The following is a 55,140-nucleotide window of genomic DNA, read 5'->3' as shown; positions in this document are numbered from 1 at the left end:
GGCCAGGTTCGACATTCTGTTGCATCGTGCTTCGATCTATACGCTCCTCAATCATCTCGTTCACAATGGTGTCGCGATCAAACGGGTCAAGGAATTGGACCCGATGCCGGATGGGGCTGCTCGGTTCGTCAGCGAGTGGCAGGACGACTGTGCCGACGCGCTGTCCCAAGCGATAACGGGGGCGGTCGCGGTCGTGGACGTAGAAGCGGTCATCATCGACGGGCTCCTGCCGCGTCATCTCCTGGAGGACACGGTCGGTCGTGTCCGAGCGCGTTTCATCGAAACCATGCCAGCCGGTCTGGTAGCGCCTCACATCCTGGTTGGTTCATTGGGGTCGAGGGCTTCGGCACTCGGTGCCAGTCTCCTGCCAATCTACTCCATGTTCGGACCCGATACCGGGGTCCTCATGAAGAAGGCAATCGACAAGAAACCATTGATGGTCGGGTCCAGCGGCTAGATTGCCGCCGCCCTTCATTGGTGTGGAGCGCCGCTTGCGGCGATGGTGCCGTTGTAGGCCAGCACGGCCTCCACACGATTTCGAACTCCAACCTTTGAAAAGATGTTGGTTACATGGAACTTGACGGACTTCTCGGCGATACCGAGCTTGGTCCCGATGTCCCGGTTGCTCAGTCCAGACGCCATCATTTCCAGAACAGTCCGTTCACGCGGTGACAGGCTGGATAGTCGGGAATGAGGACCAGCGGCGCCGTCTCTTGCCGCCATGATCGCCCTGCTCATCGCGCGTGGCGACACAAAGTCCTTGCCCTCGGAAACAAGGGCGACGGCATCGAGGATCTCAGCGCCGGTCGAGCCCTTGAGCAGATAGCCAGAGACCCCCCGGTCGAGTGCCGTCTGTACATCATAAGCGGCATCCGAAGCGGTTACGATAATGATCTTCGTTTTGCCTGCGACCTCAACGATCTGTCCGATGGCCTCAAGCCCGCTCTGCTCCATGCTGAGATCAAGTAGCAGCAAATCAGGCTGAAGCTTCCGCGCTAAATCGACGGCCTCCCTGACAGAGCCCCCTTCTGCCACAATATCGAAGCTAAGCTCGACGCGGAGCAATTGGACTAGCCCGGCGCGGAGCACCGGGTGGTCGTCGATAACTATCCTCGCAGAGCTACGCACCAACTGTCTCCTGCAGCGGGAGGACCAGCCGTAATTCGGCGACGTGATCCGAAATGACCAGCGACACGCTGCCGCCTAGGCTCTCGGCCCTCACTTTGAGCGCCGTCACGCCCAATCCGCGACGAGCGCGTCTCGCTTTGTCTGCGAGAGCCATGCGATCTCGTATGATAACGAACAGATTGTGCTCCCTCAACTCGACGGACACGAAGGTCGCCTCCGGAGCGCCGTGGTTCCAGACGTTGGTTAGCCCCTCCTGCAAAAAGCGATACAAGCAAATCTTGTGATCACGAGAACATGAGGCATCCAAGTCCTCTGTCACCAGCTGTGCCGACACCCCGGACCTCCTCGACGGTGGGCGCGCCTAGAGCCAAATGACACGGCATAAGCGCTTAGGTCCGACTCTCGCTGATCTTCATTTTCAAGCAGACCGTCGGCATTCCGCCCCATTGTGCCCGCCGAGAAAGCTGAAGCTGTCAGGTCTCGCGACTTGTGCGACGGCGTTATGGCTCTACTTGCAGGGGACTATTGCAGTTCTCTGCAGCGGTTCGCTTTTCGAACATCGAACCGAATTGACGCGAGCCGGTCGTCGTAAAGGTGACGATGCGGGTCGATCTATCCAAACGCGCCCAACCTAGCTCGACAAAACGTGCGAGCATCGCTCGCCCCAAGCTGCCCGCCAGATGCGAGCGGCGTTTGCTCCAATCCAGACACTCCCGACAGAGTTCCGAGCGGCCGGCGGCGAGTTTGTCGATGTCAACGCCCAACTTGGCGGCAAAGTCCCGGCCCGGTTCGGTTAGCTGCAATCGGCCACCGCTGGGATCGAGAAAATTTTGGGCAATAAGGCTGTCGAACATCTGGACGCTCATGTCGCCGGCCAGATGATTGTAGCAGATGCGGGCCTGTCGTAACGCCTTGTCCTTTGGGCCGGTGCGGCTGCGAAGGTGCCCGGCATCAGCCGCGAGACCCATCAAGGCTTCCAGAACGCCCGCCACATCGGTCGACGCAAGCGCGAAATACTTGTGACGCCCCTGCTTGCGCGCAAGCAGCAGTCCGCCCCCATGCAGTCGGGCCAGGTGTGCACTTGCCGTCTGCGCCATAATCCCGGCCTCGGCGGCCAGTTCCGTAGCGGTGAGCGCCTTGCCGCTCATCAATGCAACCAGCATGTTCGCCCGGGCGGGATCGCCCGGCCGCTCATTATGGCAGCGCTTGGGATCAAACCGTCAAGAACTGATCGAAAGCTCCGCTTGTGGTAGGCCACCGCCCTCGCCTCTACGACCGTTTTGGGGCGCTTCGCCGACGGACGCGTATCGTCGCGAAGTGGCCCTAGGTTACATTTCAGCAGCTTCTGAGAGCGACAGAGCGTCATCGAAATCCACGCCCAGATACCGAACCGTGTTCTCGATCTTGCTATGCCCGAGCAGAATCAGAATAGCTCTCAGATTGCCCGCGGCCTTGTAGATGATTGACGCCTTGGTTCGGCGCAGGGAATGAGTGCCATACTCCTCCGGCGTCAGACTGATGGCGGTCACCCACTCGTCGTCAAGTCTTGCGTACTGGCGGGTGCTCAGGTGACCATTCACAGCAATCCTGCTCGGGAAGACGAAGTCGTCCATTGTACCGCCGCGTCGTTCGAGCCAGGCGAGCAGGCTGGCCCTGGTGTCAGCGGTTATCTCGAACTGCACCGGTCGTCCTGTCTTTTGCTGGACCACCGTTGATCCAGTGCGGATCGTCGGTCCTGCCACCAGAGTGCCGATCTTGATTTTCACCAGGTCGCAGCCTCGAAGCTTGCTGTCGATCGCAAGATCGAAGAGCGCCCGATCTCGCATTCGGCCTTCGCGGTCGAGAAAGAAGCGGATCGACCAGATCTGCTTGACCTTCAAGGCGCGCTTGGCGCCGACCTGCCTGTCGGCATTCCAGGCAGGTCTGCCTGCAGCAGCAGGGTTATACTGTGAGATACCCATGACAGTTCTCCTTTGGCCAAAGCGGCCGCAAGAGGAACGACTACAGCAACTGTCCAGGCGGTAGAGCTCGACCCCATTCCTGCTTTCGAGGCCCTCGTTGTTTCTGCCCAAAAGCGGAGACCCTGCCTAGGGATAACGGGACAGCTGTGCCGCCTCCATCTCATTGGCAGGTCGATTCGACTGCAGCCCTGAAGACCGCGTTAACCCTGTAGCCGCGTTTCGGCTATGGCCAGGAGAGCCTTTAATGCGAACGCCTGGATACGGATCCGCTCATGGCCCGCTGTGACGGTTGACTTGGTGCATTTGCGTGGTAACGTTCCCACCAGCCACAAGGAGAAGGTGTTGCGAAGGCGCAGGCCGACCATAATCGATGTTGCCGAGCGGGCGGGGGTGTCAAAGAGCACCGCGGCGCGCGCCTTGGCCAATGGTGAGAGCGTCCTGCAAGAAACGCGTGACCGTGTGCTGGCTGCGGCGCGGGCGGTTGGCTATGAGCGCAACCACCTGGCAGTGGGGATGCGCTCGGGCCGATCGGGCATGCTCGGCCTTGTCATTCCGGACATTGCCAACCCCTTCTGGGCGGATGTAGCGCGCGGCGCGCAGGATCGCGCGGCGAAGGCGGACGTGTCACTGCTGGTATTTTCCTCCGACTGGGATCCGGGCAAAGAGGAGAGCCACCTGCGCGCCCTGAGGCGGGCGCGGGTGGACGGCGCCATCGTCAATCCTGTTTCGGATGCGCTGGACGACCTAAACCGCTTCGGGTTGCCCTTCGTGCTGATTGGCTCCAGCGCCGAGCGGTTCGCGGACGTTTCAAGCGTCGGTTCGGATATCTCGCAGGCGGTGGAGCTGGGCCTGGATCATCTTGTAGCGAAGGGCCACCAGGCGCCGGTGCTGATCGTCGGGCCGCGGTCCCGCCTCGCCCGTACCCGGTTCCTGAACGCCGTGCAACGGCACACCATCGAGCGCGATGTGGATCCCGCACAAATGGTCATTGAAGACGGCGAATACACGCTGGAGGGCGGGCGCCAAGCCATGTTGCGGGTGCTGGATCGTCCCCGTGTCGGGCATATCAGCGTCTTTGCAGCCAACGACATGATGGCAATCGGTGCCATGATGGCCGTGCGGGAGCGGGGGCTTCGCTGCCCGGACGATGTGTCCATTCTCGGGTTCGACGGCATCCCCGCCGGCGCGTTCACATCGCCCGGACTGACGACCATTGCCAAGCCGGGCCGCGACATCGGCGCCCGGGCGGTGGAGAGTCTGTTTGACGATATCGAAGGACGGCCGGAACACGGCCGCATCTATATGCCGTGCCGGCTGGTGGACAGAGGCTCCCTTGCGGACCTGCTGCGCCAGCCCCGCCAGTTGGCAGGGTAGGGAGGACGACCCTTTATGAGCCACTCCAATACCGGATCTGCCTCGATCGCAGCGACTTCTGGGAACGTTCCCACAAGGTCTGCCGACGTTCCCGTGGCGGGGGAGGAGGGTGGCGGAGTGCAAACGTCTGGCCCTCCGTTCTGGGTCAAGGTGCGCCAGTGGTGGCCCTACTATGCGATGATGGCCCCCGGCCTGCTGTTTTTCTTCATCTGGCACTATGTCCCCATCTGGGAAGCCAAGATGGCGTTCGAGCAGGTGCGGATCATTCCCCCCAACATCTGGGTCGGGCTGAAGAACTTCCAGGTCCTGTTCTCTTCGCCCATTTTCTACCAGGTGCTGGCGAACACGCTGATCATCTCAGCCATGAAGATCGCGTTCGTGTTTCCGGTGCCGATCATCGTGTCGCTGCTGCTGAACGAAATCCGGCACGGCAAGCTGCGCGGCGCCATCCAGTCGGCCATCTACCTGCCGCACTTCTTGAGCTGGGTGGTGATCTCGGGCGTGTTCATCGCGCTGCTGTCGCCGACGGACGGGGCCGTCAACCAGATCGCGCAGAGTCTGGGCTTCCAGCCCGTCAACTACATGACCAATACCGGCACGATCCGATGGGTGCTGGTGGTGTCGGAAATCTGGCGGTCCGCCGGCTGGGACAGCCTGCTCTATCTCGCCGCCATCTTCGCCATCGATCCGCAGCTCTACGACGCGGCCGAAATGGACGGGGCCAATCGCTGGCAGAAGATCTGGTACGTCACCCTGCCGGGCATCGTCCCGACCATCGCCACGCTCTTCATTCTCAACATGGGCATGTTCCTCAGCGCCGACCTCAACCAGGTCATCAACATGCAGAACGCGGTCAACGCCTCCACCATCGATATCCTCGACACCTATGTGTACCGCCTCGGTCTTTCGACCGGTGAGTATGCGCTGGCGACCGCCGCCGGTCTGTTCAAGGCGGTGATCGGCATGATGCTGGTGATGGTCTCGCACATGGTCAGCAAGAAGCTGACCGGCAAGGGGGTGTGGTGATGGCCATGAACTCCCGCCGCACGCCGCTCGAGCGCATCGAATACATCATCATCCTGTCTACCCTGCTGCTGCTGGTCGTGTTCACGATCCAGCCGCTGCTGAACCTGTTGGCGCTGTCGTTCACTGAGCCGAGCAAGGTGGCGGGCTTTTCCGGCCTTTCCATCTTCCCCGACGGGTTTTCGCCCGATGTCTGGATGCTGCTGCTGCAGCACCCCAACGTGCAGCGCGGCATCTTCAATTCCATCTGGATGACTGCGGTCAGCGTGGTGATCGGCGTGTCCGGAACAGCGCTGATGGCCTGGGGCATGTCGCGCCCGGGCCTACCGGGGCGACGACTGATCTTCCTCTTCGTGCTCGTGACCATCGTTTTCGAGCCGGGCATCATCCCCGACTATTTCCTGATGAAGAACCTGGGCCTGCTCAACACCCCCTGGTCCGTCATTCTCTACAAGGCGATCAACGCCTGGTACCTGATCATCCTCATCCGCTTCTTCGAGGAGATTCCCAAGGAACTGCTCGAAGCGGCCGAACTCGATGGCGCCAATCCGTTCCAGACCTTCTTCCAAGTGGTGGTGCCGCTGGCCAAGCCGGCGCTGGCGACAATCGCGCTGTTCTATCTCGTCTTGCACTGGAACGAGTTCTTCCGGGCGATGATCTACCTCAACGACCAGAGCAAGTGGCCGCTGCAGGTGGTGCTCCGGCAGTTCGTGATCGAAGGCGACAAGGTGGCCATCGTCGGCGCCAACAACGTCAACAACAATCTCGGGCTCGCGCAGATCAACATCCGCGCCCTCAAGGCGGGGATGATCCTCATTACCATCGTGCCCATCCTCGCCATCTATCCGCTCATTCTCAAGTTTTTCACCAAGGGCACCATGGCGGGGGCGGTGAAGGGATGAGAGTGCGATCAAGTTCAAGCCGGTGGGCCGGCAAAAACGAGGTTTCGCATCGGGCAAACCGGTGACGACAACAGGTATATCTTAGGAGGAGACGATCCATGACACTGAAGAAACTGCTGCTGGCGACGACCGCCATGGCCCTGCTCGGCGCCACTGCAGCGCCGACGCTGGCGCAGACGACGATCCGGCTCGTCAGCAAGGACCTGCTGACCACCAATCCGGACGACGTCAAGGAAATCGAGGCCATCGAGGCCGCGCTCAAGGCCAAGGGCACTGATGTCGATATCCAGATCGTCGACATGCCCGGCTCGGGCTATGCCGATGCCCTGGGCGTCAAGCTGCTCTCGGGCGACATTCCGGACATCATCTACTTCCAGGGCGGCGACCAGAAGATGGCCGAGCAGAACATCCTGGAGGACCTCGGCCCCTGGATCGAGAAGTCGGAATACATCAAGGATGCGCTCTGGCCGCACAATGTCGAGCGCCTCAAGAACTATCCCTACCTCCTGTATATCTACCCGCCGCGCGCCCCGCAGCCGGTCATGCGCAGCGACTGGCTGGAAAAGCTGGGCATGGAGCCCCCGACCACGGTCGAGGAATATGAGGCCCTGTTCCAGGCCATCCACGATGCGGACCTCGACGGCGATGGCACCACCGGCAACACGCTGGGCCTGACCGGCTACGGCAACACGTCGGAACTGGATTCCATCTTCAACCAGGCGTTCGGCGTCACCGGCACGTGGATGAAGAATGCCGACGGCCAGTGGGTCAATTCGCGCATCACCGACCAGGAGAAGGCCAAGATCGCCTTCTACGCCGACCTCGCCAGTAAGGACCTGTTCGACAAGGAGTTCGTCACCAACACTTGGGACGTCAAGGAAGATAAGTTCTATTCCGGCAAGGCCGGAGTGATCTTCGGTTCTTCGCCGGAAGTCATCGACATCTATGGCGGTAAGATGCGACAGGCGCATCCGGGCGAGGACATCAGCCTCACTCTGCTGCCGATCCCGGAAGGTCCGGGCGGCAAGGGGCTGGCGGCTGTGGATGTGTCCAAAGAGTCGCGTGGCTTTGCCATTTCCGCGCTTTCGGAAAACAAGGAGACGGCCTTCAAGGTGCTCGATTTCATGGCGTCCAAGGAAGGCCAGGATATCGACCGTATGGGCTTCGAGGGCACGCAGTACACCAAGGACGGTGATGCGGTAACATTCACCGACGCCATCTCGACCTGGTATGCGCGCTTCTTCAACGCCGCAAACTGGCAGCCGCCGACCCCGCTGCTGAGCGACACGGCACAGCAGGCGCTCGACAACCTCAAGAGCGATTTCACGCCCGACAACGCCTTCGTCTGGCCGGCCGAATATGCCGCCGACGTGGACGCCACCGAGCAGGTCTATCGCTCCTGGGTTGCCAAGTTCATCACCGGCGAGGCCAGCATGGACCAGTGGGACCAGTTCGTCTCCGAGTTCAACGCAGCCGGCGGCGAGCGCATGACCGAGTACGCCAAGGGCGTGCTGGGCGAGTAAGGGCCCGATGGCCTCTCTCTCAAGGGGGGAGGTCGACCCGAAGGGCCGGGTGAGGGGTCGGAGCGTCGAACGCTCCGAATGCTGAACCCCTCACCCCGACCCTCTCGCCTCAGGGAGAGGGGGCGTCAGGCCCGAGCAGTCGGTTCCGTCGCCTCCTTCGCCCATGTGGAAGGGAGCCGCTGGTTCCACCCCACCTTCGGTCCCTCCCCATCAAGGGGAGGCAGGCGCAGGCTCGAACGGTTGGTCCCATCGTCTCCCTCCCCCTTGTGGGGAGGGATCAAGGGTCGGGGTGCACCAGCATCCAGGCCCGAAGTCGATCGAAATGAAGACAAGAAAGTCGAAACGTTCATGACCCCATCCTTCCGATCCCGCGTGCGGGCCATGATTTACGGCGTGGCGATGGGCGATGCCTTGGGGGCGCCGGTAGAGAAACTGCCGGCAGACGGCATTCGGCAGCGCTATGGCCGCGTCGAAAGTCTTTCTACGCGCTGGCACAAGATGGACCTGCCGCCCGAGCAACGGAACAATCGCGTGCGCGGCGACGGCATCGTCACCGACGATACGCTGATGACCCTGGCGCTCTGCAACGTCTATGGAGAGGCGGGACGGCATCTCGACGCCTGGGACATGGCGGATGGCATGGTGCGCCAGATCGCTTGGACGCCGCGCTGGATTCCCGAATTGCAGCGCGAGACGATGTTGATCGAGCGCCTGTTCTATCCCGAGAAATGGATTTTCCAGCGACACCAGCTGACCGCCTGCGATCCCCGCCAGGGCGGCATCGGCAATATGGTCAATTGCGGTGCGGCGATGTACATCGCGCCCGTTGGCGTGGTGAACGCGGCAAACCCGAGGGCGGCCTATGACGAGGCCATCGCCTTCGCCTCCGGTCACCAGGAAAGCTATGGCCTTGAAGCGGCTGGGGTTTTCGCTGCCGCAGTGGCGGCCGCCTTCGTGCCGGGCACGGATATCGACACCGTGGTCGAGACAGCGCAGGAGCTCGCCAAGGACGGAACCGGCGCCGCCATCGCCGACATCTGCGCCATTGCCCGCCGTGAACGGCAAAAAGGCAGCGACCACGCCACAATTGTCGAGGCCTTCCACGAAGCCATCGGCCGCTATTCGCCCATGGGCGACGACGTCAACCACACGGCCGACAAGGCGGGTCGGCTGACCGACGCCTACCAGCCCTCGCGCCTCAAGGCGATCGAGGAACTGCCGCTCGCGCTGGGGTTCTGTCTGGTGACCGGTGGCGATTTCCGCCGTTCGATTGCCGACGGCATCAATTCGGGCCGCGATACGGACTCCATCGGCGTGATGGCGGGGGCCATTCTCGGCGCGCTGCACGGCGAGGCCGTCATCGACGCCGGCGACCTCAGGCAGCTCGATAGCGCCAATCGCCTCGACCTCCTGGGGGCGGCCGATGGCTTTGCAGCCACGGCCGGCCAGATCATCGCCTCGGACCGCGCCGCCGCCAAGGCGCGCGAAGCCGCCTTCGCCCAACTCGACCTCGCCTAACCTGAAAGTTGCCCATGCTTTCCAAACAGCAAATCCTCGAAAAAATCTATGCCGGCTTCATCGCCAAGGCCATCGGCGTGCGGCTGGGCGCGCCCGTCGAGCCGACCATCTGGAGCTATGAGCGTATCCACGACACCTATGGCGAGGTGACGCAATATCTGCGCGACTTCAAGAATTTTGCGGCCGACGACGACACCAACGGGCCCGTCTATTTCATCCGGGCGCTGCGCGATTACGGGCTCGAGTGCACCGCCGAGGACGTGGGCAAGACCTGGCTCAACTATGCAGCCGAAGAACATGGCATGTACTGGTGGGGCGGGTTTGGCGTGTCGACCGAGCACACCGCCTATAAGAACTTGCAGGCCGGTATTCCCGCGCCGCTTTCAGGCGCCATCGCCACCAATGGCACGACCGTGGCCGAGCAGATCGGCGGGCAGATCTTCATCGACAGCTGGGGCTGGGTGAACCCGGGCAATCCGGAGCGCGCGGCCAAAATGTCAGCCATGGCGGCGAGTGTCGCCCATGACGGCGACGGGCTCAACGGCGCGCGGTTCTGCGCGGCGGCCATTGCAGCGGCGTTCGAGGCCAAGTCCATCGACGCGATCATCGAGACAGCGCTGGCGCAGATCGATCCGAATTCCACTTATGCCAAGGTGTGTCGGGCGGTCATCGCCTTCCACCAGCAGAACTCCGACGACTGGCGCGCCTGCCGCGACATGCTCGGCGCCGAGTGGGGTTATGACCGCTACCCTGGCGTCTGCCACATCATCCCCAATGCCGGGGTGACCATCATGGCGATCCTCTATGGCGGCGGTTCGCTGCCGCGCACGGCCGAAATCGCCACCATGGCCGGCTGGGACACCGACTGTAACGCGGGCAATGCCGCGGCCATTGTTGGCACCTTCCAGGGGCTCGACGAGAGCTGGGACAAGTACCGCAAGCCCATCAACGACTTCCTCGTCGCCTCGGGCATTGTCGGCTCGATCAATATCGTCGACATACCGAGCTTTGCGCGAGAACTGACGGTGCTGGCGCTGCAACTTGCGGGGCGGGAGGTGCCGGCGCTGTGGCTCGAGGACTTCACCCGCCGCGGTCTGCGCTTCGATTTCGACCTGCCCGGGTCGACGCACGGTTTCCGCACCGAGGGCTTCAACCAGATCAGCCTCCGGCATTCGGACGAAAAGCAGGTGGAAGGGTCGCGCGGGTCGCTGGAAATCCAGCTCGACCGACTCGAGCGCGGGCAGGGCGGACGCGTCTTCTGGAAGCCGTTCTACCGTCGCACCGACTTCGACGACGAGCGCTACCGGCCGATGTTCTCGCCGGTGGTGGACGCGGGGCAGACCGTGCGGTTCAAGCTTTGGCTCGACCCCTGGAATGGCGACGGCAATCTGCGTGTCGCCCCCTATGTGCGGCGCACCATGAGCGGCGCCATCGAAGAGACCGGCGCCTGGGATGTGCCCTCCAGCGCGGGCTGGCAGGAGTACGAATTCGTCGTGCCAGAAGGCGTCGAGGCCATCGACGAGATCGGCATCAATATCGAGTATTTCGGACGGTTGAAGTTCCTCGGGCGGCTGTACCTGGCGGACTTCGAGGTCTTCGGGCCAGGGCACCTCACCATCGACCCCAAGACCGAAGTGCAGGAATGGGGCGCCATCTCGCGGTTCACCTGGAACCGCGGGCACTGGACCAAGAGCGATGGCCGCATTCATGGCCACACGGCGTCCAATGCCGATATCTGGACCGGGCACTACTATGCCCGCGACGTGGTGGTGAGCGCCGATATCGAGCCGCTGGCCGGGCAGTCGCACCTGGTGACGGCGCGCGTCAACGGCACGGACCGCTTCTATGCCGGTGGCTTCCAGAACGGCGAGGCAGTGATCCTCAAACATGATCTGGGGCAGACGGTGCTGGCAAGTGCGCCGTTCAAGACTGAGCCGGGGCGGAGCTACAAGATCGAACTGGCCGTGACCGGAAGCGCGCTATCGCTCTCCGTCGACGGCCAGCAGGTGATGACAGCCGAGGACGCGACGTTCAGCTACGGCATGAGCGGGTTGCGGCTGGGTGCGGCGGGACGGATGGCCGTCGACCGCTTTGCCGTGGCGGAAAACTAGGAGGCTCGCATGCCGGAAATCGAACTGCGTCACGTCAGCAAGAATTATGGCGGCGTCAGCGTCATCGACGATCTCTCGCTCAGCATGGAGACGGGGGAGTTCGTGGTGCTGGTGGGGCCGTCGGGGTGCGGCAAGTCCACGCTCCTGCGCATGATCGCGGGACTCGAGGACATTTCCGGCGGCGAAATCACCATTGGCGGCAAGATCGTCAACAACATGCCGGCCAAGCAGCGCGATCTGGCCATGGTGTTCCAGAGCTACGCGCTCTATCCGCACATGAAGGTCGCCGACAACATGAGCTTTGCGCTCAAGCTCGCCGGCGTCTCCAAGGCCGAGCGGGAACAGCGCGTGGCGGAGGCGGCGCGCATCCTCGGGCTCGAAAGCCTGCTCGAACGCCTGCCGCGCGAGCTCTCGGGCGGACAGCGCCAGCGCGTGGCCATGGGGCGAGCCATCGTCCGTAACCCGCGGGCGTTCCTGTTCGACGAGCCCCTGTCCAACCTCGATGCCAAGCTGCGCGTGCGCATGCGCGGCGAGATCAAGGCGCTGCACCAGCGGCTGGGCAAGACGACGGTGTACGTCACCCATGACCAGACCGAGGCCATGACGATGGCCGACACCATCGTCGTGCTCAATGGCGGCCGCATCGAACAGGCGGGCGCACCGCTGGAGCTCTACAACAATCCGGTCAATCTCTTCGTCGCCGGGTTTATCGGCTCGCCCGAAATGAACCTCCTGACCGTAACAACGCTGGGGCCCGAGGCCCGCGGCGTGTCGCTGCCGGGCGGGGAAGTCCTCCCCATTCCCCGCCCGCTCGACCTGCCGGCCGGCACCGAGATCGTCTATGGCATCCGCCCGCAATACATCAGCCTCGGGCAAGGCAGCATCACAGCCCGCGCCGACGTGGTCGAGCCGACCGGCGAGGCCCAGGAAGTGCGCGCCTCCATCGGCGGGACGGAAGTCAGCGCCGTAATCCGCGACGCGGAATTGCTGTCGCCGGGGCAGGCTCTCACCCTTGTCGTCGACGCCGACAAGGTGCTGCTGTTCGACAAGCAAAGCGGAGAGAGGCTGGATCGGTGACGCTGGCGCAAAAGCACTTCGACGCCTCGGCCAGCGGACCTCTCACGGGACTGCGTGTAATCGACCTGTCGAGACTGATGGCCGGCAACATGCTGAGCCTGCAGCTGGCCGATTTTGGCGCCGACGTGATCAAGGTCGAACCGCCCGAGGGCGACCCGCTGCGCGACTGGAAGGAGGATGGACATTCCTTTTTCTGGAAGGCCTATGGGCGCAACAAGCGCTCCATCTGCCTCAATTTGCGCGAGGCCGCGCAGATGGATGTGCTCTGGGCGATGATGGAGACGGCGGATGTGTTCATCGAGAACTACCGCCCCGGTACGCTGGAAAAGATGGGGCTGGCGCCCGAAACGCTATTGCAGCGCAACCCCAGGCTCGTCGTGGTGCGCATTTCCGGCTTCGGGCAAACCGGGCCCTATGCGCAATATCCCGGCTTCGGCACCATCGTGGAGGCGATGAGCGGCTTTGCCGATCGCACCGGGTTTCCGGACCGCGAGCCGGTGTTGCCGCCGCTCGCCCTGGCGGACATGATCGCCGGCATCTATGGTGCATCGGCGACGATGACGGCGCTTTATGCGCGTGACGTGAAGGGTGGGGCAGGGCAGGTGATCGACCTGTCCCTGCTCGAGTCGATGTTTTCCGTTCTGGGCCCCGAGGCCGGTATCTTCAGCAAGACCGGCCGCATCAAGCAGCGCGTCGGCAGCGCCTCGAACACCGCCTCGCCGCGCAACGTCTATCGCTGCGCCGATGGCGGCTACGTGGCCCTGTCCGGCTCCACCCAGACCGTCGCGCGGCGCATCTTCGAGATCATCGGACGCCCCGAAATGAACAATGATCCGCGCTTCGCCAGCAATTCCGATCGCGTCAGGCATCGGGAAGTGGTCGACGCAGCCATCGGCGCGTGGTTCGCCCAGCGCACCCGGGATGCGGCCCTGGCAGAGATGCGCGGTGCCGGAGCAACCGTGGGTCCCGTCTACAACATCGAAGACGGCATGACCGATCCGCATTTCCAGGAACGCGAAATCATCGTGGCGCTGGACGATGCAGAGTTCGGCGCCATGCCGATGCACAACGTGGTGCCCCGGTTGTCCGAAACACCCGGCACCTTTCGGCGCGCCGCGCCCGAACTGAACGAGGACGGCCCCGAACTGCTGGCCGAACTGGGTTTCGACGCCGGCTTCCGAAGGCAATCCTGATGCGCTCGCTGCTCTATGTGCCCGCGGACCAGGATCGCTTCATTGCCAAGGCGCACCTGCGCGGCGCCGACTGCGTTATTCTCGACCTAGAGGACGCCGTGCCTGACGAGCGCAAGGATCTGGCGCGCGCCAATCTCACGGAGGCCGTGCGCAGCCTGCGGCAAGGCCAGGGCCAGGTCGCGGTCCGCATCAATGCCGGTTCGGAGGCCGACATCTCGGCCGCGCTAGCGGCAGGGATCGATCTTCTCGTCAGTCCCAAGGCCGACAGCGTCGCCGACGTGGAGGCGCTTGATGCCATCCTGCTGCGCCATGGCGGCGGCTCCACGCCGGTCCTGGCCACCATCGAAAGCCCTGCGGGCATTCTTGCCGCTGCCGACATCTGCAGGCATCCACGCCTTGTTGCCGTGAACGTGGGGAGTGAGGATCTCGCGCTTGCCTTGGGCGGCTCGCCTGATCCCGACGTCCTGCGTCTCCCCAAGCTGCTGGTGCACTACGCGGCCAAGGCCGCCGGCAAGCTCTCGCTGGGACTGCTGCGCTCGATCGCCGATTATGGCGACGTGGACGCCATTGCGGAGGCTGCGCGGGAAGCGCGCCGCCACGGTTTTGACGGTTCAACCTGCGTGCACCCTTCGGCCGTCCCCATCCTCAACACCGCCTTTGCGCCCAGCGCCGAGGAGGTCGAATGGGCGCGCAAGGTGATGGAAAGCGCCGGCACCATCGGGCTCGATGGCCAGATGATCGACAAGCCCCTGCGCCGGCGCGCCGAAGCGATATTGCGCAGCGCCAGCGGCCGATAAGGTCGAGCGGGCAGGGGGCACCACTCGACCCCTTCGCGGTCATTGGCGCACGTCATTAGAATTGTCAAAAGCGCCCTCTGAAATGGTTTCCTGCGCTCGACGCCACCGGCTCCAGGTTTTCGGACGTGACAATGCCCTGGACATCGCCATCCGGGGTGGCGGGCACAATGGGCCCGGTCTCGGCAGCGTCGATGACGGTCTGATGATCGATCTCTCGATGATGAAGGGCGTCCATGTCGACCCGGCCAGCGCGACAGTGCGGGTGAATCCCGGCTGCACGTCGGGCGACGTCGACCACGCCACGCACGCCTTTGGTATCGCCGTGCCGTTCGGGATTGTGTCGACGACAGGCGTCGGCTTGAGACCGTGCAGCGTCAGGTGTGGGGTCTGCGAGATCCGTTCCAGAATAAACGCTCGGTGATCGCTCAGAACCGGACGGCGATGCCCGCCCATCTGCCCAGGCGCCACCGAGCCAGTCTGCCGATAGCGCCGGCTCCACTTGATGGCCGACGACACCGAAACACCAAACCGGCTCGCCGCCTCGTGGCAGCTCTGACCCGCCAATATCGCAGACACAACACGTTCACGAAGATCGTTCGAAAGTGGTCCAGCCATTGATGCTGGCCTCCACTCCAGCACCAATCTTGAATCACAAATCAGACCAAGCCGGAATCCCATGAGTCTGCTTCAAGGTGAAACGATCTAGGGGTGCGGATCGTGCGGTTGTCTGGTTGGGCGTTGAGTCTGCGATGGCACCCTTTGCTGATCGCGTTTGATGTGTCAGGCATAAAGTCTGGCAGCGTAAGGACGGTCAGCCCGATGACACAGGTAAACTTCCGGATCGGGATTGGCGTCAATGGCGAAGCCGGATGTGCGCAGCATGGCTTCGGTGGCGGCTTTGTTCGGGATGAACCAGTTGGTGGGGTCGCCGGCATAGTTGTGTTCGATGAAATAGAGGCGGGGGAACCCCTCGTCCTGGAAGGGTGTCCAGTCCGAGAAGTCATAATCCGCCGCGGCTTGGGCAACTTCGGAGGTGCCGCGCTGCATGGTCTGGAACAGCAGCATGTCGCCCGCGACGTGCTCGTGGATCAGGTCCAGCGCCAGGAGGGGATGGCGAAGGTGGTAGAGCACGCCCATGAAGATCACGAGGTCGAACCGCTCCTCCAGATCGGCGACTTCGTAGACCGACTTCTGGGCGAACTCGATGTCCAGCCCTTCCTGTTCGGCAGCAAAACGCGCTTGGCGCAGATAATGGGGGTCGGCGTCGATGCCCAACACCCGGCCGGCGCCGCGCCGCTTCATCTCCATGGCGTAAAAGCCAGCGTTGCAGCCGATGTCGAGCACACTGCGGCCGTCAAGGTCATCGGGCAGCACATGGCGGAACCCCGCCCACTTGAAGGCAGGGTAGTCACCCAGGAAATGGTTAGGCGCCGTAGGCACGCCGCCAATAGTTATATTCTGAAACCAGGGCCCAAGTGCCTCGATCTGCTCCTGCAACCGGCTGTGCTCGTTCATTAAACACCTCCGGCAAGCATGGGGGCGGCGTCCTGCTTCAGCCGCGAGCGGCGCGACAGGCCCAGATCCTGAGCGAACCAGGCGATGGTTCGCGGCAAGCCCTCGGACAAAGGTATCTTGGGTGCCCATCCAAGGAGTTCCCTGGCCGCCGTGATGTCGGGGCGGCGGCGCTGCGGGTCGTCGGTGGGCAACGGGCGGTGAACCAGCGTCGAGCGGGTGTCGACCAGATCGAGGATCATGTCGGCAAGTTCGGCAATGGTGAACTCGCCGGGATTGCCAATATTGACCGGCTGTTCCGGGTTCGGGCCGGACTCCATCAAGGCCATGAGTCCATTGACGAGGTCGGACACGTAGCAGAAGGAGCGGGTCTGTTCGCCGGAGCCATAGATGGTCAGCGGCTCGTTGCGCAGGGCCTGCACCACGAGGTTGGAGATAATGCGGCCGTCATCGGCGCGCATGCGCGGGCCATAGGTGTTGAAGATGCGCACGACGCGCGCGTCGACGCTGCCTGCGCGCAGCATGTCGAAGCAGAGGGCCTCGGCGGCCCGCTTGCCTTCGTCGTAGCAGGCCCGGGGGCCGGTGCAGTTGACGTGCCCCCAGTAATCCTCGCGCTGCGGGTGCTGCTCGGGATCGCCGTAAACTTCGCTGGTGGATGCCTGGAGGAACCTGGCGCCATGCTGCTTGGCGAGATCGAGCAGATGGGCGGTGCCCGCAACGCTGGTCATCATGGTGAGCAGCGGGTCAGCCTGGTAGTGGGGCGGCGAGGCGGGACAGGCGAGATTGTAGACTTGGTCCAGCTTTTCCTCAATCTGCAAAGGCGAGCGAACATCGTGCGTGATCATCTTGAAGGCGGGATGATTGTCGAGCGGGCCGACGTTTTCCGGCCGCCCGGTCAGGAAACTGTCGACGCAGATGACACGGTGACCCGCGTCGAGGAGAGCATCGCACAGATGCGAGCCGACAAAGCCGGCGCCTCCGGCGACCAAAACGGTCTGCTGGCGTCGTGCACTGAGCTTTTCGAGCATGGGATTCTCCTGTCAGGCGGTGATGCGGCGGGGTGGGGTCTGGGCGGCTTCGAGGTCCGCCAAGTGGTCAAGCAGCTGGCTGGCACGGGCGGCGCCGGTGTGATGTTCGAGGGTGATCCGATGCGCGGCCCGGGCGATCCGGTCACGGTGAGTTCCACTGTCGTCGCGCAGAATGCGTACGACGTCGTCAGAAGAGGTTGCCGTCAGGATGGCTTCTTCCAACGGGAAGAAGTCGCCGAGCCCGATCCACTCATCGCTGATGACCGGCGTCCTGCAGGCGCCAGCTTCGAAGAGGCGCACGCTGGGGGACCAGCCGGCTGCGATCATGTCCTGGCGCGTCACGTTGAGGGTGTATCGCTGCTGGTTGTAGAAGAGCGGGTGATCAGCGGGCGGGAGGTGCTCAATGCGCGTGACATTCGCGGGCCAGTCGATGTTTTCAGGGTACTGCGGCCCGGCAACGACAAAGCGGCACTCCGGCAGCCGGCGCGCCGGCTCGATCAGCAGTGCGTCGAGCGTTGGCTGGCGGTCCGGACTATACGTCCCGAGATATCCCAAATCCCAACGCCGGTCGGCGGAAACCGGGCGGTAACGCGTGGCGTCGACCGAGCAATAGAGGGGCAGGGCCTTAGCGGCTCCATATTGCTGCTCGAGCCGATCGAGCACCTTGCCGCCGGAAAAGGAGAAATACGCATCAAAGAGCGGCAGCTGATCGCGCCGCAAATATTCCTCGTCGCCGCGGTCCAGCTTGGCGAGGGTGACGGGTGTGTCGATGTCGTAAAAGCCGAAAACCTGCGGGCGCCGCCGCGCAAGTGCATCGATTACGGCCGGCCCGTCCTGGACGTAGGAGCCGACGATGACGGCCCGAGCATTCGCGAGGTGGGCCGAAAACCGCTCCAGGAGGTCGGGGAGATCTCGGTAGAGGTAGAAGTCGCAGAAATCAGGGCTGGGGAGGTCACGGTGCGGTGCGTACCAGGGAACGTCCTGCTCCAGGAACAGGACGCGAGCACCTTCCTCTTTCAAACCGCGCAAAAGCGAGCGGTAGGTGGTGGCGTGGCCATTGCCCCAGGAGGAGGAGAGCGTGAGCCCGATGAAGACGATGTCATACCCTTGGCTCATTCTGCGGCCTCCATGGCGCGCTTGGCGAAGAGCTGGCGGATAACTCCGTCGGCCTGCCGCGCGCGATCGGTGTAGGTATGATCACGTAGGACCCGTGCGAGGGCGGCCTTGCCGATTTCGGCAGCTCGTTCGGGGGTCAGGCTTTTGAGTACCTCTGCGACATCCTTGCGGTCGCGCACCACGAGCACTTCCCGGTCCGGTTCGAGGAACAGCTCGAGACCCTGCCATGCGTCGGTGATGAGACACGCGCCGGCGCCTGCCGCCTCGAAGACGCGGGTGGCCGGGGAGAACCCAATGCTGGCCATGCTGTCGCGGGAGATGTTGAGAACCGCGAGCGGAGAGGTGTTGAAGGCATTGTGGTCGGCGGTGCGGACATGACCGACATAGTCGACGTTGGCGCTCATCGGCTTGTCGCCCCAGCCCGAGCCCCCGAGCAAAAACCGACGCTCTGGCAAGTCTGCGGCAGGCCGAAGGAAGAATTCTTCCACCCGCTGCTCGCGATCGGGCAGGCGATTGCCGAGGAAGGAGAGGTCGGCTGCAAAGCGCGGATCTGCCGGCACGGGATGGTGCGTGTCCGGATCAAGCCCGTTGTAGATCGGGACACAGATTATCGCGCCCAGATCCTGATAGGCTGTTATCACAGGGTCGCCGCCGCCATAGGTGAGGACGGCATCGATCTGGGGCAGCAGGCGCCGCAGGCGGTGGTTGGGGTCGGGTCGAATTTCTGCCAGCGTGGCCGGCGCATCCACATCCCAGAAGATGCGCACGGCATCGGGACGCGCAAAGGCCACGATCTGCTCGAACAGCAGGTCATCCTCGAAGCCCACGCCACTGGCTTTGATAACCACATCTGCTTCGGCTGCGGCGGAGGCCGCGGCCTTCAACGCATCGATGGTGCCCTCGTAGACGACGACGCGGCACCAGTCGGGCGGGTCGATATCCCGGTTTTTCTGCCGGTCGTAGACGTCCGGTTCATAGAAGGTGACATCGTGCCCCAGTCCGTGCAGCGCCTTGATGACGCCGCGGTAGTAGGTGGCCGCGCCATTCCAGTAGGCGGAAACAAGGCTCGAGCCGTAAAACGCGATCTTCATTCTGCTGCCTCCACCGATGCCATTGCATTCCGAACCCCGGCGCTCCCATGCGTGGCGAGGATGTCGAGCAGTTCGTCGACGCGATGGGTACAGGTGTGGCGCGAGCGGATTGTCTCGATGCCCTTCGCGACGAGGTCGTTCCTTAGCGCCGCATCGTCCAGCACGGTGCGCAGGTGGCGTTTCATCGCGGTGCCGTTGGCTGCAACGAGGTAGTCGACACCGGGGCGGAAGAGATTTTCGGCGTCCGTCCACGGGGCGGAGACCAGCGGGATACCGCAGGCGAGCGCTTCGAACATGCGGATGGTCGGAATGCCGGGAAGGGCCTCGACGTATGGGCGGCGAGGAATGTGAACGGTGGCCCGGTGACGCGCGAACGCCTCCGGTACACGGGCATTGGCGATCCAGCCGCCGAATTCGAGACCGGCGTGCGCAATCCGCTCCCTGGCCTCCCCCGGATAGCGAACGCCGCGCACCGTTCCGCTCAGTTGCAGGTTCGCCGCAGGTTCAATGAGGAACTCGGAAATCTCACGGGTGCGCTCGTCGTCGCCCCAGTTGCCGACCCAGATCAAATCACGCTCCGGCGCGATCTGGGGCAGGGGATGAAAGCGGTTGGTATCGGCGGCCTCATGCCAGGTAAAGACGTTTTGCCCCCAGCCGGCGTCGAGATAGCGCTGGCGCAGCACTTCCCCGAAGGCCAGGATTATATCGTAGGAGCCCAGGGTCAGCCCGGCGATCTCTTCCCGGGCAGAGATGGCGCGATGATGCGTGTCGTGGAATACGAGCGTGAACGTCCCGCCACGAGACCGAATTTGGCCCAACTGCGAGACGATGGTCGGGTCCGTCCACTCATGGACCACCACGACGTCGGCATCGGCTACCGCCGCCTCGTGGTCGAAATCCAGCCCGTACGTGTTGGTCTTGAGCTCGGGGAACGTCCGGTGGAAATCATCCTCGGCCCCCGCTCCCTGGTCGGCTATCAGGTTGGTACGGCTCCAGGAGCCGGCGGGTTCGAGGGCCCGCGCCTCGTGGCCCCGGTTGATCAGGTCGTGCATCACGCCGCGCAGGAAATGGGCGTTGCCGTGATTCCAATCCGAAACCAGCGAGTGCATGTAGAACAGGAAGCGCATAGGGTTCTCTCTCAGGCGCGCAGAAGCTGCGGAGCGTGGGCAAGGCAATCGCGATAAGCGTCGCGCATGGCTTTGGCCTGCCGGGTAAGGGTGAAGGTGCGGGAGTGCTGGTAGGCGGCCGCTGCCAATTCGCGGCGCCGCTCCTCATCGCGCGCGAGCTCGTCGAACGCTTGCGCGAAGCCGTGTGCGTCATGCGGCGCTACAAAATGGGCAGCGCCATCCCAGAGCTCGCGATAGGTCGGGATGTCGGCCAGCACCAGCGTCGCCCGCGCCGCAGCCGCCTCAAGGGGAGCAAGCCCGAAGGGTTCATAGAGCGAGGGCGAACAGAGGATCGCAGCCTCCGCCAGAATCGACCGCACTTCAGTGAAGGTAAGCTGTCCACGATGAACGGCTTGCTCGATGGGCACGTACTGCCCGGCCGGCCCACGGTTGTCGCCCGCCAAGATGACCGGCACGGTCGTGTGCGCTGCTGCCGCGTCGAGGGTGATGGCGTTCTTGCCATCGTCCCACCAGCGGGCAGCAGCGAAGACGAAGGGCTGTTTTTCGGTGGCGGACGGAATTGGGCGGACCGAATTGTGCACCACGCGCAGGTTTGCGATGGCGCCATAGCTTCTGGCCAAGGCATCGGCATGAGATTGGCTCGGCGCGATGACCATGTCGCAGTTGTCGAAGCCGGCGCGGTTCCGACGCTGCTGCCACTGCCAGGCCTCAGGTACAGCCGTGCCGCGCACGGCCGCGAACCAGGTGACGACGCAGGAATGGGAAACAACGAGCACTGGAACCGGCAAGACGAGGCCAGCCGCTTGCGAAGGCAGGTTGAGGTGCACGAGGTCCACCTGGCGCTCGGCTACAAGCGCGGCCAGTGCAGGGGGAATGGTGTCGAGCGCCCGTTCGTCTTCCACCAACCAATCGAGCGGCGTATTGAGCCAGACCAGGTCGCCGTGCCGCAAGGCTTCATTGCGCAGCGCGGCCGAAGGCTCCGGGCCCATGCCGGCGAAGGTGAAGCGGAAGCCCTGCTGGCGCAGACCGCCCGCCAGGTCCATGGCGTAGCGCCAGACACCGCCCACTGCATCCAGTGTCATCAGCACGTGCACCGATGGTGCAGCTTTCCTGCCGGGGCCGGCTAATTGTTGTGTGTCGGGCGTGGTCATCGTCAGGCAGTGGTCCGCACGCGGGAAATGGGGCGGCGCATGTCCCGGTTGTCGGCGAGCCAGGTCGCAAGGTCGCGCAGGCCATCCTTCCAACCCATGATCCGATGCCAGCCGATTTCGTCTTCAAGCCGCTTGGTATCGGCAACGAAATAGAGTTGGTCGCCGGCGCGCCAGTCGTCGGTGCTGATCTCGACCTTATCCCCGATCATGCGCTGAATTTCACCCAGCACCTGCAGGAGGCTGACGGCGTTAGCTGGGCCGCCGCCCAGATTGAAAGCGCGCCCGGAACAGCGCTCGATGTTGTCGAGAACACCGCGATAGGCGGCGACGGCGTCGCGAACGTGAAGGATGTCGCGCACCTGCTTGCCGTCGCCATAGATGGTGATCGGCTTGTCTTCCAAGGCGCGGATCAGGAAGTGGGCGACCCAGCCCTGATCTTCGGTTCCGAACTGGCGAGGGCCGTAGATGCAGCTCATGCGCAGGACGGCGCTCTTGAGGCCGAACGACTTGGCATAGTCCAGGACATACTGATCGGCGACGCCTTTGGAACATCCATAGGGCGTGCAGAAATCGAGCTTGCGATCTTCGCTGACGCCACGAGCACCGGCGATCTGATCGAGGGGGACGTAGCGGTCCTCCCGCTCGGACATGCCCATGTCGTCCAGGCCGCCATAGACCTTGTTGGTGCTGGCAAAAATGACCGGCGCGGTGCCGCCGGCGCGGCGAACCGCCTCGAGCACATTGAGCGTGCCGCGCGCATTGATGTCGAAGTCGTCGAAGGGGTGCACGAGGCTGGTCGTGACCGCCGTCTGCGCCGCGAAATGGAAGACAGCGCCGGCATCGGCGAGTGCCGGTTCCATGCTTGGCAGATCGCGCACATCGGTTAATACGGGATGTACACGATCGCCGTGGTTATCCGTTAACCAGGCCAGGTTCTGGTCCACCCCAGGACGGCTCAGATTGTCGATGACGATGACATCGTGCCCATCCGCAAGAAGGGAATGGGCGAGGTTCGAGCCGATAAAGCCGCAGCCGCCGGTGACGGCAATCGGCTTGGCGCGGCCGGTGACGGCGGGAGAAGAGTAATCCATTTGTGTTCGTGCTCCCTTGGCAACTTCGGAGACGCGCGCCGTTCCACCTTCGGCGAGCAGGCGCGCGAGGAGCTTTGGCCGCCCGGCAGCGTCATTGATGCCCAGGTGGTAGTGGCGAGGGTCGAACCAGAGACCCTCCTGCACTGGGACATCTGCAGGCAAATCACGCCAGGCGTACCAATAGAGGCGGTCGGCTGAGACCTCGAGCGCCGTGGCGAAACGCCGGACCTGCTCGAGTTCGTCGTTGCGCCAGGTCGAGTAGCCGGTTTCGGTGATCCAGAATTCCGCTTCGGGATTGTAGCGGTCGAGGATGTCGCGCATCTCGCGCAGATGGAGGTCCCACCCGGCCCAACTACCCTCTTCGCTGTCCCATGTGCCGGGGAAGCCGTGCAGGCCGACCGCATCGACGACGCCTAAAACCCCTCGCTCACCCATGAGATTGAGCCAATAGGGGTCGACGGGGCAGGGACCGCCGAGAACCGGTTTCCAACCGCGGCGCTTGGCCCAGTATGCCGCGCCCCCAACCATCTCGGAAAACAGCGCGTAGTCCTGATCTTCCCGCCAATCCCAGTCGAGCAGGTTGTTGGGTTCGTTCCAGAGTTCGATATGGGCGAAATGGGTCCCATGCCGGGTGAGGATATAGTCGACGAAATCGGCATATGCCTTGAGGTTCCGCGGCGCGCCGGACGACTTGCCGGTGCGGGAAAGGGAGGGCGGCGTGTAGTGGAGGCAGGGGAGCAGTTCCACCTGAGAGCCCACGCGCGGCAGGAGCCAGTCGAACCAGGCCTCGCCACCGGGCGCGAGATATTCTGCCCAGGAGACGTGGGTGCGCAGGTATCTTGCGCCGGAGGACTTCAACCCAGCAAGCGCCTCTTCCACCCGTTCGTAGTCACCGGGGCGGAACCATTCGACAAATCCGAACGGCTTTTGGCGCGGAGGAGCACTCATGAAACGAGGCCCCGCTGCTCGAGTCCCTGCCGCATTTCCGCGCCGCGGTCGATGATGACTTCACCGCTGACCCAATCCGCCAGTTCCCCAAGGCTGTCTTCCAGAGGCTCCCTGGGCTCGAAGCCCAGCAGGTCGCGGGCTTTGGAGATGTCGGCGAAGCAGTTTCGGATATCGCCGGAGCGGGCCTTGCCGAGGATTTCCGGCGCGATCTGAGGCCTGCCCATGGCCTGAGCCAACATGCGGACTACCTCCGAGATGGAGTAGGATCGGCCACTGCCGACATTGATTACCTGGCCGGCTGCGTCGGCTTTTTCCAGCGCAAGGCGGAAGGCCCGCGCGACATCGCGCACATGGATAAAGTCGCGGCGCTGCTCCCCGTCCTCGAAGACGGTTGGAGCATTCCCACTCGCGAGCCTTGAAGCGAAATTGGCAAGAACACCGGTGTAGGGGTTGGAGAGGGCCTGGCCGGCGCCGAAGACATTGAAGAGCCGCAGCGCCACAGCGGGTACGTTGTAGGCCTCGCCGAAAATCAGTGCCTGGCGTTCCTGAGCATATTTGGTCAGCGCATAGATGGAGGCCAGATCGACGGGCTTCTGCTCGTCTGTCGGAACAGGGTGAAGGGATTTGCCGTCTGCCGTCCGCGGGTTCCAACCGCCCGAGCGGATGTCGGCGGCACGGCGGCGCGCGTTCAGGACGCGTTCCCCGCCGGCTGTATCGTAGGCACCTTCGCCGTAGACGCTCATTGATGAGGCGACGACGACCTTCTTGATCTCGCGCCCGATCATGTTCTCGAGCAACACAGCCGTGCCGAGGTCATTGGCGCCGACATATCGGGCAATTTCGTATTGAGACTGGCCGACGCCGACTTCGGCCGCAAGGTGGATCACCTGCTCCACGCCATCGAGGGCCTCGCGCACCGCCGCGGCGTCGCACATTTCACCCCGGATGAAGTCGACGCCATCCGGAATAGCCGGGGCTGTGTCACCGTGGACCTGTTCGATCAATGCATCGAGGATGCGGACGGAGTAGCCTTGGGAAAGAAGCTCCTGCGTGACATGACGGCCGATAAATCCGCAACCACCGGTGATGAGTACCTTGGACACCTTACCCTCGCGTTCGGTTTGACCACGACAGGGGAAGAAGCCATCGGCCGATCAGTTCCTAGGCCGCAGGTTGGGAGACCGGGCCGCGACTGGCCGTTTCTGATGCTCCGAGACGGGTATAAGCCCACGGCAGAAGGGAAGAAGAAGCTGCAGCAGGTGGGAAACTGAACCCTGCATCGGCGCCAGAAATTCAGGTCACTCCATCCTGGATTGCTATCCCAAGTTAGATTTCGCGCGAATTGTTCAGGAGTCACAGTTCCATATCCGAAAAAATTGGAAGGGTAATCAACGGAATTGCGGAAGATGCGGCCGACTGAAGCATCTTCATCTTCATCATCATCAATGACTTCTTCAGGAACCGGTCGCGCAAGGCATCGTTGACGGCCGGGGCGCATCTGCCGCGCCGGCAGTCAACGAGGTTCGAGTATGAAGATCGCGATGATCGGTGCGGGTTATGTGGGGCTGACGACTGGCGCCTGCCTGTCCCGCTTCGGCAACTCTGTCTGCTGCGTGGACATCAATCAAGCGCGGGTCGACAGTCTTCGCGCCGGAAACATACCGATCTACGAGCCAGGGCTGTCCGACCTGATCAAGGCGAACGTCGATGCCGGCAGGCTGACTTTTTCAAGCAGCGCCGAAACCGCCGTGGCTGATGCCGACCTGGTTTTTCTGGCTGTTGGCACGCCACCGCTGCCGGACGGAGATACGGATCTGCAGTTCATATTGGGGGCGGTCGATGCCGTGGCACCGCATATGCGAAGTGACGCGGTCTTGGTGGTGAAATCCACTGTTCCGACCGGTGCGGCGCAGCTGGTGCGTAAGCGTGCCGTCGCCGCCCGCGGAGGCCGGGCCGTAAGTGTGGCTTCAAACCCGGAATTTTTACGCGAGGGTTCGGCGCTGGAGGACTTTATGGCCCCCGACCGCGTCGTGATCGGCGCCGATGATGGGGTTGCAGAGGATCGGCTTCGACGTCTCTATGCCCCACTTGCGGACCTGACGACGCTGCTTGTTACCAGCACAGCCAATGCCGAACTCATCAAGTACGCTGCCAATGCCTTCCTTGCGCTCAAGATCGGCTTCATCAACGATATTGCCGATCTCTGTGAGGCCACAGGGGGCGATTGTGCGGCAGTCTCGAAAGGCATTGGCCTTGATAGCCGGATCGGCGAAGCCTTCCTCCGGCCGGGCCCAGGTTTTGGTGGCTCCTGTTTCCCCAAGGACACGCGCTCGCTCGCGGCCACCGGCCGGCGCTATGGCGCGCCGCAGCCGCTGGTCGAAGCCCTCGTCGAGCGCAATCTCGAGCGGCAGGTCGCAATCGGTAGACGCCTCAGTGCTGTCCTAGGAGCAGGTAGCCGGGTGACGGTGTTGGGTGCTGCCTTCAAGGCAGGGACCGATGATCTTCGCGAGTCTCCGGCGCTGGCTATCGTCGACGCACTTCTGGAAGACGGTCATACGGTCCATATTCATGACCCCAAGGCGCGTGAGGTCGGCGAGCGGCTGGTGACGGGTGCGAAGTGGTCCAGCTCTCCCTATGAAGCTGCCGCCGGGGCCGACGCTGTCGTCGTGGCGACAGAATGGCCGGAATTCGCCGCGCTGGACTTCGAGCGCCTCGCCCGAATGATGAGCGGCCGCCTCATTTTCGATCTGAGAAACATTGTCGATCGCAACGCAGCGCTTGCCGAAGGCTTTACCCTTCACAGCGTCGGCCAGCGACCCCAGGGGCCAGTGCGCCGTCCGCGCTCCGGTGGACGCGCCGCCATGGCCGACCTGGCAGCGTCACCTCTCTAGAAAGGACACTTCCATGAGTTCATCCGAACAGACCACGGATCACGACACCATCCGGAAATGGGCCGAAGAGCGTGACGGCCACCCCGCGATCATTCGGACCGGCGGCAAGGGCGGCATCCTGCGTATCGACTTCGGGGAGCCCGAGGAGAACCTCGAACCGGTGGACTGGGACGAGTTCTTCAGGGTCTTCGACGAGAACAAGCTTAACTTCCTCTACCAGGACAAAACCAGTGATGGCGGAACAAGCCGGTTCAACAAGTTCGTCGACCGGTAAGGCCATTGTCATGGACAGTTTGAACATGATCGAAACCGGGACCATGCAGGCGGCCGTCGTCACTGGTCCCGGGACCGTTGAGATCCAGACACTGCCCCTGCCGCGGCCTGGGCCGGGGCAGGTTCGGCTGCGGCTCGAGGGTTGCGGTGTCTGCGCCTCCAACCTCACGCCCTGGGCGGGTCCTGAGTGGATGCAGTTCCCGACCGAGCCCGGTGGGCTCGGCCATGAGGGCTGGGGAATTGTCGAGGCTATCGGGCCGGGGGTCGCCAAGGTCAACGAAGGCGACCGGGTGGCAAGCCTCTCCTATCACAGCTATGCAACCCATGACCTGGCGGAAGAGGACCAGTTGGTCCTCCTGCCGCCGGAATTTGCGGACCGGCCATTCCCTGGCGAACCGCTGGGCTGTGCCATGAACATCTTCCGGCGCAGCGAAATTCGCGCCGGCCAGACGGTGGCCATCGTAGGCATCGGTTTCCTTGGCGCACTGCTGACGCAGCTTGCGACGGCGGCAGGAGCCCGCGTCATCGCTCTTTCACGCCGTGAGTGGGCGCTTGAAATTGCCCGCCAGATGGGAGCCGCGCAGAGGATCCCGATGGACGACCACTGGCAGATCATCGAAATGGTGAAGGAGCTGACCGGCGGCACCTTCTGCGACCGCGTCATCGAATGCACGGGCAAGCAATGGCCGCTCGACCTCTCGGCGGAACTGACGGCCGAAGGCGGCAGGCTGATCATTGCAGGATATCATCAGGACGGCCCGCGCCAAGTGAATATGCAACTCTGGAATTGGCGGGGCATTGACGTCATAAACGCCCATGAGCGGCGGCCCGAGGTGTACCTCGAGGGGGTGAAAGCCGCTGTCGAGGCGATCAATGAGGGACGGCTCAGGCCCTGGCCTCTCCTCACCCACTCATTTGGATTAGAGCAATTGGACCACGCCCTGGACATGACGCGGGACCGTCCTGACGGATTCATGAAAGCTGTGGTGCTCTATTGATGGCTTTGATGGATATGCAACCCCTTGATGCTCCTGTCTTGCACAAGCCCAGGATCGGTTTTGCCGGCGTTGGCTGGATCGGTCGCAACCGGATGGAGGCTCTGCTGGGAAGCGGCGGCTGTACGGCCGCCGCCATCGCCGAACCGGGCGCTGAGAATGCCGCGGCGGCTGCCGAACTGGCGCCAGATGCCATCATGTTGGAGAGCTTCGAGGACCTGCTCGACGTGCCGGACCTGGACGGCGTGGTGATCGCGACCCCCAGCGCTGCCCATGCGGAGCAGTCCATGGCCGCGTTGGAGCGTGGGCTGGCGGTGTTCTGCCAGAAGCCATTGGGGCGCAATGCCCGCGAGGCTTCGGCGGTCGTATGGGCGGCCCGCCGGGCTGATCGGCTCCTGGGCGTGGACCTTTCCTACCGGCATACTGCCGCCATGGCCGCGGTTCGCTCGGCGCTCCAGGAGGGCAGGGTGGGGAACGTCTTTGCCGTCGATCTGGTGTTCCACAACGCCTATGGGCCGGACAAGAGCTGGTTTTACGACCGCGCCCTGTCGGGTGGAGGCTGCGTGATCGACCTTGGTGTGCATCTTGTCGATCTTGCCCTTTGGACGCTTGGTTTTCCGGAGGTTGTGTCGGTCGACAGTCAGCTCTTAGCCGGCGGAATGGCGCTGGTCGGCCCCGAGCAGGTGGAAGACTACGCGGCGGCGACAATCAAGCTGGCCAATGGTGCGATCGTGCGCCTCACGTGCTCGTGGAACCTGCATGCCGGTCAGGAGGCAGAAATCGGCGCGTCATTCTACGGCACACACGGCGGCTTGGAGATGCGCAATGTCGGCGGGTCGTTTTATGACTTCGAGGCCCGCGAACTCCATGGCACGGCTGCCACGACGCTTGTCAGCCCGCCGGATGCGTGGGGTGGACGTGCGGCGCTCGATTGGCTCGCCCGCCTCGAGCGCTCGGCACGGTTCGACCCGGCAGCGGGGGAGCTGACAGCGGTGGCTGAAGTGCTCGACCGGATTTATGGAGCGGCTGGCATTCGGGCTTGATCTATGTGCGACACTGGCCAAAGCGCTCCCCGCGTCCGATGACCGTCTTCTGCAGCCCCCCGTTCTCCGGCACCGCATGGTCTTCGGGCGATTCAGGCAAGGGCACGTCCCCATAGGCGCTCTCGTTGCGCTGCCGCGCCAGCTCGTACGTCGCCAGCGCGGCGGCTTCCGCCTCACTGGAGGCGACCAGCGCCGCTGCCCGATATGGCGGGATCCCGAACTCGCTGCTCATGAATTGCACTTCGCGCTGCTTTTCCATCGGCTTTTCCTTTCGGCATCTGACTGATGGGAGCGCGCGAGGGCGGCTGGAGTTGCGGGGCTTCACCTGGATGTATACGCGGGTCTTCGACAGATCAGCAGTGCCTGCTCAGACAGTGTCCCGAAGGCGGAGAAACTGCTCCGGCCGTTATTGTTAACCGCAGTTAGCAAGTGCAGCCTCGCCTGCTGGGTTGGCTTGTCTCCTTATAGCACAGGAGATGCCATGACTTCCCCCTTCGATCTCTACGTCACCGGCCTCAAGAAGGCTCATGCGATGGAAAATCAGGCCCTCTCCATCATGCGGCCACAGGTAAACCGCATCGAGCACTACCCGGAAGTGGCAGACCGCCTGAACCAGCATATTCGTGAGACTTAGGGGCAGATTCAACGCCTCGACGAGTTACTCGAACTGGCGGGTTCCGATCGTTCGACCCTCAAGGACACCATGCTGAGCCTGGGCGGAACGATGGCGGCTCTGGGCCATACCGTGGCGCCGGACGAGATCGTCAAGAACAGCTTTGCAAACTACGCTTTCGAAAATTACGAAATCGCCGCCTACACCTCGCTCCGAACGCTTGCCGAGCTGGCGGGGGTAAACCAGGCTGCCGATCTCCTCGGGCGCTCGCTCGATGAAGAAGTTGCCATGGCCGAGTGGGTTGAAGTCCAGATCGTTCCCCTGACGCAAAAATTCGCGGCATTAAGCGCCAGTGAAGAAGCGGCCAAGAAGTGAGGTGAGCGATATGGCAACTGCAAGCAATGTGGCGACCTACCTGCTTTGCCGCGATCTTGAGATAGGACAGCAGTTCTACGCGGCGCTTGCTGATTATCGGCTCGCGGAGAGAGGTCCGTGGTTCGTGCTCCTCGCGCTTGACGGCGAAGAGAGGCAGCGGCTGTGCCTCGTGGACTGGGTCAGTCAGTTCGTGCCCAGGGCGGCCCGTGGTGATCCGCAGGGAGCGTTTCTGGAAGTGGTAGTCGAGGACGTCGCCGCGGCCGTGGGTGCAGTGCGCAGTTTCAGCATCGAAATCACCGAAGAGCCTATTGCGGGAGACGCGGGGTCTCGCGCCACGGCACGCGATCCGAACGGCCACATGGTTGCGGTGACAACGCCGGCGGCGCGTTTCACGCAGCCACCGAGAAAGACCATTGCATGAGCAAGCATGCCGCCGATGCAGATGCGCGTCCGGAACTCGACCAGGTCCTGACGGATCGGGCACAAGGACCGGCGGAGCGCGCCGTGCTCGGGTTTGAGCCAATGGGCACGATGATCAGGCTCGTTGCTTTCGTTCTGTTTTTCGTCCTCGTAGGAGGCAGTCTCTTCTATTGGCTAAATCTCTGATGCCCTCGAACGCTGAACGCGCGCTGATTGGGGTAACCGACTCCGCGGTTTGCCCGACCCCCCCAAGTCCCGTTGGGAGCTGTTGCCTTTCTCAAAAGCGAGATGGCCTGACGACGACTAACGTGCGCTAAGCCCAAGGAGGGTGATCGCCAGGATCAGCCCGGCAACCAGGGCGAGAGGAACTGCGATCATCCAAGGCGAAAGCCGATCCCGCTGCGGCGCCGAAACTTTGGATACCTGCGGCGTTGGCGTGCCGCCAGCTTCGGCGTCCGTGCCGAGAGGCGCGGCTGCCGGGTCGAGAAAATCGACCTTATCGCCTGTTCGGCCGGCATCGATATCCGCGCGCAATTGGTCTGTGTTCAGGCCCCTCTTGCTCTGAGCCACCTGTTTTCTCCTTGCAGCCTAGCTTTCAACGATCTCGAAGGCGGTTGTTGCGCAAGGGCACCCGGTCGGGTTGGGGCACCTCGTCCTCGCTTGCCAGTTGGCCATCCTGTCCCGCAGTTCATCGTCCTCAGGGAAGTCGTTCTAAACGGTTTCTGTGGAGGCCTGTCGGCGCGGGCAAATTCTTCGTGCCATCTGTTTGCACTGTGCCGCACTTTCGGCGGCGTTGTGCGTGGCCAAGTTTCCGCAAAGACGTCGCCGAGTCGATTGGCAAAGCCACCGTCGTGCTCAACAGCGGTGCAGGGAACTTGAGCCATTGTTCTCCTCAGCAATCGGATGCGTCATTCGCCTTTATGGTGCGAATGCGCGGCGGCTGGAGAGGTTGCCGAAGCCTCGACGATTTGGCCGCAGATGCCAACTGCGGCAATAGGGTGTGACCGTCCCCGAAGCCCTCCTGCTTTGCACCTTGTCGCTCCGACAGCACTGGCCACGGTCACCCTGACCTCCGCCACGCGCCTCGTCATGGGGGCGCTGTACGCGCGGCTGCCTGGGTCACGCTCTGCTTTTTCGTGTTTCTCTCGCCGGCCATTGGATCTTTGGCTGGTTTGCATTCGTGGATGACCAGTTGAGCCACGGCGAAGCCGCGCAATTGGGCCCTTACCTAATGGAGATGGGGAGAGACACTCTCGAAAACTGGCAGTCAGAGTTCCTGCAACTGCTTTGGCAGGTCGGTGGTCTCGCTTACCTCTTTTATCTGCGATCGCCCCAGTCGAAAGAGGGAGCCGATCGTGTAGAAGCCAAGCTCGATGAGACGCTGCGTCTGCTGAGCCCCGAGCGGGCGACGAGATTATCAAGGCCATTGATGAAGCCTATGCTGGCCACAGGGCCGATCCTGGGGCGGACAGGAGGTTTTCCTAGATGTTGCCACTGGGATGGCACTACCCATGGGCGTCTGTGCTGAAGCTGCCGTACTAGTGCCAGTCACCCGCCCCGTAGCCTCGGCGTGGTCACAACATAGCCGTCTGCAACCAGTGCTGCCTCTACACCGTCCACTGGCAATCCGATAACCGCATCGCCAGCATCGACGGTAGCGAAGTATCTCCACTCGACGTTCTGCAGGTGAGCGGGCACGGCAGCCTCTGGCGATGCTGGCAGCGCCAGAAGCGCAGTGGGCTCGCCGTTCTGCATCACTTCTGAGACAAATACGTTCACTCTCATCCCAAGTGTCGGGGCCTGTAGTTATCCAGCAGGGCTTTCTCGATGATGATCCCCCTAATGACAGCTTCGGCGGGCTCGGCGTTGATCGGCGCCACGTACAGTTTGCCATCGACCATTGCGTGCACCAGATCGCCTTCGATGAAGTAAGTAGCGCGGTGCTTCTCATGGCCCAGCTCGAGTTCGAGATCTTGCACCAATGATTGCTCGTCCATTTGCCTTACGTCCTCCGACATAAAGGAAGTGTAGGAAGGTCGCGGATCCCATCATTCACTTACGTTAGCGCCAGTCTCTGCAGGAGAACCTCGAGCTTCAGCCCGACGTGAAGAAAAAGCTGGACGAGGCTGGTGTGTTGCCGGCCGATGTCTTGGGAGCACAATTAAGCCAGGGCGGCGTGCTGGACCTGTTCGTTATTCCGGACTGGCTTTCGAAGCAATCGCCGGCAACAGCGGCCGCTGCAGCTTGGCGGCCGCTGCTGCTTGTCACAGGAGCCGACAGTTCTTGTGCCTAGGGCGCCAGCCGGAACTCGCTTTTGTGCCCCCAAGATGCAACTTCCGCGCCCTCTGTCGTGTTAGCCAGGAAACGGGACGGAGAGGCGCTATCCTGAACAGCTTTGGACCTTTGGCCGGCCATATGCTGCAGCACATCGTGCTGATGAATGTTGCCGTCCCGGTGCTGGCGTTGTTGGTGCCCTTGCGCGCCTTGCCGAAAAATCTCTGGCGCACGTGGCCCTGGGCAACGGCGCTCCAGGTGGTGCTTCTATGGGGGTGGCATAGCCCCGGGGTTCTCCCCGCTGCCTTGGGCAACACGGGGCTCATGATGCTCATGCACCTGAGCCTCACGGCCTGCGCCGCCTGGTTCTGGCTGGCGATCTTTTCCATGCCGCGCGATCGTAGCTGGAGGGCCATCTTCGCCCTTTTGATCACCGGCAAGCTGTTCTGCCTGCTTGGGGCCCTGCTGGTGTTCGCCCCCAACGTCGTCTTTGATCTTGCCGGATCAGGCCATACCCATCTAGCCGAGGAAGCGGGGAGCGCTCTGGGCGACCAGCAGGCAGCAGGCATGCTGATGCTCGTCGCTTGTCCGCTCACCTATGTCGGGGCTGGCATCGTGTTGGCGAGCCGGTGGTTCCTCGATCTCGACCGGAATTGGGAGGCCAATGCCGGAAGATAAGATCGTCAAGGATCGAAGACTGACGCGGTGGCAGCGCATTGGCGTAGCCAGCCTGCTCGTGCTGGCTGCCTTCATGATGGGTGGCGTCATCTTCGTGGCGTCGGGAGTCTACAATATCGGTGCCGACCGGGATCATTGGTCGGTCACCAACCTCATCATCACTATCTTGCGGGACCGCTCCATCGCCGCCGCCGCGGGCGATGTGAAGGCTCCACCTCTTGATGACCCGGATTTGTATCTGCTCGGCGAACAGCATTACGTCGGCGGATGCGCGACCTGCCACGGGACACCCGGCCAGCCCCTCAACCCCATCTACCGCAACATGCTTCCCAATCCGCCGGACCTGACCGGTGCATTCTCCCACTATAGTGCAGAGGAGTTGTTCTGGATCGTGAAGAACGGTCTCAAGTTCACGGGCATGCCGGCCTGGGCCGGAGAGGGCCGGAGCGATGAGGTGTGGTCGGTGGTGGCGTATCTGAAGCAACTGCACCAGACCCCGCTCAGTGGAGAGACCCGGCCAGAGCCGACGCTGCCTCGGCAACAGGAAGTCCGGGGGCTGGGGACGTTGCCCCTCGAAAACTGCGTTCGCTGTCATGGTGATGCGCAAACGGGCCCCGTGAGCGCACTCGTCCCGACGCTGCAAAATCTTCCGCAGGCGTACCTGAAACGGGCGCTTGAGGAGTATCGGGCTGGCACCCGCCCGAGCGGGATCATGGAACCCGTTGCTTACGAGATGACGGATGCCGAAATCGAAAAGCTGGCCGAATACTACACCGGCCTTCCGGTCGAGGCGCCCACTGATATCGCGCCCGGCCCCTTGCTGGAGCAGGGGCGCAGAATTGCCGAGAGCGGCGTGCCGGAACATGATCTTCCGGCCTGCAACAGCTGCCACAACGGGTCCTCGCCTCAGATACCGACCCTTGCGGGACAGTCGGCCCGGTACATCGCCAATCAACTTCAGCTTTGGCGCCAGCCGGACTATCGCGACACGCCGCCTTATGGCTCCCTCATGGCGAGCATCGCCCAAAGGGTGTCTGAGGATGATGCTCTGGCCGTCGGTGCGTACTACGCCAGCCAGCCGGCTGGCGGGACGGCGCCACCATGAGGGTGCTGAATATCCTCGCAGGAGCGATAGCGGTTGCAACGCTTGGCGGTTGCTCCACATCACAGTCTGCACTCGTTCCGCGCGGTGAGCAGGCGGAGCGCATCAACACCCTGTTCTGGGTGATGACGTCCGGCGGCGCCGTCATCCTTGTGCTGGTCTGTGTCCTGGCTGCCATAGCCATTTTTGGCTCCGCAAGTCTCCGCCGCCGCCTGTCGGGGGAGGCTCTGGTCAAGGGGCTGGGCATTGCCCTACCAGTGCTCGTCCTGACGCTTCTGCTGACCTACGGATTCCTCGTCCTGCGTGCTGGCGCCGTTCCCGAAGGCACCCAGACGAACATGCGCATCGCCGTGAGTGGCGAACTCTGGTGGTGGCGCGTCACCTATACCGACGCCAGCGGGACCAGGGTCGAAACGGCCAACGAGATTCACTTGCCCGTCGGCCGCCCGGTGACGCTTGAGCTTACCACCGCCGACGTGATCCACAGCTTGTGGGCGCCGAACCTCGCCGGCAAGCTGGACATGATTCCGGGACGAACGAATGAGCTGACCGTAACCGCCACCGAGGCCGGCGTGACGCGGGGCCAGTGTGCCGAGTACTGCGGGGGCGCACACGCCTTCATGTCGTTCCATGTCGTGGCGCAGCCGCCGGAGGAGTTCGAGGCGTGGTTGGCACAAGAAGCCTCGCCGGCAGATCCGGTCGAAGATCCGCAACTGCTGCGGGGGCAGGAACTCTTCCTCAACACCGGTTGTGGCGGCTGTCACGCGGTACGAGGTACGGCGGCGACCGGATCGATCGGGCCGGACCTGACGCATGTGGGGTCGCGGCGGTCCCTCGCCGCCGGCACGCTGCCCAACACGGCCGAGGCGATTGCGGCCTTCATCGTCAACAACCAGCACATCAAGCCGGAGAACAAGATGCCGGAATATGCGCTGTTTTCGGATGAGGAGTTGGGTGACCTATCGGCATATCTGGAGAGCTTGCGATGATCGACTTCGAAAGCGCTTCGATCTGGCTGAACGTTGCCATCTTCGCGGTCGCAGCCGTGGTGGTCTGGCTCGCTGGCTCGCGGATTACCGGCTATGCCAATGCCATCAGCACCAAGACAGGTATCGGTCAGGCGGCGATCGGCATCTTGCTGCTTGGGGGCATTACCTCCTTGCCCGAGATCGGCGCCACGGTGACTGGCGCGGCCACCGGAGCCTCGCTTCTGGCCATCAACAACCTGTTTGGGTCTATCGCGGCGCAGGTGGTCATCCTTGCGATCATCGACATCGTCATCGGCAAGCGGGCGCTGACATCGGAAGTGCCGGACCCGATGGTGATGCTTCAGGGCGGGCTGAATATCCTGCTGATCAGCATCGCCACAGCCGGCATCACCGTGGGCGACGTCCCAATCCTCGGCATCGGCGCCTGGGCTTGGGCCAGTGCGTTTGCCTATGGGTTTAGTGTCTACATTCTTGCCCAGTCGGAGGGTCGCCGATCTTGGGTGGCTGCCCGTGGCGGCCGGGAGGACACCAAACTCGAACAAGAGCAGAGCGAAGCCCAGAAGAAGGCCAGCAAAGAGCATGAGAACCTCTCGATGCGCCGGATCATCGCCTGGACGGGGGGGCTAGCTGCCGTCATTCTCGTGGCGGGGTATCTGTTATCACGCACCGGCGATGCGCTGTCGCAACAGACCGGGCTTGGGGGGAGCGCAGTCGGATTTGTGCTACTGGCATTTGCCACGTCGCTTCCCGAACTAAGCACATCCTTGAGTGCGGCCAAAACGGGCCTTTTCACTCTGGCGGTGTCCGATATCCTAGGCACCAACCTGATCAATATCGGCCTGATCTTCGTCATCGACCTGGTGGCACAGGGTGAACCTGTCCTTGCGCAGGCCGGCCCGTTTGGCGCATTCGGTGCGCTACTCGGTATCGCGGTGACAGCTCTTTTCGTCATCGGCATGGCCGAGCGTAGGGACAAGACCATCCTGCGGATGGGACTGGATTCATTGGCTGTCCTCGTCTGCTACGGCGCCGGTATCGTCATCCTGTTTTTTCTGCGGTGAGACCATGAGCGAGCCCGGCATGAACGACTTGCCCAATAGCGGCCCCCGCCCCGCGAGCGAGCTCGAGGATCTCAAGCGCATCTGGGCCACCCCGGGAGGTTTTCGCCTACTAACGGCCGTCAACAACACCGTCGTCGGCACGCTCTATATCGGCGCCGCGTTCCTCTTCTTCGTGCTCGCGGGCATTCTGGCGCTGCTGATGCGCACGCAGCTGGCGGTGGGCGACAACACCTTCCTCTCGCAGGACCTCTACAACCAGCTTTTCACCACCCACGGCACCACGATGATGTTCCTCTTCGCTGTCCCGGCGGTCGAGGCGCTGGGGGTGATGCTGCTGCCGCAAATGCTCGCGGCGCGGGACCTGCCGTTCCCGCGTCTGTCGGCTTTTGCCATCTGGGCCTACATCATCGGTGGCTTGGTGTTCTTCTCCACCATCTTCTACGACATGGCGCCCAAGGGCGGCTGGTTCATGTACCCGCCGTTGACGCTCAAGGAGTACTCCCCCGGCGACAACGCTGATTTCTGGCTCCTGGGCATCGGCTTCATCGAGATATCCGCGATAGCCGGCGCCATCGAAATCATCGTCGGCGTGTTGCGGACGCGCCCGCCGGGCATGACGCTGGCCAAGATGCCGATCTTTGCCTGGGCCATGCTGATCTTTGCGGCGATGATCGTCTTTGCCTTCCCGGCCGTGATCCTCGCCACCATGCTCCTCGAGATCGAGCGTACCTTCGGCTGGCCCTTCTTCACGGCGGCGCTGGGTGGCGACGCCTTGCTCTGGCAGCACCTGTTCTGGTTCTTCGGGCACCCGGAAGTCTACATCATCTTCCTGCCAGCCGCGGGTCTGGTGTCCATGATGATCCCCACCATGGCCCAGACGCCACTGGTTGGGTACCGCCTCATCGTCGTCGCGCTGATCGCAACGGGCTTTTTCAGCTTCGGGCTGTGGGTACACCACATGTTCACCACCGGCATCCCGGGCCTCAGCCTCGCCTTTTTTTCGGCTGCCAGCATGGCCGTTTCGGTTCCCTCGGGCATCCAGGTCTTTTCCTGGATCGCCACCATGGCCGCCGGGCGGCAACGCTTCCGCATCACCGTGCCGTCGCTGTTTATCCTCGGGTTTCTGTTCATCTTCGTCCTTGGCGGCCTGACCGGGGTCATGGTTGCCGTCGTCCCCTTCGACTTCCAGGCCCATGACAGCTACTTCATCGTGGCGCATTTGCACTACGTGCTGGTGGGCGGCATGGTGTTTCCGCTCTTCGCTACCTTCTATTACTGGGCTCCGCTGGTCAGCAGCCGCATGCTTTCGGAACGCTTAGGCAAATGGACGTTCGGGCTGATGTTCATCGGCTTCAACACCGCCTTCTTTCCCATGCACATCACGGGGTTGTCCGGCATGCCGAGACGCGTGTGGACTTATCCGGGGAACCTGGGCTGGGACATCCTGAACACCATCTCGACCGTCGGCGCGTTCATCATGGCCGCCGGTGTGCTGGTCTTCATCCTCGATCTTGTCCGCAACTTTCGGTTCGGTCAGGGCGGCGTACAGAACCCCTGGAACGCCGGCACGCTCGAATTCCTGCCCAACGACGTCTATTCCACCCGCTCCATTCCCCATGTCACAAGCCGCGAGCCCGTCTGGGATCAGCCGGGCCTTGCCGAACAGGTTGATCAGGGTCTCCACTACCTGCCGAACGCACCCACGGGGGGACGGGAAACGCTCATCACATCGGCCATCGAGGCCAAGCCGCAGTATGTCCTGCAGATGCCGGGTCCGAGCTGGAGCCACCTGATCGCCGCTGCCGGCACGGCCGCCTTCTTCCTGTTGCTGACCGTGAAGCAGGTCAACATCGCCATCGCGTGCGGCGTCCTGGCCATCGGCGCGTGCCTGTTCTGGACCTGGCAACTGGACCGGCCGAGCCAGGGGGAGGTTCAGGTCGCGCGCAACCTGCGCCTGCCGACCTACATCACCGGGCCGCTCTCGCACAGCTGGTGGGCGATGGTGGTGCTGATGCTGGTCTCGGCCTCGCTCTACCTCTCATACGTCTTTGCCTACCTCTACCTCTGGACCGTTTCCCCGGAAGTCTGGGCGCCGGCGGGGTCGCCGGGGTTGCCCGGGATCGCCTATCCGGCAATTTCGGCCACCCTTCTGGTTGTCGGGACGGGTCTGGTTATCGCAAGCGGAAAGATGCTGCCGCAGCCGGGGCGCCAGAGCCCTTCAGTGGCTGCCTTGCTGGCCCTGGCAGCCGCCGCGATGGTGGCCGCCATCGCCGTCGAGGTCTGGGGGCATCTCGGGACGGGCCTTGACCCCGCCGCCTCGTCATACGGCGCGATGGTCTTCATGGCTTCCGTGCTGGAGGGGCAGATTGCCTTTGCGGTGGTGATCATGTGTCTCTTTGCAGGCGCGCGGGCGGTGACCCGGCAACTCGACAGAGATCGCCGCGTCACCTTCGACAACGCCGCCTTGCTCTACTACTACGCCGCAGCGCAAGGCCTGTTCGGCTTGCTGCTCATCCACGGCTTCCCGCGATTGCTTGGGTGACATCATGGACGACAGGCGCTCATCGAGGCAAATGATCGGGACACTGATCTTCATCCTGACCGGCCCCATTCTGTGGGCGGCGGACCTGACCATCATCTACGGCGCGCAGTCCTCTCTCTGTGCTTTCGGAGCATTGCCGCCACAGATCGTTGGATGGCTGGTGCTTGCACCCTGCGTGATCCTGATGGGGCTCGTCCTTCTGGCACTGGCCAAGCCGAGCCCGGTGTTCCGCGGCCTGACTGGCGCGTCGCCGCCGCCGGAACAGTGGCCCTTCTTGCTGAGCATCACGCGGCTGCTCGGCGGAATCTCCGTGCTCGCGATGGTCTACTTCTCCATCGCTGCGCTCCTCCTGCCGGCCTGCGGGCAACTGCGGTGATGGGGCGTGATAGTTCCGCCTGGAAGCCCCGCCTCAAGTCTCCAGGAAAGGCCAAGACGTCTCAAAGATGCGGCGCCTCATCCTCGGCAATTGGGCAGCTTCATCCTGTGGCACCAAACGACACACTTCCCGTTATGCCCTATAGACTCGCAGAATTAAGCCCTGCCTCTTCGAGAGCGGTCGCTCGTCCTCGGCGACCATCACCGTCACGTTGTTCAATGCTGAGCCCCCGGCCAAACCCGCCGTCCTAATTTCAATGGTGCAACCGAGGTGCGTGCCTATGTGTTGGCTGGCAGGCGAACGGAGGCGAGATGGAGACGATTTTTGCCGGTACTCTGCACGGGACGACGAGGGCCATCGAGGCTTGTGGGGTGGCGGTTATCGTAATCGGCGCTATCGTGGCGGGCGTTACCTTTGTCCGTCACCGAAACGCTGAAAATTCCTACCGCGAACTCCGCTCCACGCTTGGTCGCGCCATCCTTCTGGGGTTGGAACTGCTCGTCGCAGCGGACATCATCAACACGGTGGCCATCGCCCCCTCTCTCACCAGCCTAGCCGTTTTGGCAGGGATCGTGGTGATTCGCACTTTCCTCAGCCTGTCACTGGAAGTGGAAATAGAGGGCCGCTGGCCATGGCAACGTCCGAAAACCTAGACGTGCAGGGCCGAGTCCACCGAGGGGAACCGTCCGTAGCAGGCGGGTGGAGCTGGCGTCCGCCGTTGAAGTGGCAGGCTTCCTCCCATGTACGACAACACGGGCCCGGCTACGGCACCGAAGCCGAACTGACCGCGCGCACCGAGATCGTAGCGGCTTTTGTCAGCCACCACTCGGTCAGCCCTTGGCGAGCTCCCGCGGCTGATTTCTGACCACGCCCGAAGTTGCCGGTCGGGAAACTTGAACCCCGTTATGGCCGTCGCCTTAAGCGGACCGACTGCTTTTGGAGAGTTCGAGGCGGCCTGAACGTCCGATAAAGGGCGTATCAGTCGGGTGTGGCGGCAATCAGTGCCCCGGTCCACCCACCAAACGACGGTGACGATGTTCGGCTGAACCAATGCAAAGCTTATTCAGTTCCCCCCACCAAAGCGGCAAGCTCTTCCACTTTGTGCACGGTGTGTGCGGGCCCGGCCACGCGCAGAGCGGCTTCGGTGGCGTAGCCCCAAGTGACGCCAACGGAGGTGAAGCCCGCCTTGCGGGCAGCGTCCACATCTCGGCCTTCATCACCGACGGACAGCACTTCTCGAGGGTGAAGCCGGAGCGTGCGGCGAAGGGCACGGAATTTGGCGGCTTTCCCAAAGAGCGAGGCGCCGCAGACATAATGGTCGACCATCCCGGCCGATGTCCCCAGCACGCGGCGCACTGTCTCCTCACCGTTGGAGCTGACGATAGCGATCCGCGCGCCAGCTCCCTTGACGTCCCGGAGCAGGCGAGGCACCCCTGCGAATAGGGGGATCTCGCCTGCGACCTGAGCACTCTGTCGGCGCAGGTCTTGAGCGATTACCGGCATCTGCCAGAAACGAATCCCGAGATACCGGACGATCTCCCGGCTGGGTTTGCCCCGGAGCATGTCGATCTCCTGTCGGCTCACTTGTTTGAAGCCGTGCTTGAGCGCAAGGCCGCCCAGAGTGCTGATGAACCAGGGCGCGCTGTCGGCGAGGGTCCCGTCGAAATCGAAGATGACGAGCTTGTACGCCGTCATTGCCGCATCTCCAGCTTTCGAGCTTCAGCTACGAACGGCGCCAGGTTCGTCTGGAGCAGGTCCGCGATTTCAGGACGCGCGGCCTCGAGTGTGCCACCGACGATCGGCGGTTCTGGAGCGTACTCGGAAACCAGCACGCCCGCCTCGGCGAACTGGCGACCGCCGAGCTCTTCAGCCAAGGTTATGCCGAAGTCGATCCCAGCTGACACGCCGGCACCTGTAATGACGTGCCCATCGCGGACGACCCGTTCTCGCACCGGGGTGGCGCCAAAGCGCTCCAGCACTGGCACTGTCACCCAGTGGGAGGTGGCGCGCTTGCCCTGGAGGGCACCGGCGGCGCCCAGGATCAGCGAACCAGTACAGACGCTAGTGACGTAGCGCGCGCGGGAGGCCCGGCTGGAGACGAAGTTGAGAACGCGCTCATCGCGCGCTGCAGCGATCGTGCCGCCCATGCCGCCCGGGATGAACAGCACAGTCAGATCGAGAGGACAATCGTCCATGGTGATGGTCGGCTGAACCATAAGGCCGAGGTCGGACGAAACCGGAGCAAGATCGTGCTGGGTCGTGACCACATGTACATTGGTCGCCGGCAGGTTGCCCAGAAAATGATGGGGCCCCACGAAGTCGAGCGCCGTAAAGCCGGGGTAAACGAGCATGCCGATGTCATTCGTGCCGGGTGACGCAGGTGCAGCACGGGAGAGGGCGGGAAGCAGGGGCAGTGCAAGTGCAGACAAGATGAGTGAGCGGCGGTCCATGGCTGTTGTTCCTCGCAGGTGAACGGTTACTGGCCCCCACAGTAGAAGTTCGCGGCACGCTCCGGCTTGAATAAAAAGGCTACTTCGGCAGCCTCTTTGTTCAATTGTCCCGAGTGCCGGCTTGCTAGGTCCCGTTGCGTCAAAACGGAGACCTCACATGCCTGCCTTTCCCATCTTCAACCAGATTGCGGCGCGTCGCAGACGGCGCATAACGGCGCTGGAAATCAGCGCTCTTCCAGAGCATCGCCTCGCGGACCTCGGCCTGTCGCGGCTCGATCTCGTGGACGCCGCCCGACAGCGACACACCCGGGTATAGCCAGAGCATCGCACCGCGGGCGCGTCTCAAGCCGGCGGCTTCCCTCTGGCTCCGCCCAATCAAACCACATCCCTAACAAAGAGAAGAACAGTGTTCCAAAAGCTCTGGCTCATTCCTGCCGTGCTCCTGGTCGCCGGCGGCATCGCGTTCGCGGCAACCCGGTCCACACCGCCCGCCGACCTCGACTACAGCCTCTCCCACCTCTCGAAGGATGGTCACTACCAGGTCACGCTCGTTCCCGGCATCGATCCGGTGCCTGTGGGCAAGATGCACGCGTGGCTGGTCGACGTTACCGATGCCGCCGGTCAGCCGGTAGACGCTGACATCGTCATCGATGGCGGCATGCCCCAGCACGGCCACGGTCTGCCCACGGTCCCGGCGGTTACGGGCAAGGATCATCACGGCCGCCACATCGTCGGAGGCATGAGGTTCAACATGCCCGGCTGGTGGGTGCTGAAGGTCGAGATCTCGGGTACCGCCGGCGTCGATACGGCAACGTTCAACCTGGCGCTGTGACATGGACAGGAAGTTAGCCCTTTTCAGCGCTGCGGCCATCCTCGCGGCAATGACGGCAGGCATGCTCGCCTCTGTTCCGCGCGATGCGTCCGTCCGGTGGACGGATCGGGAGCTGCAGCTCATCTCCTCTTTGTCCCTGTCCGGCCTTCCCGAGCTGCCGCCGGACCCGTCCAATGCCGTGGCCGACGATCCTCGAGCCGCAGTCCTCGGGCGCAAGCTCTTCTTTGACACAAGGATGAGCGGCAACGGGAAAGTGGCCTGCGCCAGCTGTCACCTTCCGGATCGGCAGTTCCAGGATGGTATTCCGCTCGGGCGGGGCATCGGGGAGACCGCGCGGCGGACCATGCCGATCGCTGGCACGGCCTACAGTCCCTGGCAGTTCTGGGACGGGCGGGCGGATAGCCAATGGGCGCAAGCCCTTGGGCCGCTTGAGAACCCCACCGAGCACGGCAGCAACCGCCAGGCCATCGTCGAAGTCGTGGCGGCGAATTACGCCCAAGAGTTCCGCGCGGTCTTCGGCGCAGAGCCGGTCGAGCTGCCGCTGGACCGCGCCTTCGCCAATGTCGGCAAGGCAATAGCAGCCTTCGAGCGCACCATAGTGCCGCAGAAGTCCCGCTTCGACCTGTACGCCGACGCTGTTTCCAGTGGACAGCCCTCCGACGCATTGACTGCGCAGGAACTCACCGGCCTCAAGCTGTTCATCGGTGCGGGCAACTGCGTCAACTGTCACAACGGGCCGCTCTTCACCGACAATGATTTCCACAACACCGGCGTGCCCGCCGTTGCACACCTGCCTCCAGACACCGGGCGGGCCGGCGGCGTGGCGATCGTCCAGCGCGATCCCTTCAACTGCCTTGGAGAGTTCAGCGACGCCAAGCCTGAGGTGTGCACGGAGCTCACCTTCATGAAGTCGGAAGGCGAGGAACTGGTTCGCGCCTTCAAGACCCCCTCACTGCGAAACGTAGCGGCGAGGGCGCCGTTCATGCATGCCGGGCAGATGGCCTCTCTAGCCGACGTGGTCACGCACTATAGCGAGGCGCCGCTCGCTCCTGAGGGACACTCCGAACTCGAGCCGCTTGACCTCTCCCAGGAAGAGCAGGATGCCCTGGTGGCCTTCCTCGTCACCTTGAGCAGTGAAGCCCCGAGATGACCACACCATTCACATCACGCTCGAGGTCTGCATCTCGATCTGCCCGCGCTGAGCGTGGGTGGGAGCAAAACCAAACATGCGTTGGCAGGTCCGCGTCAGATGGGCCGCGTCAGAAAAATTGGCGGCGTGGGCGGCCTCAGTCCAACTGCTTCCTGCAAAGCCCAGCTGGAGCGCCTTGTTGAGGCGCGCCCACAATACGTAAGCCCTGAAGTGGAGGCCGGTCTCGCTGACGAACAGGTGCCGGAAACGACCCTCCGACAGGTTCACGATGCCGGCAATTTCACCCAACGTCAGGGGTTCATTGATCCGGCGATGGATTTCGGCCACCGCCCTTTCGATCCGCGGGTCGGTTGGCGTGGCGAAGCTGGCGCCGTCGATCAGCAGGGTGAAGCAACGCTTGGCGGCGGCCATCAAGGTGTTGGTGTCTGCTCCGGTGAGAAAGGCATGCTTGAGTTCAGCTGCCAAGCCACCGGTCGTATCGGCGTCGAGCGGCGTGATCGTCCTGGCGTTGAGCCGGCCGGCGATCATCCGCCCCACAGTGGACTCCGGATCGCAGAACAGATTGGCAACCAGATCGCCCGGAGCCTGGAACGTATGCTCGAAGTTTGGGGGTATGAGTGCACCCGAGTAGTGTATCCAGTCAGCATCCCGTCTTGTTCTGAACTGGCAGGTCCCGGTCAGCGCCAGCCCCAGCTGGATGGCGTGATGAGCGTGATAGTCGCTTGTCACATGGGTCAGGCCAATCCAGAGGCTACCGCCTTCCCAAAACAAAGCTTTGCCTGGAGGAGCTGTAACCATCAAAGGTTTGCCTGCCTATAATATCGGCGATTGCTTGATCTTAGGGCGAGATCAGGCGCCCAGCAATCTGGACAAAGATTTGTCTCAGAGGTGAATGGTCCGCTTGGCGCAAGGCCGCGCCCGACAGGAGCGGCTGCCTTTGGTTCGGCAGTTTCCTCACATTGTGCCCGGCAGCGTAAGGGGTGGGCGTACCGGCCTTTGTCGTCGATACCCAATGCGACGCAGTTCTGAAGTGAAGATTGGAACAGTAAATGGCGCGCATACTGCTGGACAAATGGATGCGCCGCTGTCCGCTTCTAGGGCAGTCACAGGGCGCCTTGGATGTCCAAATGGTGCGCGTTGCGGACATCGGGACGACACCTTCGCTCACCTCCCCGCTGTACTGCTAGCAAGCTGCAATGATCGCAAGCTAGTAATACAGCAAGACAGCGCGCGATTCGGATTACGAGTCCACCTGCAGCTTGGCGAGGAGGTCGCCCACGGCCTCATCGAGAAGGCCCTGCAGGTTCGTATGACGGTCGAGTGCGAGGCGGTGCAGCATGTCGCGCCTTTCGCGGGACAGCCGGTAGCAGATCTGAGCGCGTGCTTCGGTCTCTTCTACCAGGTCAGGCGCGATTGCGGTTGCGCGGAGAGACGATTTCGGCGGCGTGTTCATCGGCATTTACCTCTTCCACCTGCAAATGGCCGACCACAGGCGTTCGTAGTCGGTACGGGCCGGGGCACCGGCCGACAGGTCGGCAATCGTCATGCCGCGATGGATCAACTCCGGGTAGGCGAGGCGGTGGGTGATCTGGTGGCGCCAAAGAGTCGCGCCTGCAGATTTGAGACGCTCACGCGCGATACGGACAGCTGGGGACTCCATATCAAGGCGCAGAGGTGGCGCGGCGGTGAGCGCGACCAATGGCGTTGTGTGGGCGTTCTTCAGGACGTGCACCCACTCCAGAGCCAAAGAGATATCGAAGAGAAACGGACGGGCGCAGATCAGCGACATACCGGCCCTCTCGGCAATGGCGGTGGAGCCGCTGTAGCGAGCCGGTGGATTATCAATGACTACCACATCGTAGCGTGTTTTGGCGCGTTTCAGCAGCGCGGCAACTGCGCCGACTTCGGTGCTGTGCACGGCAAAGGCAGGGTTTGCGCTCACCGCATGCCATTCGCTGGCCGAACGCTGCGGGTCAGCGTCGAGGACTATGGCGCGGCGGCCCTCGGCGGCCGCCAGGCTCGCTAGGGCAAGTGCAGTCGATGTTTTGCCCGAACCGCCCTTACCCAGAGCGCGAGGACAATGGAACTGTTTTTGGTCATGGTCATCCTTTCCTCGGCAATGTCGGAGGAAGCCTGGCAAGGAACAAATGCTTGACCCACCGGCATACCGGCTTGCTGTCAATCGAGCATGCTCGCTTGATCACTTTGGGGCTGGTATCCGAGCCTGGGGTCGAGCCGATAGTAGCGGCTGATGGTTCGCGCCCACCCGGTCTGTTCATCGGCTGCAAGAACCGCCGAGGTGGTGATGCAGCCGTCCTGCAGCAGGGGATGGCCGCTAACGAAGCCGACTAGGCGGAACAATCCGCCGGGCAGGGCTGGACGGCCCAGCCAGTCAGGAGCGGTGCGTCGGCCAGTTCCGCCGCGCCGGGTACAAGCCCGGCCTTGATGCGCGCCGCCATGATGCTCTCATCGCCATGGACATCGAAGACATCCTCAAGAGCGTCGGGTGCCAGTGTGTTAGACTGACCGCGGATTTTGGTGGCGCGTTTTCATTGATGGCCAACCAGCGGTATGACCTCGTCACCCTCGACCTGGGCCTTCCTGACCAACAAGGTGAGGCTTTGGCGGAGGCGCTGCGGGTAGCGTCAGTCCCGATCTTGTATATTTCCGCTTGGAGCGCATCGGAATATCCTAACGCACCCCAGGCACCGTGGGTATCTAGGCCTTTCACCAACTCTGACCTGGTGCAAGCCGCCCTCTCCGCCTCGCCAAGGCCGCCGGCCGCGGCTTTTGGGCCGGCCGGACTTTAGCTTGACGTTCCCCGGCGGGTCGGATCGGTCCGCCAACCTAATCGAAAAAACCTTTGGAGAGCTTCCGGCGGCTTCGCGATGCGGACCCGCGTGAGGCGGATGCCGAAGACGGCCGCAGGTAATGCATGGCGGGCGTGCCCAACGAGATCGCAGGACGGGAGCGGGCACAGCCCCACCTGTGGTAGTTACGGGTTTCTGCGCGACGCCCTGGAGCGACGGTAGGTGGAGCTGAGTGCTCCTAGGGAACCATGTGCCGCTGAGGCACTCATCGGCGATAGATGGGGTAATCCTCGATAGCGCTGGGGCCATTCTTACGCTGGAGGATTCAGACGATACAACTTAGCGAGGGGGCTCGCCGTGCCGCGAGCCCCTCTTGCAATCAGTCACCCGAAGGCGCCTCTACATAAATGACCGGTGGTTCGCTCACTTCCGCCGCGATGACCTGCTGAACGCCAAAGCCCTGCGCTTCCAGCGCCCTTACGATCCCTGGGTTGGCGGCGACCGCCTGCTGGGCGTCAGGGTCGGTCGAAATTTCTGGGCATTCCACTGCGACGACCGCTGCCTCATCGGCTGTTGCCAAAACCCGAACTTCCTCCCGGGTCAGCGTACCAAAAAGCGGGGTTAAGCCTGCTGTCAGGCTACAGTCTGCTGTCGCAAACGGCGCACCCCCACCGGACCGGGTCGCGCCGGCCAGTTGCCTATTCGCTGCTGGTGCTCCCGCCGCCCTGGCGGCGACAGCCGCGATCCCCCCAATTGAGCCGGTAACGGTGGCGTCGCAGTTATCGTGCTGGTGGCCCGGTGCGTCGTTGTCAATGTGGCCCTTCCCGCCACACTTGTGCCCGTCCTCGGGACCAGCCATTTGCGAAGTGCTAGAGCTAATCGAGGCTGTCGACGCAGAACCACTTCCGCCGTTGCCAGAGTTGTTCCCCGGTCCAGCGTTGGAGTTTGCGCTCATGGTGCCACCAGTTGCTCCGGGCGCAGAGTCACTGGAATTGTTGCCAGGGCCGGCGTTCGGGTTTCCGCTCATCGCGGCACCGGTCGAGCCAGCGCTGGGGTTAGCGTGCTCCTGGGCGCTAGCCCCGGTTAGAGGCGCAGCCAGCAGGGCGGCACATAAAGCAATGGCGGATGTAGTCCTCAAAGCGGCGACACGCGTGATTTGAGCTCCTGTTTCGTGGTAGCTCAATAATAAGTCCTAGCGAGGAATGTTCCCGAAGATAACGGGATGATATTGTAGCTTAAAATTTTGTTAGGATAGCGTCAGGAAGCTGCAACATTGGGCAAAACAAGGCCATGATCAGCACTGGAGACCCGCGACCTCCACGCATAATTGATGAATGATGCGGCACTACAATTCTTCGGCCAGTGGCAGCAATCGGCTCGGCAAAGCACGGTCACCGATGGAGTTGACCAACTTCTCGACAGCCTTCCGCTTCCACTGCGTGATCTGGTTGGGGTGAAGCTGGTGCTTTGGTGCCAGCTCGGAGATCGTCCGCTCTCCGCGGATCGCCTCAAGCGCAATCTAGGCCTTGAACGCGGTCGAAAACCGTTTGGGTGTCTTCATTGTGAATCGTCTCTCTCATCAGTCGATCCACCTTAAACCTTCGTCTGAGAAATCGGGACCACCTCACCTGGAAGCTGGCGTGTCGTATGAGACCAACGCCGTCGAGCGTCCAATGGGATCGGCGCCATGCGTGGTTTTGGCCCGGGGTGGGCGCGTCACCGCCGACACCAGAGCGAGCCCTTTGACGTGGCTCGAGCTTCGCGCAGGCAGCATCGATGATTCCACGTTTCCAGCCGCGTAATTCAATTAGTCATCTCAGCACCCGGCAACATGCAAGGCTTGTAGGTGAGTGGTGCCGGTCAGAAGCCGTGCGTAATGCTTCTCGGCGTCACCATAAAGGGAGCCGCACAGGGCCTGCAGTCCAACGCGATCAATAACTTCGACGCGGGCCCGACTACAGCGCACCAGTTGGTCGGCGTGTAAATCGGCGCACGCAGCGCTTACTGCTGGTCGTGTCGCTCCCAGCATCGAGGCCAAGGTCGCGTGGGTAATCCGCAGGTGCCCTCCCTTCGCGCGGTCGTGCATCATGAGGAGAACCCTGGCCAACTTCCTGTCCAAAGTGGCTTGAGAAGTCGCCGCTACCGTGGCGCGGACCTGATAGCGCAGCGCCTCCACGTACTTCAGAAAATGAAGTCTGAGATCAGGCGCACTAGCAAGAGCAGCTTCGAATGCGTCCGCTGGAATCTCAGTTGCCGTTCCGGAAATGCGCGTGATCTTGCTGAAGGCGGCCAACCTGCTCCCCAACACCAAGCTAACGCCCGTCATTCCCTCGAAACCGACGAACGCTACGTCCGAACACTTCCCTGCTTCAGGGCCGGCGGTAAGGGATAGTACGGCTGTTTCCGGAAAGTAGACCGACGAGATGCAATCCCCGCTGCTTTCGATGACCTCACCCCTCGACAGGGACACCCTGTGGAGATGCGGCATCAGCATCTCAGAGTGTAGAGCGTCCAGACCGTTGATGATGTCGTTTCTCCATGGCCACCTCATTGATGGTCCTGTCCTCTTCGGCGGTTGCTAAGTCTTCCTGGAGACACTTCGGTCACCTTACCGATAGCGGCCCGAACCCCGACCCGTGGAAGCCGTTGCCCTTGGGGTCCCGCGACATGGGGTCCAGCAACAAAGTTCTTTTCACTGTGGAGGAAAACATGAATCGAAGCCATCGCCTATCCATCATCGCAGCGGCCGCGAGCCTTTCTCTTGGCGGCGCCGCAATCGCCCAGGATAAAGCGGCCACTGCAACTCCTGACGGCAAGCCTGCAATAGATCTAACCTGCGCAGAGCTCTCCACCCTGGACACGGCCACTGTGCCGGGCGTGCTTTACTTTGTCGCCGGATACAAGGAGGGCGAGCGCAAAGCTGCCGAGGCCGGAAGCCCTGCTGCCGACAATGCGGCGTCTGACGCTTCAGACCAGGAGGCCAGCTCCGGTGACGACGAGGGGAGTTCGGAGACTTCAGCCGATACAGCTGACACGAGCTCAGACACGTCTGGTTCGGACATACAGATCGGGAGGATTTCCGGCTATTTCAACATCCCAGTAGAGGATGTTGTTGTGGCCTGTGACGCGGACCCTGCCCGCAACTTGGGTGACATCCTCGACGAGAAAGCTGGTCAGCAGGGTGACTCCGATACCGAGACGGACTCCGGCGAGTCCAGCAGCTCGAGCAATTAGCCAACAGACACGTCAGCCAAGGCTCCAGGCACGACGTAAGGCAGGGCCAGTAGGCCCTGCCGGCTTTTTCTGGGCCGAGCAATATGTCGCCGGCTACAGCGAAAAACGCTAAGCGGCGGCGACCATCGACACCGTTGGAACGGCGTGGGGTACGCGCTCCGCTACCAGCGAGGCGCTAGGTCTGCCGGAGTATGCGGATCCTCCGGCAGGCCTGCCTTTTCGCACAACCCCAGGAGCGCAGAGTGGATTCAGGACCCATCCCGTTGGGCTGGCTGGCCCGAGCTACCTTTGTTGTCGCAGCTGTTCTTAGCCTCTTTTGGCTCTCGTGGCTGTTGACCCACGTGTTGTTCCTCTTGGTGGGGGCGCTTGTCGTCGCGGTCATCTTGCTGGCTCTTCGCGATCTTCTCACGCGGTTTCTGCGCCTGACAAGGAAGTGGGCTCTAGGGGGAGCCGTCCTTCTCCTGGCTGTAGTATTTGCGGTGTTCTTTTTCCTGATGGGCAGTCAGATGGCTGGCCAGTTCACTGCACTGCAGGAGAAATTACCTGCGGCTATCGACAGCATCAGGAATCGCTTCGGAGTGGACGTGCTCGCGCAGCTCCGCACCGCGCAGATCAACTGGATGCCGCACATTGCCGGCTACTTCCCGGACCTGATTGGCGCACTTGGCAGCATCGTTTTCATTCTCGTGTCGGGCGTATTCCTGGCCGTCAATCCAAGAATGTACAAAAAAGGCCTACTGACACTCCTACCGGTGCCCAGACGCGAACCGGTTGGCAAGGCCCTTGACAGTGCCGGGTACGCACTGCGGCTCTGGCTGGTCGGGAAAATCATCACGATGGTGGTCATCGGTGTCGTAACGACAGCGGGATTGTCCCTGATCGGCATACCGTCGCCCCTAGCCTTGGGTTTCCTGGCCGGGCTTCTCGAGTTTATTCCCTTCCTGGGTCCAATCTTGGCGTTCGTCCCGGCAGGTGCGGTAGCACTATCTGCCGGCCAGGGCAGCTTCGTGTGGGTCTTGGGCCTCTACGTGGTCATCCAGCAGCTGGAGAACAATCTCCTAGTACCCCTAGTGCAACAGCACACGGTAGAACTTCCGCCAGTGCTTGGTATGTTCGCCGTCGTTTCCTTTGGCCTATTGTTTGGCCCAATCGGGGTCATTCTCGGCGTCCCTTTGGCCATCATCATTCTTGTGCTGGTAAAGGAGCTATACGTTTCGCAGGCTCTCGGTGAAGACGTAAGTATCCCGGGTCGAGAGTAGCGAGGTTAGTCGGTGAGAGCGCTATCCGGAGCATACGCTCGGACGATGGGAAGAGATGATGTGTAATGCAACTCACAGGTTGACTGATGTTGTTCCCCGGGTTTTCCATCTGCGAGGCAGCTTGAGCACGGAGACTGAACGTGGCCTCCTCCGAGGGAGTGTCCGCTCGTGCGATGGATGAGCAGGAAAGGCCGATGCCCCGAAGCGGTACATCGCCCCAGAGGAGCGGTGGGTTCGTGAGCAAGTGCAGGCTCGTTCTGATGATTGCATCCGACCTCTGGCGGATCGAAACGTCGACCCACTGCGCTGGTGTAGCCTTCTTCACTTTCCTGTCGGTTTTCCCGGCACTGGTATTCATCGTCGCTCTGTCAGGCCTCCTGCAGGAGCAGCCTCGCCTGACCCAGTTTGTCAACGGCCTGCGGTTCGTCTTGCCGGACTCCGCTCTTTCGGTCCTGACGTCGCGCATTCACGACTTGCTGGCCGGATCCAACGAAACGCTCGGTTTTGGCCTTGTCACTTCAGCGGCGGTGGCTCTTTGGACCGGCTCGCGGGCCTTTCGTGGCCTGCTCTTCGCCCTTTCTGTGGTGCAACCCGGGCCACGCAGCCGCAGCGCGCCCATGCGGTGGTTAGTGTCCTTGCTCTTCATGTGTGCCGCAGCCGTTTTCCTAATTGTCGGCATAGTTGGGGTCGCCCTGGTGCCTCCATTGGCGGGTGCGCTGGGGGTCGCGCCCCGGCTGATATGGCTCCGTTGGCCGGCGATGCTTTTGTGGCGTTCATATCGTTCTGTGTGCTGTATCGATGGGGACCCGAGCAGCACGCATCCACCTTGGCTGTGGTGACGCCAGGAGCGGCGACAGCCTCCGTCCTGTGGGGAGGTGCTAGCTTCCTTTTCTCACTGTACACCGAAAGAATCGTCCGGCTGGAAGAAACGTTCGGTTCGGTTACATCGACAGTGGTGCTCTTGCTCTGGCTCTACTTCTCGGCTCGCGCATGTGTGTTGGGCGCTGTCGTGAATGCGCAGAGGCAGAAAGGGCGCTGCGTTCCGAGTTCAACCGGCTGTTGAACCTGAGGAAGTCCGGAGGCCAAAAAGCCTATGGCGATGTTCTTCAAAGTGCGCTGTAGAGGGGGCTTGTGGGCTCCGCAAGATGGTGGGAATCACGTAATTCGCATCCTGCCGCAAGGAATGATCGAACCGGCCTTCGGATCGCCGCAGGCGGGGCGGTGCCGCTCGCTCGAGGCTAGCGCGATGCTGATGGGTCATGTGCCGAGAAGGAGTACGGCCATCGAGCATGCATCGCCGGCCCGAGGATACCAGCGCGAAGAATGTGTAGCACCGCATATCAACGTATCAAAGCCGATGCGCTCTTTTCCGGATGCTCTCCGAGCAAGATAAAAGAACCGGGATGGGGCCCGCCAAAGGGCAATTAGCGTCGCGGGGGTTAGGTTTTTCCTACAGCACCGGGCATCAAAAGGAAGTGTCCCTTTTGTCATCGAGATGACGGCAACGACCTTAGCCGACTCCGGTTATCCGGTCAGCCTGCCAACGCAGAGCTTTCCGTGTAATCAAGAGAGGAGACGCAAGCATGCTACGCACAAGCACCGCCATCGCCATGATAGCAGCTCTAGGTGTGACACCCGCACTTGCGACCACCTGGACTTTCGACCAGATCGACAGCGACGACAACGCAGAACTGACCTCGGTTGAGTTTGGTTCTGTCGCTTCCGAAGCGGTAAAGTCGCTCGACACCAACGACGATGGGGTAGTGAGCGCAGAGGAATTTGAAGCGAACCATCCGGAGCTCGGCATAGATGTGTCTCAGCCAGTCGCCGAGTGGGACGCTTCGGGCGACGGATTCCTCGACGAGAATGATTTGCGGGATGGCATGTATGGCGCCTATGACACCAATACTGATCAGGTTTTGGAAGAGAGCGAATTCGACCAGTTCTCCGTGGCCGACGCTGGCGAAACTGCCGGGGGGGGCGAGTCGGCTTCCGAGACCTTGCAGTCGAACCGCATTATTGGGCTCGCCGACTGGAATTACTCGTCCATTTACAACGGCGGTATCAGCCTGGACTGGCTGATCGGAAGCGACGCGCTCAATGAAGCCGGCGATGACCTTGGGCAGGTCGAGAATGTCTTGCTTGCACCTGATGGCAAGGTGCTGTCGATCGTGGCAGAGATCGGCGGTTTCTTCGAGTTGGCCGACACCCATGTGAACATTCCATGGGACAAGGTTGAGATGGCCGATAACGGCGTTATCGTGCCAGTCACCGCAGATAATATCGAGGATTATTCCCTGTTCCAGGACGAGTATCTGCGGCAGCAGGACGCCGCCTCCAACATCCAGAAGGTGGAAGGCGACGGGCCGGGGGAGGTCATTACAGGACCCCGTGTGTGGAGAGCCACAGAGCTCATTGGGGATTACGCTCGCATCCAAGAAAATGGCATCTTCCGTGGGTACGGCATAGTTGACGATGTTGTCATCGCAGATGGTCAGGTGTCCGCGACGATCATCTCGCCTGACGGCGTCGGTGGCTACTATGGATACCCCTATTACGGGTCGAACTGGGATGTGGGTAGCCCGTATTACGACCTGCCGTACGAGCGCTCCGAAACAGGCAACCTCGAGCCGTTCAACTACGACGAACTCGACGCGACCCAACCAAGCGAAGGGTAGTCTGAGCCCATCACGGCGTCGGGCCATCGACTATTGGGTCGGCGGCCCGGCATGCTCCGGCGTAGCAGGTAATTACGGTGCCACCCCTAGGTCCCGGCTGGGCCTCCGGCATTGTGGTCGTCAGGAAGCCAGCCTTAGAAGTCCCTGAAGGCACCGCACATCCAAGGCATTTCGAACTAGGAGATCATCGTGAAAGCATATGCCATAGCCTTTTCTTCAGTGGCGCTTCTGGCCTGGCAAACTCCGCTAGCAGCGCAACCGACGCGATATGAGGCCTGTACAACGGGCATCAGTGTCGAAGGCTTGATTGATGATCTGGATGTATATGGGCCTGGGGCCGATCCGGTTGGCGAAACTGAAGATCTTATCATCGACGATAGCGGCCGTGTCCTTGCTCTTCGTGCAGAACTCGGTGGTTTCATGGGGCTGGGAGAAACACACGTAAGTCTACCTTGGAGGACTGTAGAGGTTGGCGAAACCTGGGTCAGATCATTGGCGCTTGCGGAGGGGGTGGAGGGTTTGACGCCGCTGTCCGATCAGGCACTCGTTCAGGAACTGGTTGGTTCAGGCAACTCTGAAACTGCTCATGCATATCGCGCCTCCGAATTGATCGGAGATTTCGTGAGGACTGCAGATGGTGATGATGGCTTTGCCAACCTCGGCGTCGTCGATGATCTGCTCATAGACAAAGACCTTGTTAAGGCCGTCATCATCGCGCCTGACGCAGGTCTTGGCTTTGCGGAGAAGTACGCGGTGCCGTTCGACGATTATCTAAAAGGGGGGTGGACACCCGCGTCGACGGCTTTTGATCTGGCGTTCCAACAGAACGAAGTCGAGCAGATCGAAGCCTTTGACTGCTAAGGCGAACTCAGCAGGACCGGCTCTTACCCAACCACCGATCAGCGTGGGCACGCTGGCTCAGGAAGGTGCAGCCGACCGGGCGCCTTTCCATGGAACGAATATCACCGACCTCGAGACCTCTGTGTTCCGGAGCTTGAAGTGAGGATGGTGAGTCCCGCCACTTTATCCTCGCAACGGGGAGTAGGGCCGGTCCAAGAGGAAGACCTCGTCGGTATCTTCGATCTTAAACTCGCGGTCGCCGACCATTTTGAGCGGACGTCCGTCCGAAAGCTGCATTCTCTTCAAGCCATCCGCCTCCACTTCATAAACAGTCACCGAGGCGCCTCCTGCTGCGGTTGCTTCGTAGGTGCTGATGATCTTGTCCACGTGACCTCTCCCTCGGCATAGTTTGGCAGTCTATAGGGCATAACGGGAAGGTCGGCGTTTGGTGCCACGGGATGAAGCTGGACACCCGCAAAAACCCTCGCGCCTTTGATGCTGTCGTGATTCACTGACGATGCTTGATCATGGAGCATCGTCATGGACCCACAGTCGCTGTTCAGCCTGAACGATCACCTGGAGGC

At 62.3% G+C, this 55,140-nt stretch carries 60 protein-coding genes and 3 pseudogenes (1 of these 63 only partly in view); 36 read left to right on the top strand and 27 right to left on the bottom strand.

What is annotated here, in order from left to right:
• Positions 1-457, top strand: partial view of an ROK family transcriptional regulator gene (locus IC608_RS11710; RefSeq protein WP_191775565.1) — the final stretch only. It extends 782 nt beyond the left edge of the window; the window shows 457 of its 1,239 coding nt (coding positions 783-1,239); the start codon falls outside the window, past its left edge; its stop codon occupies positions 455-457.
• A gap of 14 nt (positions 458-471) precedes the next feature.
• Here IC608_RS11710 and IC608_RS11705 read toward each other — a convergent pair whose 3' ends face one another.
• The 4 genes from IC608_RS11705 to IC608_RS11690 form a co-directional block, all read right to left on the bottom strand.
• Positions 472-1,128 (bottom strand): LuxR C-terminal-related transcriptional regulator, encoded by a 657-nt coding sequence (locus tag IC608_RS11705; RefSeq protein WP_191775564.1) that lies wholly within the window; start codon positions 1,126-1,128, stop codon positions 472-474.
• A complete protein-coding gene (locus tag IC608_RS11700) occupies positions 1,121-1,282 on the bottom strand; it encodes a hypothetical protein (protein ID WP_191775563.1) in 162 nt (53 codons plus the stop codon). Before IC608_RS11700 ends, IC608_RS11705 begins: the two co-directional genes overlap by 8 nt.
• Positions 1,283-1,628: 346 nt before the next feature.
• Complete coding sequence (locus IC608_RS11695; protein WP_248306358.1) at positions 1,629-2,276, bottom strand: helix-turn-helix domain-containing protein; 648 nt, start codon at positions 2,274-2,276, stop codon at positions 1,629-1,631.
• A gap of 180 nt (positions 2,277-2,456) precedes the next feature.
• Positions 2,457-3,089: a tyrosine-type recombinase/integrase gene (locus IC608_RS11690; protein ID WP_191775561.1), complete on the bottom strand. Its 633-nt coding sequence runs from the start codon at positions 3,087-3,089 to the stop codon at positions 2,457-2,459.
• 282 nt (positions 3,090-3,371) lie between these two features.
• Between IC608_RS11690 and IC608_RS11685 the strand changes: the two genes are divergently transcribed.
• The 10 genes from IC608_RS11685 (at position 3,372) to IC608_RS11640 (ending at position 15,028) form a co-directional block, all read left to right on the top strand.
• Positions 3,372-4,463 carry a LacI family DNA-binding transcriptional regulator gene (locus tag IC608_RS11685; protein WP_345890905.1) on the top strand — a complete coding sequence of 364 codons (1,092 nt, stop codon included), beginning with the start codon at positions 3,372-3,374 and terminating at the stop codon, positions 4,461-4,463.
• A gap of 117 nt (positions 4,464-4,580) precedes the next feature.
• On the top strand, positions 4,581-5,489 hold the full coding sequence (locus IC608_RS11680; protein ID WP_345890891.1) for an ABC transporter permease: 909 nt from the start codon (positions 4,581-4,583) through the stop codon (positions 5,487-5,489).
• A gap of 5 nt (positions 5,490-5,494) precedes the next feature.
• Positions 5,495-6,388, top strand: a complete 894-nt coding sequence (locus IC608_RS11675; RefSeq protein ID WP_248306356.1) for a carbohydrate ABC transporter permease — start codon at positions 5,495-5,497, stop codon at positions 6,386-6,388.
• 98 nt (positions 6,389-6,486) lie between these two features.
• Entirely contained in the window at positions 6,487-7,911 is a 1,425-nt protein-coding gene (locus tag IC608_RS11670) for an extracellular solute-binding protein (protein ID WP_248306355.1), read from the top strand.
• Between the two features lie 348 nt (positions 7,912-8,259).
• Complete coding sequence (locus tag IC608_RS11665; RefSeq protein WP_191775558.1) at positions 8,260-9,429, top strand: ADP-ribosylglycohydrolase family protein; 1,170 nt, start codon at positions 8,260-8,262, stop codon at positions 9,427-9,429.
• 14 nt (positions 9,430-9,443) lie between these two features.
• Positions 9,444-11,540, top strand: coding sequence for an ADP-ribosylglycohydrolase family protein (locus IC608_RS11660; protein ID WP_191775557.1), 2,097 nt, complete (start codon positions 9,444-9,446; stop codon positions 11,538-11,540).
• Positions 11,541-11,549: 9 nt separating this feature from the next.
• A complete protein-coding gene (locus tag IC608_RS11655; RefSeq protein ID WP_191775556.1) occupies positions 11,550-12,617 on the top strand; it encodes an ABC transporter ATP-binding protein in 1,068 nt (355 codons plus the stop codon).
• Positions 12,614-13,810: a CoA transferase gene (locus IC608_RS11650; protein WP_191775555.1), complete on the top strand. Its 1,197-nt coding sequence runs from the start codon at positions 12,614-12,616 to the stop codon at positions 13,808-13,810. The genes IC608_RS11655 and IC608_RS11650 overlap by 4 nt, the downstream gene beginning before the upstream one ends.
• Entirely contained in the window at positions 13,810-14,607 is a 798-nt protein-coding gene (locus tag IC608_RS11645) for an HpcH/HpaI aldolase/citrate lyase family protein (protein ID WP_210316340.1), read from the top strand. The genes IC608_RS11650 and IC608_RS11645 overlap by 1 nt, the downstream gene beginning before the upstream one ends.
• Positions 14,608-14,689: 82 nt before the next feature.
• The gene (locus tag IC608_RS11640) at positions 14,690-15,028 is read left to right on the top strand and encodes an FAD-binding protein (protein WP_210316362.1); all 339 of its coding nucleotides are present in this window, start codon (positions 14,690-14,692) and stop codon (positions 15,026-15,028) included.
• Here IC608_RS11640 and IC608_RS18625 read toward each other — a convergent pair.
• The 9 genes and pseudogenes from IC608_RS18625 to IC608_RS11595 form a co-directional block, all read right to left on the bottom strand.
• Positions 14,965-15,222, bottom strand: a pseudogene (locus IC608_RS18625) (helix-turn-helix domain-containing protein); the annotation flags it as partial. The gene IC608_RS11640 and the pseudogene IC608_RS18625 sit on opposite strands and share 64 nt — an antisense overlap.
• A gap of 165 nt (positions 15,223-15,387) precedes the next feature.
• Entirely contained in the window at positions 15,388-16,122 is a 735-nt protein-coding gene (locus tag IC608_RS11630; RefSeq protein ID WP_191775554.1) for a TIGR04290 family methyltransferase, read from the bottom strand.
• Entirely contained in the window at positions 16,122-17,147 is a 1,026-nt protein-coding gene (locus tag IC608_RS11625) for a UDP-glucuronic acid decarboxylase family protein (RefSeq protein WP_191775553.1), read from the bottom strand. The genes IC608_RS11630 and IC608_RS11625 overlap by 1 nt, the downstream gene beginning before the upstream one ends.
• Positions 17,148-17,159: 12 nt before the next feature.
• Positions 17,160-18,263: a CgeB family protein gene (locus tag IC608_RS11620; protein ID WP_191775552.1), complete on the bottom strand. Its 1,104-nt coding sequence runs from the start codon at positions 18,261-18,263 to the stop codon at positions 17,160-17,162.
• Entirely contained in the window at positions 18,260-19,354 is a 1,095-nt protein-coding gene (locus tag IC608_RS11615; RefSeq protein ID WP_191775551.1) for a CgeB family protein, read from the bottom strand. The genes IC608_RS11620 and IC608_RS11615 overlap by 4 nt, the downstream gene beginning before the upstream one ends.
• The gene (locus IC608_RS11610; protein WP_191775550.1) at positions 19,351-20,481 is read right to left on the bottom strand and encodes a CgeB family protein; all 1,131 of its coding nucleotides are present in this window, start codon (positions 20,479-20,481) and stop codon (positions 19,351-19,353) included. The genes IC608_RS11615 and IC608_RS11610 overlap by 4 nt, the downstream gene beginning before the upstream one ends.
• Before the next feature lie 11 nt (positions 20,482-20,492).
• Complete coding sequence (locus IC608_RS11605; protein ID WP_191775549.1) at positions 20,493-21,563, bottom strand: glycosyltransferase family 4 protein; 1,071 nt, start codon at positions 21,561-21,563, stop codon at positions 20,493-20,495.
• 71 nt (positions 21,564-21,634) lie between these two features.
• On the bottom strand, positions 21,635-23,671 hold the full coding sequence (locus IC608_RS11600; protein WP_191775548.1) for an NAD-dependent epimerase/dehydratase family protein: 2,037 nt from the start codon (positions 23,669-23,671) through the stop codon (positions 21,635-21,637).
• Positions 23,668-24,774, bottom strand: a complete 1,107-nt coding sequence (locus tag IC608_RS11595) for an NAD-dependent epimerase/dehydratase family protein (RefSeq protein WP_191775547.1) — start codon at positions 24,772-24,774, stop codon at positions 23,668-23,670. The genes IC608_RS11600 and IC608_RS11595 overlap by 4 nt, the downstream gene beginning before the upstream one ends.
• 426 nt (positions 24,775-25,200) lie before the next feature.
• Here IC608_RS11595 and IC608_RS11590 point away from each other — a divergent pair, with 426 nt between their 5' ends.
• From IC608_RS11590 to IC608_RS11575, 4 genes are read left to right on the top strand one after another with little or no spacing between them, the layout of a single operon-like run.
• On the top strand, positions 25,201-26,562 hold the full coding sequence (locus IC608_RS11590) for a UDP-glucose dehydrogenase family protein (RefSeq protein ID WP_191775546.1): 1,362 nt from the start codon (positions 25,201-25,203) through the stop codon (positions 26,560-26,562).
• A 13-nt stretch (positions 26,563-26,575) separates the two neighbouring features.
• Complete coding sequence (locus IC608_RS11585) at positions 26,576-26,836, top strand: hypothetical protein (protein WP_191775544.1); 261 nt, start codon at positions 26,576-26,578, stop codon at positions 26,834-26,836.
• A 10-nt stretch (positions 26,837-26,846) separates the two neighbouring features.
• Positions 26,847-27,833 carry an MDR/zinc-dependent alcohol dehydrogenase-like family protein gene (locus tag IC608_RS11580; protein ID WP_210316339.1) on the top strand — a complete coding sequence of 329 codons (987 nt, stop codon included), beginning with the start codon at positions 26,847-26,849 and terminating at the stop codon, positions 27,831-27,833.
• 8 nt (positions 27,834-27,841) lie between these two features.
• Complete coding sequence (locus tag IC608_RS11575; protein ID WP_428055228.1) at positions 27,842-28,873, top strand: Gfo/Idh/MocA family protein; 1,032 nt, start codon at positions 27,842-27,844, stop codon at positions 28,871-28,873.
• A 1-nt stretch (position 28,874) separates the two neighbouring features.
• Here IC608_RS11575 and IC608_RS11570 read toward each other — a convergent pair whose 3' ends face one another.
• Positions 28,875-29,132 (bottom strand): hypothetical protein, encoded by a 258-nt coding sequence (locus IC608_RS11570; protein ID WP_191775542.1) that lies wholly within the window; start codon positions 29,130-29,132, stop codon positions 28,875-28,877.
• Positions 29,133-29,354: 222 nt separating this feature from the next.
• On the opposite strand from IC608_RS11570, the pseudogene IC608_RS11565 reads away from it, so the two are divergent.
• From IC608_RS11565 to IC608_RS11555, 3 genes and pseudogenes are all read left to right on the top strand, one after another.
• A pseudogene (locus tag IC608_RS11565) lies at positions 29,355-29,861 on the top strand (ferritin-like domain-containing protein).
• Between the two features lie 10 nt (positions 29,862-29,871).
• A complete protein-coding gene (locus IC608_RS11560; protein ID WP_191775540.1) occupies positions 29,872-30,282 on the top strand; it encodes a VOC family protein in 411 nt (136 codons plus the stop codon).
• Entirely contained in the window at positions 30,279-30,467 is a 189-nt protein-coding gene (locus tag IC608_RS11555) for a hypothetical protein (RefSeq protein WP_191775538.1), read from the top strand. The genes IC608_RS11560 and IC608_RS11555 overlap by 4 nt, the downstream gene beginning before the upstream one ends.
• A 117-nt stretch (positions 30,468-30,584) precedes the next feature.
• On the opposite strand, the gene IC608_RS11550 is transcribed toward IC608_RS11555, so the two are convergent.
• Positions 30,585-30,851 (bottom strand): hypothetical protein, encoded by a 267-nt coding sequence (locus IC608_RS11550; RefSeq protein WP_210316375.1) that lies wholly within the window; start codon positions 30,849-30,851, stop codon positions 30,585-30,587.
• 610 nt (positions 30,852-31,461) lie between these two features.
• On the opposite strand from IC608_RS11550, the gene IC608_RS18490 reads away from it, so the two are divergent.
• Positions 31,462-31,809 carry a DUF6766 family protein gene (locus IC608_RS18490; protein WP_345890890.1) on the top strand — a complete coding sequence of 116 codons (348 nt, stop codon included), beginning with the start codon at positions 31,462-31,464 and terminating at the stop codon, positions 31,807-31,809.
• A gap of 20 nt (positions 31,810-31,829) precedes the next feature.
• On the opposite strand, the gene IC608_RS11545 is transcribed toward IC608_RS18490, so the two are convergent.
• Positions 31,830-32,060 carry a hypothetical protein gene (locus IC608_RS11545; protein WP_191775536.1) on the bottom strand — a complete coding sequence of 77 codons (231 nt, stop codon included), beginning with the start codon at positions 32,058-32,060 and terminating at the stop codon, positions 31,830-31,832.
• Positions 32,061-32,062: 2 nt separating this feature from the next.
• On the bottom strand, positions 32,063-32,278 hold the full coding sequence (locus IC608_RS11540) for a hypothetical protein (RefSeq protein WP_191775534.1): 216 nt from the start codon (positions 32,276-32,278) through the stop codon (positions 32,063-32,065).
• Between the two features lie 107 nt (positions 32,279-32,385).
• Between IC608_RS11540 and IC608_RS11535 the strand changes: the two genes are divergently transcribed.
• The 8 genes from IC608_RS11535 (at position 32,386) to IC608_RS11500 (ending at position 39,956) form a co-directional block, all read left to right on the top strand.
• Entirely contained in the window at positions 32,386-32,574 is a 189-nt protein-coding gene (locus tag IC608_RS11535; RefSeq protein ID WP_191775532.1) for a hypothetical protein, read from the top strand.
• A 122-nt stretch (positions 32,575-32,696) separates the two neighbouring features.
• Positions 32,697-33,233, top strand: coding sequence for a cytochrome c oxidase assembly protein (locus IC608_RS11530; protein ID WP_191775530.1), 537 nt, complete (start codon positions 32,697-32,699; stop codon positions 33,231-33,233).
• Complete coding sequence (locus IC608_RS11525; RefSeq protein WP_191775529.1) at positions 33,220-34,338, top strand: c-type cytochrome; 1,119 nt, start codon at positions 33,220-33,222, stop codon at positions 34,336-34,338. The genes IC608_RS11530 and IC608_RS11525 overlap by 14 nt, the downstream gene beginning before the upstream one ends.
• Complete coding sequence (coxB, locus tag IC608_RS11520) at positions 34,335-35,324, top strand: cytochrome c oxidase subunit II (RefSeq protein ID WP_191775528.1); 990 nt, start codon at positions 34,335-34,337, stop codon at positions 35,322-35,324. The genes IC608_RS11525 and coxB overlap by 4 nt, the downstream gene beginning before the upstream one ends.
• Positions 35,321-36,385, top strand: coding sequence for a sodium:calcium antiporter (locus tag IC608_RS11515; RefSeq protein WP_191775527.1), 1,065 nt, complete (start codon positions 35,321-35,323; stop codon positions 36,383-36,385). Before coxB ends, IC608_RS11515 begins: the two co-directional genes overlap by 4 nt.
• Before the next feature lie 4 nt (positions 36,386-36,389).
• On the top strand, positions 36,390-38,927 hold the full coding sequence (gene ctaD, locus IC608_RS11510; protein WP_248306354.1) for a cytochrome c oxidase subunit I: 2,538 nt from the start codon (positions 36,390-36,392) through the stop codon (positions 38,925-38,927).
• A gap of 31 nt (positions 38,928-38,958) precedes the next feature.
• Positions 38,959-39,303, top strand: a complete 345-nt coding sequence (locus IC608_RS11505; RefSeq protein WP_191775525.1) for a hypothetical protein — start codon at positions 38,959-38,961, stop codon at positions 39,301-39,303.
• Positions 39,304-39,614: 311 nt separating this feature from the next.
• Positions 39,615-39,956: a DUF1622 domain-containing protein gene (locus tag IC608_RS11500; RefSeq protein ID WP_191775524.1), complete on the top strand. Its 342-nt coding sequence runs from the start codon at positions 39,615-39,617 to the stop codon at positions 39,954-39,956.
• A gap of 406 nt (positions 39,957-40,362) precedes the next feature.
• Here IC608_RS11500 and IC608_RS11495 read toward each other — a convergent pair whose 3' ends face one another.
• Positions 40,363-40,998 carry an HAD hydrolase-like protein gene (locus IC608_RS11495; RefSeq protein WP_191775523.1) on the bottom strand — a complete coding sequence of 212 codons (636 nt, stop codon included), beginning with the start codon at positions 40,996-40,998 and terminating at the stop codon, positions 40,363-40,365.
• Positions 40,995-41,753: a DJ-1/PfpI family protein gene (locus tag IC608_RS11490; RefSeq protein ID WP_191775522.1), complete on the bottom strand. Its 759-nt coding sequence runs from the start codon at positions 41,751-41,753 to the stop codon at positions 40,995-40,997. Before IC608_RS11490 ends, IC608_RS11495 begins: the two co-directional genes overlap by 4 nt.
• A gap of 157 nt (positions 41,754-41,910) precedes the next feature.
• On the opposite strand from IC608_RS11490, the gene IC608_RS11485 reads away from it, so the two are divergent.
• The 3 genes from IC608_RS11485 to IC608_RS11475 all read left to right on the top strand — a co-directional run bounded on the left by IC608_RS11485 (position 41,911) and on the right by IC608_RS11475 (position 43,735).
• Positions 41,911-42,069: a YjiS-like domain-containing protein gene (locus tag IC608_RS11485; RefSeq protein WP_191775520.1), complete on the top strand. Its 159-nt coding sequence runs from the start codon at positions 41,911-41,913 to the stop codon at positions 42,067-42,069.
• Positions 42,070-42,159: 90 nt separating this feature from the next.
• On the top strand, positions 42,160-42,585 hold the full coding sequence (locus tag IC608_RS18350) for a FixH family protein (protein WP_191775518.1): 426 nt from the start codon (positions 42,160-42,162) through the stop codon (positions 42,583-42,585).
• A 1-nt stretch (position 42,586) separates the two neighbouring features.
• Positions 42,587-43,735 carry a cytochrome-c peroxidase gene (locus IC608_RS11475; protein ID WP_191775516.1) on the top strand — a complete coding sequence of 383 codons (1,149 nt, stop codon included), beginning with the start codon at positions 42,587-42,589 and terminating at the stop codon, positions 43,733-43,735.
• 9 nt (positions 43,736-43,744) lie between these two features.
• Here IC608_RS11475 and IC608_RS18485 read toward each other — a convergent pair whose 3' ends face one another.
• The 4 genes from IC608_RS18485 to IC608_RS18620 form a co-directional block, all read right to left on the bottom strand.
• A complete protein-coding gene (locus IC608_RS18485) occupies positions 43,745-44,464 on the bottom strand; it encodes a helix-turn-helix domain-containing protein (protein WP_191775515.1) in 720 nt (239 codons plus the stop codon).
• Positions 44,465-44,975: 511 nt separating this feature from the next.
• Complete coding sequence (locus IC608_RS11465; RefSeq protein ID WP_191775514.1) at positions 44,976-45,188, bottom strand: hypothetical protein; 213 nt, start codon at positions 45,186-45,188, stop codon at positions 44,976-44,978.
• A 6-nt stretch (positions 45,189-45,194) separates the two neighbouring features.
• Positions 45,195-45,875 (bottom strand): AAA family ATPase, encoded by a 681-nt coding sequence (locus tag IC608_RS11460; RefSeq protein WP_191775513.1) that lies wholly within the window; start codon positions 45,873-45,875, stop codon positions 45,195-45,197.
• Positions 45,876-45,913: 38 nt separating this feature from the next.
• Positions 45,914-46,096: a DUF6634 family protein gene (locus tag IC608_RS18620; RefSeq protein ID WP_428055208.1), complete on the bottom strand. Its 183-nt coding sequence runs from the start codon at positions 46,094-46,096 to the stop codon at positions 45,914-45,916.
• 113 nt (positions 46,097-46,209) lie between these two features.
• Between IC608_RS18620 and IC608_RS18615 the strand changes: the two genes are divergently transcribed.
• Entirely contained in the window at positions 46,210-46,545 is a 336-nt protein-coding gene (locus IC608_RS18615) for a response regulator (protein ID WP_191775512.1), read from the top strand.
• 379 nt (positions 46,546-46,924) lie between these two features.
• On the opposite strand, the gene IC608_RS11450 is transcribed toward IC608_RS18615, so the two are convergent.
• The 3 genes from IC608_RS11450 to IC608_RS11440 form a co-directional block, all read right to left on the bottom strand.
• A complete protein-coding gene (locus IC608_RS11450; RefSeq protein ID WP_191775511.1) occupies positions 46,925-47,125 on the bottom strand; it encodes a hypothetical protein in 201 nt (66 codons plus the stop codon).
• 765 nt (positions 47,126-47,890) lie between these two features.
• Positions 47,891-48,049 carry a transposase gene (locus IC608_RS18610; protein WP_428055737.1) on the bottom strand — a complete coding sequence of 53 codons (159 nt, stop codon included), beginning with the start codon at positions 48,047-48,049 and terminating at the stop codon, positions 47,891-47,893.
• Positions 48,050-48,361: 312 nt separating this feature from the next.
• Positions 48,362-48,838 carry a Crp/Fnr family transcriptional regulator gene (locus tag IC608_RS11440; RefSeq protein ID WP_191775510.1) on the bottom strand — a complete coding sequence of 159 codons (477 nt, stop codon included), beginning with the start codon at positions 48,836-48,838 and terminating at the stop codon, positions 48,362-48,364.
• A gap of 374 nt (positions 48,839-49,212) precedes the next feature.
• Here IC608_RS11440 and IC608_RS11435 point away from each other — a divergent pair, with 374 nt between their 5' ends.
• The 5 genes and pseudogenes from IC608_RS11435 to IC608_RS11410 all read left to right on the top strand — a co-directional run bounded on the left by IC608_RS11435 (position 49,213) and on the right by IC608_RS11410 (position 54,577).
• On the top strand, positions 49,213-49,779 hold the full coding sequence (locus IC608_RS11435) for an HdeA/HdeB family chaperone (protein ID WP_191775509.1): 567 nt from the start codon (positions 49,213-49,215) through the stop codon (positions 49,777-49,779).
• Positions 49,780-50,021: 242 nt separating this feature from the next.
• Positions 50,022-51,038 carry an AI-2E family transporter gene (locus tag IC608_RS11430; protein WP_191775508.1) on the top strand — a complete coding sequence of 339 codons (1,017 nt, stop codon included), beginning with the start codon at positions 50,022-50,024 and terminating at the stop codon, positions 51,036-51,038.
• Positions 51,039-51,211: 173 nt separating this feature from the next.
• Positions 51,212-52,101, top strand: a pseudogene (locus IC608_RS18605) (YihY/virulence factor BrkB family protein).
• A gap of 520 nt (positions 52,102-52,621) precedes the next feature.
• Entirely contained in the window at positions 52,622-53,716 is a 1,095-nt protein-coding gene (locus tag IC608_RS11415) for a PRC-barrel domain-containing protein (RefSeq protein WP_191775502.1), read from the top strand.
• A gap of 189 nt (positions 53,717-53,905) precedes the next feature.
• A complete protein-coding gene (locus IC608_RS11410; RefSeq protein ID WP_191775501.1) occupies positions 53,906-54,577 on the top strand; it encodes a PRC-barrel domain-containing protein in 672 nt (223 codons plus the stop codon).
• A 162-nt stretch (positions 54,578-54,739) separates the two neighbouring features.
• Here IC608_RS11410 and IC608_RS11405 read toward each other — a convergent pair whose 3' ends face one another.
• Positions 54,740-54,943, bottom strand: a complete 204-nt coding sequence (locus IC608_RS11405; protein WP_191775500.1) for a hypothetical protein — start codon at positions 54,941-54,943, stop codon at positions 54,740-54,742.
• Between the last annotated feature and the right edge of the window lie 197 nt (positions 54,944-55,140).

This window comes from Devosia oryzisoli (assembly GCF_014837245.1).
GTDB lineage: Bacteria > Pseudomonadota > Alphaproteobacteria > Rhizobiales > Devosiaceae > Devosia > Devosia oryzisoli.
This window is presented reverse-complemented; position numbering and strand designations above follow the sequence as displayed.

Bases quoted from the DNA above. Each gene is read 5' to 3' on its own strand.
- IC608_RS11655 (WP_191775556.1), top strand. From the start codon at position 11,550: ATGCCGGAAATCGAACTGCGTCACGTCAGCAAGAATTATGGCGGCGTC.
- IC608_RS11620 (WP_191775552.1), bottom strand. From the start codon at position 18,263: ATGAGCCAAGGGTATGACATCGTCTTCATCGGGCTCACGCTCTCCTCC.
- IC608_RS11585 (WP_191775544.1), top strand. From the start codon at position 26,576: ATGAGTTCATCCGAACAGACCACGGATCACGACACCATCCGGAAATGG.
- ctaD (WP_248306354.1), top strand. From the start codon at position 36,390: ATGAGCGAGCCCGGCATGAACGACTTGCCCAATAGCGGCCCCCGCCCC.
- IC608_RS11665 (WP_191775558.1), top strand. From the start codon at position 8,260: ATGACCCCATCCTTCCGATCCCGCGTGCGGGCCATGATTTACGGCGTG.
- IC608_RS11465 (WP_191775514.1), bottom strand. From the start codon at position 45,188: ATGAACACGCCGCCGAAATCGTCTCTCCGCGCAACCGCAATCGCGCCT.
- IC608_RS11525 (WP_191775529.1), top strand. From the start codon at position 33,220: ATGCCGGAAGATAAGATCGTCAAGGATCGAAGACTGACGCGGTGGCAG.
- IC608_RS11495 (WP_191775523.1), bottom strand. From the start codon at position 40,998: ATGACGGCGTACAAGCTCGTCATCTTCGATTTCGACGGGACCCTCGCC.
- IC608_RS11605 (WP_191775549.1), bottom strand. From the start codon at position 21,563: ATGACACTGGATGCAGTGGGCGGTGTCTGGCGCTACGCCATGGACCTG.
- IC608_RS11660 (WP_191775557.1), top strand. From the start codon at position 9,444: ATGCTTTCCAAACAGCAAATCCTCGAAAAAATCTATGCCGGCTTCATC.
- IC608_RS11485 (WP_191775520.1), top strand. From the start codon at position 41,911: ATGCCTGCCTTTCCCATCTTCAACCAGATTGCGGCGCGTCGCAGACGG.
- IC608_RS11530 (WP_191775530.1), top strand. From the start codon at position 32,697: ATGCTGCAGCACATCGTGCTGATGAATGTTGCCGTCCCGGTGCTGGCG.
- IC608_RS11415 (WP_191775502.1), top strand. From the start codon at position 52,622: ATGCTACGCACAAGCACCGCCATCGCCATGATAGCAGCTCTAGGTGTG.
- IC608_RS18615 (WP_191775512.1), top strand. From the start codon at position 46,210: ATGGACATCGAAGACATCCTCAAGAGCGTCGGGTGCCAGTGTGTTAGA.
- IC608_RS11695 (WP_248306358.1), bottom strand. From the start codon at position 2,276: ATGAGCGGCAAGGCGCTCACCGCTACGGAACTGGCCGCCGAGGCCGGG.
- IC608_RS11580 (WP_210316339.1), top strand. From the start codon at position 26,847: ATGGACAGTTTGAACATGATCGAAACCGGGACCATGCAGGCGGCCGTC.
- IC608_RS11640 (WP_210316362.1), top strand. From the start codon at position 14,690: ATGGTTTCCTGCGCTCGACGCCACCGGCTCCAGGTTTTCGGACGTGAC.
- IC608_RS11600 (WP_191775548.1), bottom strand. From the start codon at position 23,671: ATGAGTGCTCCTCCGCGCCAAAAGCCGTTCGGATTTGTCGAATGGTTC.
- coxB (WP_191775528.1), top strand. From the start codon at position 34,335: ATGAGGGTGCTGAATATCCTCGCAGGAGCGATAGCGGTTGCAACGCTT.
- IC608_RS11590 (WP_191775546.1), top strand. From the start codon at position 25,201: ATGAAGATCGCGATGATCGGTGCGGGTTATGTGGGGCTGACGACTGGC.
- IC608_RS11505 (WP_191775525.1), top strand. From the start codon at position 38,959: ATGATCGGGACACTGATCTTCATCCTGACCGGCCCCATTCTGTGGGCG.
- IC608_RS11675 (WP_248306356.1), top strand. From the start codon at position 5,495: ATGAACTCCCGCCGCACGCCGCTCGAGCGCATCGAATACATCATCATC.
- IC608_RS11645 (WP_210316340.1), top strand. From the start codon at position 13,810: ATGCGCTCGCTGCTCTATGTGCCCGCGGACCAGGATCGCTTCATTGCC.
- IC608_RS11435 (WP_191775509.1), top strand. From the start codon at position 49,213: ATGGGGTCCAGCAACAAAGTTCTTTTCACTGTGGAGGAAAACATGAAT.
- IC608_RS11560 (WP_191775540.1), top strand. From the start codon at position 29,872: ATGGCAACTGCAAGCAATGTGGCGACCTACCTGCTTTGCCGCGATCTT.
- IC608_RS11475 (WP_191775516.1), top strand. From the start codon at position 42,587: ATGGACAGGAAGTTAGCCCTTTTCAGCGCTGCGGCCATCCTCGCGGCA.
- IC608_RS11700 (WP_191775563.1), bottom strand. From the start codon at position 1,282: ATGGCTCTCGCAGACAAAGCGAGACGCGCTCGTCGCGGATTGGGCGTG.
- IC608_RS11630 (WP_191775554.1), bottom strand. From the start codon at position 16,122: ATGAACGAGCACAGCCGGTTGCAGGAGCAGATCGAGGCACTTGGGCCC.
- IC608_RS11575 (WP_428055228.1), top strand. From the start codon at position 27,842: ATGGATATGCAACCCCTTGATGCTCCTGTCTTGCACAAGCCCAGGATC.
- IC608_RS11625 (WP_191775553.1), bottom strand. From the start codon at position 17,147: ATGCTCGAAAAGCTCAGTGCACGACGCCAGCAGACCGTTTTGGTCGCC.
- IC608_RS11515 (WP_191775527.1), top strand. From the start codon at position 35,321: ATGATCGACTTCGAAAGCGCTTCGATCTGGCTGAACGTTGCCATCTTC.
- IC608_RS11555 (WP_191775538.1), top strand. From the start codon at position 30,279: ATGAGCAAGCATGCCGCCGATGCAGATGCGCGTCCGGAACTCGACCAG.
- IC608_RS11615 (WP_191775551.1), bottom strand. From the start codon at position 19,354: ATGAAGATCGCGTTTTACGGCTCGAGCCTTGTTTCCGCCTACTGGAAT.
- IC608_RS11570 (WP_191775542.1), bottom strand. From the start codon at position 29,132: ATGGAAAAGCAGCGCGAAGTGCAATTCATGAGCAGCGAGTTCGGGATC.
- IC608_RS11690 (WP_191775561.1), bottom strand. From the start codon at position 3,089: ATGGGTATCTCACAGTATAACCCTGCTGCTGCAGGCAGACCTGCCTGG.
- IC608_RS11610 (WP_191775550.1), bottom strand. From the start codon at position 20,481: ATGCGCTTCCTGTTCTACATGCACTCGCTGGTTTCGGATTGGAATCAC.
- IC608_RS11670 (WP_248306355.1), top strand. From the start codon at position 6,487: ATGACACTGAAGAAACTGCTGCTGGCGACGACCGCCATGGCCCTGCTC.
- IC608_RS11490 (WP_191775522.1), bottom strand. From the start codon at position 41,753: ATGGACCGCCGCTCACTCATCTTGTCTGCACTTGCACTGCCCCTGCTT.
- IC608_RS11500 (WP_191775524.1), top strand. From the start codon at position 39,615: ATGGAGACGATTTTTGCCGGTACTCTGCACGGGACGACGAGGGCCATC.
- IC608_RS11540 (WP_191775534.1), bottom strand. From the start codon at position 32,278: ATGGACGAGCAATCATTGGTGCAAGATCTCGAACTCGAGCTGGGCCAT.